The following is a 57671-nucleotide window of genomic DNA, read 5'->3' as shown; positions in this document are numbered from 1 at the left end:
CTTTTCACGCTTAATACCGACCAAGTAGATCAAAAAAGCCGACCATAAGGTCGGCTTTTTATTTATATTGCAATTACTTACCGCAACACTGTTTGAACTTCTTACCACTTTCACAAGGACAAGGGTCGTTACGGCCAACGTCTTTAAACGGGTTCAAGCTCTTAGATTTTTTGCCTACCATCAACTCATCAGCACCAAGCGCGACTTCGTTAATCATGAGATCAAGTTGATCAACAAAATCGGCTAACGCTGGCGGAGTCTCAATACCTGCATCACGCATTTGCTGTTGCGTTTGCTCTTCATCAATCGCCAACATCATGGTGGTCAATAATGCTTGCAACATACGCTCTAGACCGTCGTTGAGCACAACATCGTGCCATTGCTCTTCAATCATTGGCCACACAGACATAAAACCTTCAGCAAAGTCTGCGAGCTGCTCTGCATCACTATTGGTCAGCGTAAGAATCGAGTACTCATTACGCAGAATGTAGTTATGCTGTTTGTGAATCTGTTCTTCAACAGCTGGCTGAATGGCTTTAAAACCTTCACCAAGTAGTGGCTCTAGCCAGCTTTCTGGTGTTAGCGGTTTTGTCATCAGGTTTGCAGCAAGTACTGCACCTTCCAAAAACAGTGAAGATTCGTCTAGCTGAACTTCACCTTTCTCAATTAATGTGTATTGCATGACATCTGGTTTCCCATGAATTTGGCGGCATTATACCCCAGAGTTAATAAGATGCTAGTTGATGTCACTCGATGCTGATGAGTCTTTTAATGACAAACTTCATTCACATCGCTACAATCGCCCTCCTTTTTACCACCAAACTGTATTAGGCAAGCTATGCGAGTTGTATTAGGCCCGATGGAAGGTGTTTTGGACCATTTGATGCGCCAAATCCTGACCGAGATAAACGACTATGATCTGTGTGTGACAGAGTTTGTTCGAGTGATCGATCAGCTGTTACCTGATCACGTATTCCATCGTCTGTGCCCTGAGCTTCTTCAAGGCTCACAAACTGCATCTGGCGTACCTGTTCACGTACAATTACTTGGTCAAGAACCAAATTGGATGGCAGAAAACGCAATCAAAGCCGCTGAGCTTGGTGCGCGCGGTATCGACCTTAACTTCGGCTGCCCGGCTCGCTTGGTGAACAAGAGTAAAGGTGGCGCGGCACTTCTTCAACATCCAGAACTGATTCATAACGTGGTAAAAGCATGTCGTGACGCTGTTCCAAACGATATTCCTGTTAGCGCTAAAATTCGTCTCGGATGGGAAAACCCTGAAGACTGTTTTGAGATTGTTGATGCCATTCAATCTGCTGGGGCAAACGAACTGACGGTCCATGCCCGTACAAAACAAGGCGGCTACAAAGCCTCTGAAATCAAGTGGGAATACATCACCCAAATCCGTGAACGCTTTGACATTCCATTAATTGCGAATGGTGAAATTTGGAACTACGAAGATGGTCAACGTTGTATCGAAACCACAGGCGTTGATTCCCTGATGGTGTGTCGCGGTGCATTCAATATTCCAAATCTGGGTAATATGGTGAAATACAATCATAAGCCAATGGTTTGGGCAGAAGTCGTCGAACTACTGATTTACTACTCTCAGTTTGAAATGAAAGGTGACAAAGGTTTGTATTATCCGAACCGCGTAAAACAGTGGTTCTCTTACTTACGCCAAGCTTACCCAGAAGCAAATGATCTGTTCCGCGAGATCCGCACGTTCAACAAAGCGGCTCCAATCGTTGAGTACATTCAGCGTTATCGTGACGAGTTGCAGTCTCGCGTCGCGTAAAAGCAAGTTAAAGCAGTTTTAAAGATCAAAAAAGGGCGATGAATTCGCCCTTTTGTTTTATCTACTACTTAGTAGCAAATCTTGTTCTTACCGGTGCTCTTTGCTTCATAGAGCTTTTCATCGGCTACTTTGAACAGTTCGTCAAAGCTTTCTAATTGAGAAGAAGACTTGAACTCGACACCGCCTGATACTGTAAAACCACCAGCAACCGCCCTTTTCGAGTTTTTACTAATCGCACTTCTTACTCGCTCCAATATACGTAGCATGCTATCGAAATCTTCATCGTAGATGGCAAGAACAAACTCTTCACCACCAAAACGCGATGCCACATCCGAATGACGAATATTGTCACGAATACACTTAGCCACAAGACGAATCGCATCATCACCGACATCATGCCCATAGGTATCATTGATCGCTTTAAAATCATCGATGTCAAAAACGGCAAGCGCGACGTGCTTCTTGGTCATTTTGTTGCGCCATACCGCTTGCATACCACGTCGATTGAGTAAACCCGTCATCGGGTCTTTCGCCGCCAACTCTTTGAAATAACGACGCTCTGTTTGAGTATTCACCAAGAATAGAGCAACGGTACTCAACACATAGATAAAGAATGCAACCGCAACGCTGTATTTCTCGAACGCCAACAGATTCTTGAATTCGCTCCACAAGTTGTATTCATAAAAAATACGGTGATTAGCGCTCAAGCGTTCGTGCTCAATAGATTTGAGTCGCATGATGTTTCTAAGCAACTCCATCATGCCAGAAATGATATGTAGTTTACCCGCTAGGTTCTCATTTGTTTTTAATAAGTCATCAACGTCAAAATCAATGGAAAGGACACCTTGGGGCCCCCCCTTTTCATAGATTGGCACGGTTAAACTCACCACTTGTCCATCATGGCGATCAAGCATAGGAGCTGAGCCAGATATGGTTACTTTCACCGTCTCTTGTGCCGTTTTTTGCCAAAACGGCCTTGCTTTGAGGGTCTGCCACAGCTCTTTAGTGAAATATTGAGCGTAGGTGTCCGGTGAAGAAATTGCATAACCGCGCTGGTCGATGTAATGAATACCGATAATGGCGATTCAATATCGTGTAAAAACGACAATGACGGCGCAAAACCCGCTTTCTTTTCTGCCAAATTAAACAGAGCGGAGCCTTGCTCACATAATTCTTTTTGACCAACAATCATGTAATCCAGTTCGACCGCAGGTAAACCTCCCGAATGTTTGTTTTCTAAGAGCAATACGTCAATGGGCCATACGTAACACATGCCATTTCTTATCATATCGTTGTGTTCTTGAAACAAAGGATGGGCTGGATTTGAATAATTAACAAAGCTGTAGTCTAAAGCGGTAAGCACTTTAATCGCTCGGTTCAGCGCACGATCAATCTGTGCATACTCCAACGTGATGTAACGATTCATCGCATCGTAATAGTTCTTCGCAGTCACGATCATAACTGCGACAAACAAAAATAGCGGGAAGAAGATGACAAACTTGAGGCTAAATCGCCTTTTATTACCCATTGAACACCATTGGCTTTTAATAATTTCAACCCTTCGAAAGTACTGACTATCGAAGGGCTATTTATAGTTTTTCACTTATGTATTCATAAAATTTAATAAATAAGGCATCAAGTGTCACTTCACTTGCCATATTTGGCAGTTCAATGCTGGGATATTGACAGAAAAATGACGTTCAGCCACCTCGACTTCACTTTTGTCTAATATTCGATGCAAGTGTGTTGCATTTAAGCCAAGTTGCCATAATGGCAGGTTAACATTTTGTTCGTATTTACTTAGGTTAAATGCCACAACTATTGTTTCTTCTTTCCACTGTCGAGCGTATACCATGACCTGTTCATCACAGTGTAGCCATTGCAAACTACCGGACTGTAGTGCCTTGTATTGCTTGCGAATTCTAATCCATTCACGATACAAAGGTAGCCACTCAGACTCGGTAACCTGATCCCACGGGAAGCAACGGCGGTTGTCAGGATCAAGCCCACCTTCCAATCCCACTTCACTCCCGTAATACAGGCAAGGCGTACCGATGTAAGTCATGAGTAAAGCCAGTGCGATTCGCATTTTTTCGTTATCGCCGTCTAAAAGCGTCAGAAAACGGGCGGTATCATGACTATCTAACTGATTAAGCTGAGACAATTGGTTTGCAAATGGGACTTTGGCTCGCGCCTCATCCATCCACTCTTTAAAATCTAAAGCATCGATGTCAATCGGGTCATACATGATGTCTTGCTTAGCAATCAGAGCACGAACTGGATGAGCAAAGCCGTAGTAGTTCATTGCGCCATCTTCTTGCCCACCTTGTAACCATTGTGTCGCCTCAAAGAAATGTTCACCTAACACATAAGCATTAGGGTTGATCGCTTTGGTTGCTTTGCGGAACGCTTCCACATAATGCGCATTGTTCTTTGCACCATCGCCTTCACCCAACATGTGAATAACGTCAAAGCGCCAACCATCGACAGAATATGGTGGTTTGAGCCAGTGTTTAATCACCGCCTCTTCACCTTGGTAGATGTGATCGCGAACTTGCTCGTTCTCAAAGTTCAGCACCAGCAAATTGCCAATGCCTTTCCAGCCAATGTAATTGTTGGTTTGTCCCTCGAAGAAGTAATAGTCGCGAAAGTCCGAGTCCGAATTGCCATAAGCCCCCTGACCTTCTTGTTTAATATCGAACCATGGATGATGAACGGACGTGTGGTTAAATACAGCATCCAAGACAATCTTCATCTGCTTCCCACGAATTTGCTCACACAGCTGCGCAAACTGTTCGTTAGTGCCAAACATAGGATCAATATTAAGGTAGTCTTTCGTATCGTACTTATGATTGCTTGGCGCCGTGAAAATAGGATTGAAATACAACGCCGTCACGCCTAAGTCATCTAAGTAATCGAGTTTCTCTTCAACGCCTTTCAAATCACCGCCGAAGAACTCGCGCGCACCTGTATTTTGATGAGAACCTACCGCCTCTCCCCAAGATTTCACCATGGTATCTGGGTCGTATTGCGCGTAAGCATTTCGAATCGCTTGCTCATCTTGGCTAGCAGCAAAACGATCTGGGAAGATCTGATAGAAGACCTGCTCTTGAACCCAGCTTGGCGGCTGAGACTGCGTGTTCAGCTTAAAGTGGAATTCTTTCGGTGGCATCCGTTTATGCACACCTCTGCCATCTAACCAAAGTTGCTGATTGCCTTTGATGAGTTTGAATACGTAATGAGTGACATCACGATCTCGGTTCGCCGCGAACTGTGCTTGCCATAGTTGAAGTTCACCAGCCTTGCCGCAAGGTAGCATTTCAATCAGATATTCTTCGTTGTCAGGTTCACAGCGTACGTGCACGCTATCAAACTTAACGTTTTCAGTTTTCAGTTTTCAGAGTGACGGTCAGCAGTTCACCATCAAATACAAGGCCATCTTCAGTCTGGCTATGGAAGATAAATGGAAGGGTCATGGTAAGTGCTCTTAGTATTGGAATATTCCACTATTTTAATAAAGAGTATTTACCGAAAAATCCTCCTTTCGACATTGCCTTAAATGCAATTTTCTCAAGGAGGATCACGTTTGGTAGGCGTAGTTTCGCTCTTTCTTTAAGTTAACTCAGCAACAAGCTGTCATCTGCCAGCTCTTCACCACGCACTTTAGAGAACATTTCTAGTAAGTCTGGGACTTGCATATTGGCACGTTGCTCACCTGCGACATCAAGAACAATCTCACCTTGGTGCAGCATGACCGTTCTGTCACCGCAAGCCAGCGCGTCTTTCATTGAGTGCGTCACCATCATAACTGTGAGGTTGAACTCGCTGACGATACGCTTGGTTAGATCGATAACAAAAGCCGCCATGCGCGGATCTAACGCAGCAGTATGCTCGTCTAACAACAACAGCTTACTGTCTGATAGTGTTGCCATGACCAAACTGACCGCTTGTCGTTGTCCGCCGGAGAGCAATCCAATACTGTCCCCCAAGCGATCCTCAAGCCCTAAGCCAAGAATGCTAATGCGCTCTTGGAAAAGCTTGCGACGTTGAGAAGAGAGCGCCATTCCCCAACCACGACGCTTACCCCGCATGTAAGCTAACGCCATGTTTTCTTCAATGGACAAATCCCCACAAGTACCCGCTAATGGGTCTTGAAATACACGAGCACATTGAGTCGCTCGTTGCGCCACGGTTTTCCGGGTTACGTCTTGCCCATCAATGATCACCTGACCGCCAATCATCGGGGTTTCCCCTGTCACCGCCCCGAGCAAGGTCGATTTCCCTGCGCCGTTGGAGCCAATGACGGTGAGAAACTGATGTTCGGGTACTTCTAACGAGACACCTTTCAAGGCTCTGTTTTCCAAAATGGTTCCAGGATTAAAGGTCACTTGGATGTTGTTTAATTCAATCATAGCGCCTCCTCCGAACCATTTTTTGATGCGGCTTGTTTCGCACTGGTCGCGCGTTGTTTTGCTTTCATTCTCTGTTTCAGTTTTGGCGCAATCAACGCCACTGCAACGAGCACAGCCGTCACTAAGTTTAAGTCCGATGCTTGTAGACCAAACATGCCGGAGCTCAACGCAAAGGCAACAGCCAGACGGTAAAGCACTGAGCCGATTATTACCGCACAAACTGCAACCCAGATTTTGCGCCCTGGTATCAGAGTTTGGCCGAGGATCACTGCAGCTAAACCAACTACGATTGTACCCACACCAGAAGTGACATCAGCAAAGCTGTTGGTTTGAGCAAATAGAGCACCAGCAAAACCAACAAAACCATTAGAAAGCGCGAGGCCAAAGTAAGTGTAAAAAGCGGTACTTGCTCCTTGTGCGGCCACCATTCGAGCGTTCACACCCGTCGCTCTTAGCCCTAAACCAAAGTCACTGTTAAGGAGACGTACGACAAACAAAGCAGAGAGCAAGACTAGTACACCGACAACTAACGGCCGGATGTACATAGAATCTCCCATGGCTTCAAACGGAGTAAGAATGGTGTCTTCCCCTAGCAGGGCCATATTGGGCTTACCCATGATGCGAATATTGATAGAGAACGCCGCAATCATGGTAAGAATAGAAGCCAATAGGTGGAGAATGCCGCATCGAACTGCAAGAAAAGCGGTCACCCACCCAGTCATCCCACCAGCAATCACAGCCATTCCGGTTGCGATCCAAGGGTTGATGCCGGCGACGATTGCAGTCGCAGCAACGGCGGCTCCCATAGGGAAACTGCCGTCGACACTTAAATCAGGAAAATCAAGAACACGAAACGTAAGGTAAACGCCCAAAGCCACTAAGCCGTAAATGAGGCCAATTTCGAGCGCACCAAAAAAAGCAAATGCAGACATAACTGCTCCTTTCTGCACAAATCAGGTCGGCATTACACCGACCTGAACGTCACTCTTACTGCATGCTGGTCGCACGTTTTACAACTGAACTTGGTAACTGGATACCAAGCTTGGTGGCCGCTCCTTCATTGACAACAAGGTCTGAGCCCGTTGCGACTTTTACGTCTAGCTTACCCGGCTCTTGTCCCTCCAAAATTGCCGCGACATACTCAGCAGTTTGAACCCCCACTTGGTAGTAATCAAAGCCTAAGCTTGCGATCGCACCTTTTTCTACATAAGACGTCGCGCCACCAAATACTGGTTTCTTAGCTTGGTTTGCAGCCACGATCATGCCCTCTATCGCACTGGCTACCGTGTTGTCTGTCGGTGCGTAAATCACATCTGATTTAGCAGCAATGGCTTGGGTCGCGGATTGAACATCAGCGCTTTTCAGAGCCGTCGCTTCAACCACTTTAAGTCCATTTGCTTCAGCACTCTCTTTTAAAAGTTGTGCCAAAGTTACTGCATTGGCTTCACCAGGGTTGTAAACCACGCCAATGGATTTCGCTTGTGGCAAGATCTCTTGAATCAAAGCAACATGTTGAGCAACCGGAGACAAATCAGACAGACCCGTTACGTTTTTGCCCGGCTGATGCATGGATTTCACAAGCTTTGCGCCCACCGGATCCGTTACCGCAGTAAACACTACAGGAATAGAACGCGTTGCGGACACCAAAGTTTGAGCCGATGGTGTGGCAATACCCACTAGCACATCAGGACTCTCCCCCACATACTGACGCGCAATCTGTACGGCAATTGCTGGGTTACCTTGTGCGGTTTTGTAGTCAAATTCTAGGTTCTTCCCTTGCTCATATCCTTTCGCTTTCAAGCCATCTAGTAAGCCTTGGCGAGTCGCGTCGAGCGCTGGGTGCTCCACGATTTGTGAAACAGCAACCGTCGCAGTGTTAGCAAGCACATTAGCTGAGGAAAAAACCGTGGTCGCGGCAAGAATAGCAGTGGCGAGTAAACGTTTCGTTTTCATCATGACTCCTTGATGTATCTTCGTCCTTGAACTGAAAGCCTCATCGAAAATGAATGCTCAACAGAAATAATGCGGAAGATGGGATGTTGTGTTTATTGCTGCGCACTTTTTGTGCATCTAACTGTCATTATTAACGCTAAGTGTTGGGAAAGAAAAGCAAGATTTAACAACGAAGTAACATTTGTGATCTCGCAATCGGTACGAGAGGCGGTTATTGCAAACTAAGATAAGGGCGAAAAGTCATGTTGTAGGCATAAAAAATGGAGTGGCTAGAAAGCACACTCCATTTCAATGAGTTAATTGTAGATTTGAGGAGTTAGAACCAACGCTCTAATGCAGTCTTATCCAACTGGCGGAATGCTCGGTTTAGGATCACCGCAAGTTCTTTGTATCTTGGACGAGCTTTTGCTGGCTCTAGTGCGAATCCTGACTCTGTGATTTTTTGGTGCAGCTCGCGATACCAAGAGGCCAACGCTGGTGGCAATTTGGTGTTGGAACGACTGCCCAACCACCACATACCTTGCAGCGGCATGCTGATTGCGAACAGTGCAACTACGATCGCTTGAGGAAGTGCGTCATAGTTATTAAATGCCATTTGAGTGAGCACACCGATCGCGGCGACCGCTGGCATCACTTTAATGCCAAAGCGCGTTGCTTTAATAATGCGTTGTTCGGGAAAAATGGCGTTCAGCTCTTTACGAACCGGCCAGATCTCCATGTAACTTTGGCCGTCTTTCAGGCTATGGATCAATCCGACTTGTTTGCTCATACCGCTCTCTCACTAAAAAATAGTTGAACATTTCAACTGAAGGCGCAAAAAATTGATGAAAGTTAATATTCTTTCAAAATTTTTTTGTTATCATTGCCTATTATCGCTATCCTTTGCAGACCCTCAATCTCATTGTTGCTGTTATTTACAATTTAAGCAACTCCGAGATTTTATTCTGCACGGATCGCTTCATAGTGGTGGATGGGTTCATCACTATTCATTTATACGGAATTAGAACAATTTTTGACCAAGATTAGTGCGCACCCTTGGCGGTATCGTCTATTCTTGTGATTAATTTTTCATCCTTTAACTGATTTTGATCAGACGAATAACAGGTAGTCACACATGTCTAAGCTAGTTTTAGTTTTAAACTGCGGTAGTTCTTCTCTTAAATTTGCTGTTGTTGATGCAGAAACAGGTGCAGAGCACCTATCAGGTCTTGCTGAATGTCTTCACCTTCCTGAAGCACGTATCAAGTGGAAACTTGACGGTAAACACGAAGCTCAACTAGGTAACGGTGCAGCACACGAAGAAGCACTAGCGTTCATGGTTGAAACTATTCTTGCTTCTAAGCCAGAGCTTAAAGCTAACCTAGGCGCTATCGGTCACCGTATCGTACACGGTGGTGAGCAGTTCACTCAATCTGCACTAATCACTGATGACGTACTAAAAGGTATTCAAGACGCTGCGACTTTCGCACCGCTTCACAACCCAGCGCACATCATCGGTATCGAAGCTGCTAAGCACAACTTCCCAGAGCTTCAAAACGTTGCTGTATTCGACACTGCGTTCCACCAAACTATGCCTGAAGAGTCTTTCCTATACGCTCTTCCATACAAACTATACAAAGAGCACGGTATCCGTCGTTACGGCATGCACGGTACTTCACACCTATTCATCACTCGTGAAGTTGCAGGCCTACTAAACAAGCCAGTTGAAGAAGTAAACATCATCAACTGTCACCTAGGTAACGGCGCTTCTGTTTGTGCAATCAAGAACGGTAAATCTGTAGACACTTCTATGGGTCTTACTCCTCTTGAAGGTCTAGTAATGGGTACTCGTTGTGGTGATATCGACCCAGCTATCGTATTCCACCTACACGACGCTCTAGGTTACTCTGTTGAAGAAATCAACAACATGCTAACTAAAGAGTCTGGTCTTGCTGGTCTAACTGAAGTGACTTCTGACTGTCGTTTCGTTGAAGACAACTACGGTGAGAAAGAAGAAGCAACTCGTGCAATGGACGTGTTCTGTCACCGTCTAGCTAAGTACGTAGCTGGTTACACTGCTTCTATGGAAGGTCGTCTAGACGCAATCACTTTCACTGGCGGTATCGGCGAAAACTCTGGTCCTATCCGTGAAATGGTTCTAAACCGTCTAGGTATCTTCGGTATCGAAGTTGATGGTGAAGCTAACCTTAAAGCACGTTTCGGCGGCGAAGGTACTATCACTACAGCTAACAGCCGTATCCCTGCAATGGTTATCTCTACTAACGAAGAGCTAGTAATTGCTGAAGACACTGCACGCCTAGCAGGTCTTTAATAGATTTAACTGGCTAGCCACTCGGCTAGCCAGTTTTTCTTCCAAAAGAATTTCTTAGGGGCTTAACTCCTATTCTCTGAATTATTCATGGAATAAGAGTTGAGCTTTTATCCCCCAATAGCTAAAGGTACTCTACGAATGTCTCGTACTATTATGCTTATCCCTGCAAGTGCTGGTGTTGGTCTAACTAGCGTAAGCATGGGTGTTCTTCGCGCAATGGAGCGCAAAGGCGTTAAGGTTTCTTTCTACAAACCAATTTCACAGCCACGTTCTGGCGGTGATCAACCTGATCTAACTTCAACTATCGTTGGTTACAACAGCGATATGAAGATCGGTCAACCACTAGCGATGTCTGTTGCTGAAAGCCTAATCGGTAACGACAACATGGACGAGCTGCTAGAAACTGTTGTTGAGCGTTACAACCAAATCAACAAAGATGCAGACGTAACGCTTATCGAAGGTCTAGTACCAACTCGTAAGCACCCATTCGCTAACCAAGTGAACGCGGAAATCGCAGCAACTCTAGGTGCGGAAATCGTTCTTGTTGCTACTCCTGGTACCGATAACCCAGCTCAACTTAAAGAGCGCATCGAAGTAGCATGTTCTAACTTCGGTGGTACTAAGAACAAGAACATCTCTGGCGTAATCATCAACAAGCTAAACGCACCTGTTGACGAAGCTGGCCGTACTCGCCCTGACCTATCTGAAATCTTTGACGATGCAGACAGCGCGAAGCAAAACGAAATGAAAGTGATGGAAATCTTCAACACTTCTCCAATTCGTGTACTAGGTTGCGTGCCATGGAGCATCGACCTGATCGCTACTCGTGCAATCGATATGGCTCAGCACCTAAACGCTGACATCATCAACGAAGGTGACATTGCGACTCGTCGTATCAAGAGCATCACTTTCTGTGCACGTTCTCTGCCAAACATGATTGAGCACTTCAAACCAGGTTCTCTACTTGTTACTTCAGCAGACCGTCCAGACGTAATCGTTGCAGCAGCACTTGCAGCAATGAACGGTGTTGATATCGGTGCGGTTCTATTGACTGGCGGTTACGACATCCCTGAAGAGATCACTGGTCTTTGTAAGCCAGCGTTCGAAACTGGTCTACCGATCTTCAAAGCACAAGGTAACACTTGGCAGACTTCTCTAAACCTACAGAGCTTCTCTATCGAAGTTCCTGCAGACGATAAAGAGCGTATCGAGTTCATCAACGAGCACGTTGCTGGTCACATCGACGGTAACTGGATCGAGTCTATGACTGAAGGCACTCAGAAGTCTCGTCGTCTAAGCCCACCAGCATTCCGTTACCAGCTAACTGAGTTCGCTCGTAAAGCCGGCAAGCGTATCGTTCTTCCTGAAGGTGATGAGCCACGTACAGTTAAAGCTGCGGCTATCTGTGCTGAGCGCGGCATCGCAGAGTGTGTGCTTCTAGGTAACCCAGACGAAATCCGTCGCGTTGCAGCACAACAAGGTGTTGAGCTAGGTGCTGGCGTAACTATCATCAACTCTGATGAAGTTCGTGAAAACTACGTTGCTCGTCTAGTTGAGCTACGTGGTGCTAAAGGTATGACTGAAGTTGTTGCTCGTGAGAAGCTACAAGATTCAGTATTCCTAGGCACAATGATGCTTGAGAACGACGAAGTAGACGGTCTAGTTTCTGGTGCGGTTCACACCACAGCAAACACTATCGTTCCTCCGTTCCAAATCATCAAGACTGCACCTGATGCGTCTATCGTATCTTCTGTATTCTTCATGCTGCTACCTGACCAAGTATTGGTTTACGGTGACTGTGCGATCAACCCAGATCCAACAGCTGAACAGCTTGCTGAAATCGCTATCCAATCTGCTGATTCTGCAGCGGCATTCGGTATCGACCCTCGCGTTGCTATGATCTCTTACTCTACTGGTGAATCTGGTAAGGGTGCAGACGTAGATAAAGTACGTGAAGCAACTAAGATTGCTCAAGAGAAACGCCCAGATCTAGTGATCGACGGTCCTCTACAGTACGACGCAGCAATCATGGAAAACGTGGCAGCTTCTAAAGCGCCTAACTCTCCAGTAGCAGGTAAAGCAACAGTATTCGTATTCCCAGACCTAAACACTGGTAACACGACTTACAAAGCGGTACAACGTTCAGCTGACCTAGTATCTATCGGTCCAATGCTGCAAGGTATGCGCAAGCCTGTAAACGATCTTTCTCGCGGTGCACTAGTAGACGATATCGTGTACACAGTTGCTCTAACTGCGATTCAGGCAGATCAAGCTGACCAAGCAAAAGAAAAAGCAGTTAACTAATTAACCGCACCTTTTCTGAATGAAAAAACCTCGCCACGGCGAGGTTTTTTATTTCTTGTTGCTAGACAAGAATCGGGTCCATTGGACGGTTTAATTGATACTGCACGTTCAAATTCGTATTACTCGAGCCAATATCCCTATACTTCCAACGAACACCTTCATTGAGCTGGCGAGCAACGACGGACTCTACGGTAAGCAAGTTATCATTTTCTATGATGAGCCTATCGCTATCACTACCACTTGAGGCTGCGCGATAGTGCGTCATGAACCAATCTCGTTTCAACATGTATTGACGCGCGTGACCAAACTCATGAATAAGTCCAACTGCTGGTGACTGCGTCCCTCTAGATACATTTTTGTTTGGCACACGACTGCGCCCGACGGGTTTGTTGCGCTTAATGTCGTTTACATTCAAGCTATCAAAAGGATTCCAAGTCACTAAACTGCCGCGAACATTGCAGCCTGCTTGTTTTACGATTTCTGCAGGAAAAAAGCTGCTGGTTGTGTCAGTTGTACAAAGCAACGTGACCTCTTCGCCTCCCGAAAGAAAATCTAATAGTGCTGCCGCCGCACTAGATTGGCGTAAATAGGCCACAGCGTCGTTATATTTAGTAATAGGTTGTTCCACGGTTTTCCATTTAAAGCCCGTACCTTCGACCACTCCTGGAAATACAGTAATCATATCGTTTCTTCCTTGTTCAGATTCCTAGCGCTTAGCACGAAAGCTCAGCACTTGGTGAATCAGTATAGAAAAAGGAATGAGTTTTACTTGATTGATAATTACAGATTGGAACCTAGCTCGCGACCTAATAAATTGTTTTTGCATCAGACGGTTATTTGTTCTAAAGCGCCAAATAGACAAGCCCACCCAAACAAACCGCACTCAACATGGGTGGAACAACCTTAGCCCACAGTTGACGAGCGCCTATCATAAGTACCATCCCCATCTTAACAATGGTATTCACTGAAGCCGCGATAAATATCCCGAGCACAGCAACATCTATCGCCAAAGACTGAGTACTTTGACGCCCTAAAGTCAGTGAAATGGCGTCAACATCCGTAATCCCTGACACCGCAGATAGAACTAAGATACCTGCACTACCAAACCAATCTGAAAGTGCATGAGATAACAACATAATGATCGCCAACACAACACCAAAGAACAGTGCTGATTGAAGCGCCAACGGGTTAGTCTGTTTGTTTGATTGCTCTATCTTCTCGACTTCACTTCGACGCCATATCCACCAAGCCGGCAAATAAAGTGCAATCATCATGACTAAGACAATCGGCCATAACAAACTCACTAATTGAGGATTGAGAACAGATAGGACAATCAACAAGCGAGGAAACATAGTGCCGCAACTCAATAAGATTCCGCTTGCCAGCAGAGGACTGATGCCTTCCTGCTCACGTGAAAGATGAGAGAACTGCAACGTCAGTGCGGTAGAAGAACTTAATCCAGCAAAGACAGACGTAAACAATATGCCCCGCTTCGCTCCGCCGATCTTAATCGCGAAATAACCGACAAATGAAATACTCGCGATCAGTACCACCATCCACCAAATCTCATATGGATTCAGCGCCTTCCAAGGACCGTAAGCTTGGTTGGGTAAAAGGGGCAATAAAACGATGGAAATAAGCAGAAGACGTAAAGCCGCATCAAGCTCGTACTCTTGAAGGCGCTGCAAAGCCTGATGAAGCTCTTTCTTGTTATCCAGCACGACAGCTGTGATGACTGCCGCAGCAGCAGCAAGCACCGCCTCACCAGAAACAGCCAGACTGCCAAGTACAAAGGTGATCACCAAACTGACCACACCGGTGATGCTGATGTCCTCACTCTTTTTTTGCTGAATAACAAACGCAATACAAGCGAGAATCACCAAAGCAATAAGAGCAAAGCCGAGTAGCAAAGGCGTATACAGATTGGCAAGAATCCCAACCAAGCCACCAAGCAAACCGACTAAAGAAAAGGTGCGGATACCTGCAATGCGACTGCCTTCGACGCTGTTACGCATCACCCAGCCACGTTGGGTTCCCACAATCGCTCCCAAAAGCAGAGCAACAAACAGATTCCAAATTAGATGCTCGCCACTGACAAACTCATTGATATCCATACCCCACCTCAGTCAAAGATCGGTTGTTATATCATCAGTTTATGTGATCGGTAGGAAGAAGCTGTGATGGTGAGAAGATATTGAGAAAAAAGAAAAGCGCCACATCAAATGGCGCTTTTCTTAGAAGTTTTAAACTTAGATAGATTCTCGACCATGAGGCGAATCCAAATCTAATTCAGGGCCTTTGGGTACCACTTGTGTTGGGTTGATACCGGTATGACTGAAATAGTAGTGACGCTTAATGTGGTAGAAGTCTGTGGTTTCTGCCACGCCTTCTACTTGGTATAGCTCTTTCAAATAGCCTTGAATGTTTGCGTAATCGGCAATGCGTTGTTTATTACATTTGAAATGACCTACGTATACCGCATCAAAGCGAACAAGGGTCGTAAACAAGCGCCAATCTGCTTCGGTGATTTTATTGCCCGCTAGATAACGATGCGTTGCAAGATAAGCATCGATTTTATCCAGTGCGGCAAACAGTGAATCAAACGCTTCTTCATAAGCTTCTTGTGTTGTCGCAAAACCACAACGGTATACGCCATTGTTCACGTTCGGATAAATGTAGTCATTCCACTCATCAATCACGCTTTGAAGTTGTTCTGGGTAATAATCATCATGATTGCCCGTTAATTCATTGAACTCGGAGTTGAACATACGGATGATTTCAGACGACTCATTCGACACGATGGTGTTGGTCTTTTTGTCCCACAAAACCGGAACAGTAACACGACCAGTGTAATCGGACTTAGCTTGAGTGTAGATTTGGTGCATACGAGTATGGCCAAATAGTGGCTCAGGTAAGCCCATCTGCCAACCTTCGCTGAGCATGTCTGGGCAAACGACCGTGACATCGATGTGCTTTTCCAAACCTTTTAGTCTGCGGAAGAGCAGCGTGCGGTGCGCCCACGGACAAGCAAGAGAAACGTAAAGGTGGTAACGGCCCGTTTCAGGTTGGAATGTCGCATCGGGTTTGTTCTTTATCCAATTACGAAAGCCCGCATCTTCACGAACGAACTTACCGCCATTAGATTTAGTCTCGTACCATACATCGTGCCAAACGCCCTCAACTAACTTACCCATGACTGCTCTCCTCTTAATTTGTTTTCCACTATATTAGCGAATCACGCAAAGCTTATAATCCGGCCACTTAGTCCATCTTGTTCAAGAATTTCGAATGAACTAATTCCGGCCAATATCGTAGGCATAAAAAAGCGCGCCCCTATAAAAGGAGCCGCGCTTAAGCCCGTCACAGGCTGAATTTAGTTACACTGCTACGTGTAGACAAGATACCGCGTGAACGTCTGAGCCTTCGATGTGTGGTCTGGTCTTCGCACACTCATCCGTCGCTTGAGGACAACGAGTACGGAACACACAACCAGAAGGAGGATTAATTGGTGATGGTAGATCACCTTCTAACATCTGAATCTTCTTGCTGCGTTCAATTTCTGGGTCCGGAATTGGAACCGCTGACATCAACGCACGTGTGTATGGGTGTTTTGGATCGGCAAACAATGCTTCCGCTTCACCCAGCTCAACAGCGTTACCTAGGTACATAACCAATACGCGGTCAGAGATGTGTTTCACCACTGACAAATCGTGCGCGATGAATACCAATGAAAGGCCAAGCTCTTTTTGAAGCTCTTTCAATAGGTTAACTACCTGAGCTTGAATCGATACGTCCAGCGCTGATACCGGTTCGTCACAGATGATCATCTTCGGCTTTAGAATAAGCGCACGAGCGATACCAATACGTTGACACTGACCACCTGAGAACTCGTGTGGGTAACGGTTAATAACGTTTGGCAGTAGACCTACCTTCGCCATCATCTCTTTAACGCGGTCTTTCACTTCTTGCTTAGTCAGTTCTGGGTAGAACGTCTCTAGCGGCTCAGCGATGATGTCACCCACTGTCATACGTGGGTTCAAAGAAGCCAAAGGATCTTGGAAAATCATTTGGATCTCTTTACGCGTTTCACGGCGTTGGACATCTTTCATCTTCGTTAGGTCTTGGCCCAACCAAACTACTTCGCCATCTGTTGCTTCAACCAAACCAATGATCGCGCGAGCAAACGTCGATTTACCACAGCCAGACTCACCTACTACCCCAAGAGTCTCACCTTCGTATAGACGAACGTTTACGCCGTCTACCGCTTTTAGGCTTGAAGGTTTTGCCCAAGGCCATGCTGATTTTGATGCAATGCTGAAGTGAACTTTCAGATCAGATACATCCAGAATTAGCTTTTTATCTGTACTCATTTGCTCCAAGCCTCCCATTCAGAAAAACATGCACGCTGACGGCCATCACCAAACGGCGTCAGAATTGGTGCTTCACGCTTACAACGATCCATCACACGGTGGCAGCGATCTTGGTAAGGACAGCCAGGTGGTAGACGAAGCAAGTTAGGCGGGTTGCCAGAAATCGTCGGCAGGATCTCGCCTTCTGTATCCAAACGAGGAATCGCCTTCAATAGACCTTCCGCGTAAGGGTGGCTTGGGTTGTAGAAGATTTCGTTCACAGTGCCGTACTCCATAGTACGACCTGCGTACATCACCAGTACTTTGTCACATGAACCCGCTACGACACCAAGATCGTGCGTGATCATGATAATTGCAGTGTTGAACTCAGATTTCAGTTCGTTCAGCAGATCCATGATCTGCGCTTGAACCGTAACGTCCAATGCCGTCGTTGGCTCATCCGCAATAAGCAGTTTTGGACGACACAATAGTGCCATTGCGATCATTACACGCTGACGCATACCGCCTGAGAACTCGTGTGGGTACATGGTGATACGCTTACGAGCTTCTGGGATTTTTACTGCTTCAAGCATGCGAACCGACTCTTCGAACGCTTCTGCTTTGCCCATACCTTTGTGCAGCATCAGTACTTCCATCAGCTGATCACTAACTTTCATGTATGGGTTAAGAGACGTCATCGGGTCTTGGAAGATCATCGCGATCTGTTCCGCACGAACCTTGTTCAGCTCTTTTTCTCGAAGGTTAAGGATTTCTCGGCCTTCAAATTTCGCGCTACCAGAGATAATACCGTTCTTAGCCAGTAGACCCATGATTGCGAATACAGTTTGTGACTTACCTGAACCAGACTCACCTACGATACCTAGGGTTTCACCTTGATTCAGAGAGAAGTTCAAATCGTTTACTGCGGTTACGATACCATCTTGCGTGGTAAATTCGACGCGCAGATCTTTGACATCTAATAAACTCATCATTGCTTCCTTTATTCTTTCTATTTTTAATTATCTGTCTTTTGGATCCAGCGCATCGCGCAGACCGTCACCAACGTAGTTGAAGCAGAATAGAGTCACAACCATGAATGCTGCTGGGAACGCCAGCTGCCAGATTGCCACTTCCATTGTTTGCGAACCTTCTTGTAGAAGTGCGCCCCAACTTGTCATTGGTTCCTGTACACCAAGACCAAGGAATGAAAGGAATGATTCAGTCAGAATCATGCTTGGGATAAGTAGAGTTGAGTAAACCGCTACGATACCCAGTACGTTTGGTACGATATGGCGAGTGATGATCTTCCACTTGCTCACACCACAAACGTGTGCCGCTTCAATAAACTCTTTACTACGTAGACTTAGCGTTTGACCACGTACGATACGAGCCATATCTAGCCACGCAATAGCACCGATAGCGACGAAGATAAGAACGATGTTACGGCCGAAGAATGTTACTAGTACGATAACTAGGAACATGAACGGAACCGCGTATAGGATTTCAAGAATACGCATCATGATACGGTCAACTTTACCGCCGATGAAGCCAGAAGCCGCACCGTAAAGCGTACCAATCACAACCGCAACCAATGCACCTAGAACACCAACCATAAGAGAGATACGACCGCCAATCAGCGTACGTACGTAAAGGTCTCGACCTAAGCTGTCAGTACCGAACCAGTGCTCTGCACTTGGACCAACGTGCATTGCGTACCAGTCTGTATCGTCAAATGTGTAAGGTGCCAGCATTGGCAGGAAGATTACCGCAAGGGTCATCAATGCAAGAATGAACAAGCTCACCATCGCCGCTTTGTTACGCATAAAGCGGATGCGGGCGTCTTGCCACAAACTACGGCCTTCAACTTCCAGGTTCTCTGCAAATTTCTCGACCGCTTCAAGATTCTCTTTTTTCGTTAACATAACCATACTTCCCTGTTAGTAGCGAATTTTCGGGTCAATCATTGCTAGCAGAATATCAACGATAGCGTTGAACAAGATGAATAGGAAACCAATCAGAATGGTTACACCCATTACTAGCGAGTAGTCACGGTTGAAGGCTGCGTTTACAAACAGCTTACCAATACCTGGCAGACCAAAGATAGTCTCAACAACTACCGAGCCGGTGATAATGCCGACAAACGCAGGTCCCATGTAAGACACTACAGGAAGTAGGGCTGGTTTTAATGCGTGTTTCAGGATGATGTAACGGTAGCTTAGACCTTTCGCACGGGCAGTACGGATAAAGTTACTGTTCAATGTCTCGATCATTGAACCACGAGTGATACGAGCAAACGTGGCGACATAAAGCAGTGACATTGCAATCACTGGCAGCACCAAATATTGCCATGAACCATCATGCCAACCGCCTGCAGGGAATAAATTCCAGTGGAGCGAGAACAAGTAAATCAAAGCTGGCGCCAACACGAAGGATGGCATTACTACCCCAAGCATCGCCGTAGACATAATGGTGTAGTCAAGCCACGAGTTTTGTTTGAGCGCGGCTATGGTCCCGATCGTCACCCCCAGGATGACCGTGAAGATAAAGGCAATGAAACCCACCTTCGCCGATACTGGTAGTGCTACCGAGATTAGCTCGTTTACTGTGTAATCTAAGTATTTGAATGAAGGACCAAAGTCGCCTTGGACAACGTTAGTCAAGTACGTGGTGTACTGCTCAAATACTGGCTTATCTAGGCCGTATTTGGCTTCAATGTTCGCCATAACTTCTGGCGGTAATGGACGCTCGCTCGAGAATGGGTTACCCGGTGCGAAACGCATAAGAAAGAAAGATACGGTGATCAAAACCAACATTGTTGGGATCGCCTCAAATATCCTTTTTGCGATGAATTTAAGCATAAACTCACTCTTTCAGTCTGTGACAGTTAAAAAAATTGATGATAGGCACCGCACGTCCCGTTGTTGGGACGTGTGGGCCTTATTCTTATAGTCTTGAAGCGACTTTAATTAGTCTGCTTTGATGTAAAGATCTTTGGTGTAGATCTTTTCTTCCGCGTTGTTAGCAGGGAAACCACCAACGTGCGGGTTTAGTAGACGAGAACGAACGTACTGGTAGATAGGCGCGATAGGCATATCTTGAGCCATCAGTTGCTCAGCTTCTAGGTAGATCTTGGTACGCTCTTCTTCTGAAGTCGACTTAATCGCTTTGTCGATCAGAGCATCGTACTCTTTGTTACCCCAGTGCTGACCACCAGTTGTGTTCGAGCTAACCATAAGGGTTAGGAATGAAGATGCTTCGTTGTAGTCGCCACACCAACCAGCGCGTGCTACTTCGAAATCACCTTGATCTTTCGTAGATAGGTAAGTTTTCCACTCTTGGTTTTCTAGCGTTACGTCTAGACCTAGAGTTTTTTTCCACATAGAACCAAGCGCTACTGCCAGTTTCTTGTGGTTCTCATCTGTGTTGTATAGAAGAGAGAACTTAAGAGGGTTGTCTTTGCCGTAACCCGCTTCTGCCAATAGGCGTGCCGCTTCTTCGTTACGCTCTTTTTGCGTCATCTTGCCGTAAGCTGGAAGCTCAGGGTTGAAGTGCGCAGTGATTTCAGGCGTTAGGAAGTAAGCAGGCTTCTGGCCTTGGCCAAGAATCGCGTTTGCTACGATGTTACGGTCGATAGCGTAAGAAATTGCTTTACGAACGCGAACGTCGTTGAAAGGCTCTTTCTTAGTGTTGAATGAGTAGTAGTAAGTACACAGGCTGCCTTCAACCGATACTGACTCTGGGTGCTCTTTCTTCAGACGCTTAAAGTGCTCAGTCGGCAGTTTAGACGTGAAGTCGATTTCACCAGATAGGAAACGGTTCATTTCAGCAACGCCGTTTTCGATTGGAAGGTACGTTACTTTGTTGATAACGGTTTTGTCGTTATCCCAGTACTGTTCGTTACGAACAAGCTCTAGACGCTCGTTCACAACCCAGTTGTTTACTACATAAGCGCCGTTACCTACGAAGTTTTCTGGTTTCGTCCATTGATCACCAAACTTCTCAACTGTCGCTTTATGTACTGGTTTCATTGTTGTGTGACCAGCCATCATTACAAAGTAAGGAACCGCTGTGTCTAGCTCAACCACAAGTGTGTGGTCGTCTGTCGCTTTAACACCTAGCTCGCTCTTGTCTTTTTTGCCCGCAACGATGTCTTTCGCGTTTTTCATCTTGGTGTATTCCATGTACCAAGAGTATGGCGAAGCGGTTGCAGGATCGACTGCACGCTGCCAGCTGTATACGAAATCTTGTGCTGTTACAGGATCGCCGTTAGACCATTTAGCGTCTTTACGTAGGTGGAAAGTGAAAGTTTTGTTGTCTGAGGTTTCCCAGCTCTCGGCTACACCAGGGATAGTATCGCCGTCTGCATTTTGGTTCACTAAGCCTTCAAGGAGATCACGAATCACATGCGACTCTGGAACACCTTGAGATTTGTGCGGGTCAATTGTTGCAACTTCGGTACCGTTACCGCGAACGATTTCTTGTTTCTCAGCAAGTTTAGTGCCTGCTGGAACGTCAGCAGCGAAAGCGGTAGTAGAAGAGGCAGCCACTGCCAGACCTGCACCTAGAAGAAGGGCTTGGGGGATTTTGTTCTTATACATGCGTAAAACTCCAAGTTTTTCATTAGCATCCATGACTTCTCTGCAAGGGACTGGAACGGTCAGAATTTTAGAATTTTTTAGCGCACTTTTTGAGCACAAAACACTAAAACCTTACAAAGACTGCGGCACACATTAGCAACCATTGAAGTAATTTGCCATAAAAATGTAGCAAAAAAACTAATAATTCTGTAAATAGTGCCCATATTTAGCAATAAATACCGCACAAAAAGTATTGAGTAGAGAAATACAGATTCGCATGGTCATTTGACAGGCAAAACTTTCGATAAATCTAAATTCAAACTCTTTGATAGCATCTTATGCTAGATATATGTACAAAAATTAACATTTATGACACATTGAGCCTAATTAATAATTGCATATATCTCGTTCGATATTTTTTATTGTGAACAAGGTCACCGAGAGGAGAAAGAGAGGAAAAATGGTGGTTTTGACGGCAAGTGGGAGTAGAAAGTGAGCTCGCTTTTTACGCTAAAAAAACAAAAAGCCAGACGCTATTAACATCTGGCTTTGAACGATTTGCTAGCAGAATAAAAAACTGCCCTACTTTTCCCAGCGCTGTGCAGCTCGATGATCGGTATCGCGAGACTCAATCCAGCGGTTTTCACTGGTGGTGCGCTCTTTTTTCCAGAATGGTGCTTTAGTCTTTAGAAAGTCCATAATGAACTCGCAAGCATCAAATGCCGCACCACGGTGTGCACTAGACACACCAACAAAAACGATTTGGTCACCAGTATCGAGATCACCAATACGATGGATAACACGAACGCCTAACAAAGGCCAACGAGATTCCGCCTCATCACAGATGTCGATCAGGCTTTTCTCCGTCATACCCGGATAATGCTCTAGGTGAAGACCAATCACATTGTCGCCAAGGTTCATATCTCGAACTTTACCGATGAAGGTCACTACCGCACCAGAAGACGTGCCTTCTGACAGGCGTTGGTACTCTTGATCGACCGAAAAGTCTTCAGCTTGTACAGAAACGCGAGGATCCATATTAGCCCCCTGTTACCGGTGGGAAGAAGGCAACTTCATCACCCGCTTTCACTGCTGTATCTAAAGGTACGATAGACTGGTTTACCGCTGACAGTAACTTACCTGGTTCTAGCGCTAAATCCCACTTGCCTTCTTTGTCAGCACCTGACTCAACAAGATGAGCTCGAATGGCTTCTACATTATCAAACTGGCCTTCAAGTTCTAGACCATCCATACCAACTAGCTCTCGCGTTTGAGCAAAGAAAAGTACTTTAATCATTATTCCGCCTTGAAGTGTCCAGATTTACCGCCCGTCTTCTCTAGGAGACGAACTTGTTCAATAACCATGTCTTTCTGCACCGCTTTACACATATCGTAAATCGTTAACGCCGCCACTGAAGCCGCCGTCAGCGCTTCCATTTCTACGCCTGTTTTACCCGCTAGCTTACATACAGATTCGATACGTACTTTGTTTTCTGCTTCGATAGCTTCCAGTTGAACTTCAACCTTAGAAAGTAACAGAGGGTGACAAAGAGGAATCAAATCCCATGTTTTCTTAGCTGCTTGAATACCAGCAATACGAGCCGTCGCAAACACATCACCTTTGTGGTGTTGGCCTGAAACAATAAGTTGCAATGTTTCTGGAGCCATGTGCACGAACGCTTCAGCACGTGCTTCACGAACGGTTTCCGCTTTTGCTGATACGTCCACCATGTTAGCTTCGCCAGACGCGTTGATATGTGTAAATTGGGTCATTGTTTTTCCTTCGCTTTTAGGAAAGGTTATACAGATAGGTGTGGCATGAAGTTACAAGGACGATGGCTTGCATCTAGCTGTTGCTTGATGATCTTCGTCCAACCAGTACGGCACGCACCAGTAGAACCTGGCATTGCAAAGATAACAGTGTGGTTAGCGAAACCAGCGATCGCACGAGACTGAATGGTTGAAGTACCAATCTCTTCGTAAGAAACCAAACGGAATAGTTCACCAAAACCTTCTACTTCTTTATCAAATAGTGGCTTAAGTGCTTCTGGCGTGCTGTCACGTGAGGTGAATCCCGTACCGCCAGTGATCATGATTGCCTGTACATTTTCGTCTGCAATCCATTGAGAAACGATCGCGCGGATCTTGTACATGTCATCGATAACGATCTGCTTATCCACTACGTTGTGACCCGCTTCTTTTGCGTGTTCAACTAGGTAACCACCAGAGGTGTCGTTTTCTTCAGTACGAGTGTCAGATACCGTCAGAACGGCAATGTTTGCAGGTTGAAATTTGCTTTCAGCGTGACCCATTTGTTCACCTATTCTCTATTTTTGCTTTGATACGCAGAGTATCGATTCTGGAAAAATCATCGAAAGCCACGTCAGCTCCTGATGTGAAATCTGATTGGAATTAACCGCCGATAGACGCGAGATGTGGCGTCATACCTGTGTTGCCATCGTGCAAGAAATGACTCACGGATTTCGTTTGCAGTTGCGCTTGAATACGTTCAATCAATTCATTTTCTTGCTCGTCACGCTCTAGTAGGTCACGCAGTTCCACGCCATGGTCACCGAACAGACACAGATGCAGTTTACCCAAAGCGGAGACACGAAGTCGGTTACAGCTCTCACAGAAGTCTTTTTCATATGGCATGATCAGGCCAATTTCACCCTTGTAATCTGGATGAACCAATACCTGTGCAGGGCCATCATTGTGAGAACGTACTTTGAGTAACCAACCATTGGCAATTAATTGATTGCGGATAGCGACACCAGAAACATGGTGCTTAGCAAACAGATCATCCATTTCTCCCGTCTGCATTAGCTCGATAAAACGCAGTTGGATAGGACGGTCTTTAATCCAGTTGAGGAAAGCAGGTAGTTCGTTGTGGTTGAGGTCTTTCATTAGTACCACATTAACTTTGACTTGCTCATAACCCACTTCAAATGCACGTTCGATACCATTCATCACTTCAGTGAACTTATTTTCACCTGTGATTTGATGGAACATACGTGGGTCAAGGCTATCCACACTCACGTTGATGTTGGTCAAGCCAGCTTCACGCCAGTCAGCAACTTGTTTTGTCATACGGTAGCCATTGGTCGTTGTCGCGACCTTTTTGATACCCGGCGTGGTTGCTACTGAGTGGATAATGTCAGTAAAGTCTTTGCGTAAACTCGGCTCACCACCTGTGATACGTACCTTTGAGGTACCACAATCTGCAAACGCTTTTACAACACGTTTGATCTCTGGGAGAGAAAGAAATGACGAGTTCTTATTGCCCGATGGCTTGTAGCCGTCAGGAAGGCAATAGGTACATTTAAAATTACAAACGTCAGTCACTGACAGACGCAAGTAATAGAACTTACGATGAAATTTGTCTTCGAATTGTTGCGCCACGGAACACCTTTCCAAACACGGGAGGCATAATCATTTCCAAGTATGCCCTTGTGACAGTATGTCACTGGCTCAAGACGCTTATCCTAAGACTTAGCATAGTGAGCTCGGAGTTATGGCAACCAGAGGAGGTAAACCCCTGATAGCTTTGCCGTGTAAAATACTTAATATTTGTAATGGAATCCAGACTTGAGTGATAAAAAACTCTCTAGAAACACAATTTACCGCTTAGTGAGTACCCCTTTGGCACTCATTAAGTTAAATTGTAGTCGTTTTTTACAAGATTATTAGAAGAACGTAATGAATATCTACACCGATAAGAAAGTGGTCGCAGTTGGCGGTGGTCACGGTTTGGGCCGTATGTTGGCGGCATTAAAAGATTTTGGCAGCAATGCAACGGGCATTGTGGCGACAACCGATAACGGTGGTTCAACTGGTCGTATCCGTCATTGTCAGGGTGGCATTGCTTGGGGTGACACGCGCAACTGTATCAACCAGTTGATCACCGAGCCATCGATCAGTTCGATGATGTTCGAATACCGCTTTAAAGGCACTGGTGAACTCGACGGACACAACCTCGGTAACCTAATGCTGACCGCACTGGATAACCTATCGGTACGCCCTCTCGATGCGATCAACCTTATCCGCAACATGCTGAAAGTGGACGTTCACATTCTTCCTATGTCTGAGCACCCTTCCGATCTCACCGCGTTGTCAGTGGATGGGCAGTGGGTGACGGGTGAAACCAACGTTGATGAGATGGACACCGATTTACGTCGCCTCGATCTATCACCAGAAGTTCCTGCAACGAAAGAAGCCGTGACTGCACTGGCAGAAGCAGACGTCATTATTCTTGGCCCTGGCAGCTTCTTAACAAGCATCATGCCGCCACTACTATTGCCAGAACTTGGTAAAGCGATTGCCGCTAACCAAAAAGCGAAAGTGATTTTTGTGGCGAACTTAAGCCCGGAATATGGCCCTGCCGGTCGAATGACGATGAAGCAAAAGCTTGAATGGTGTGAGCGCGCTTGCCAAGGCAGAAGAATAGATGTCGTATTGGCCGAAGAGACCGAACAAGAAGTTCTAGATAACTGGAACGTTGTCACTGAATCATTGGCGTCTACTAACCGCGATTGGCGTCACGACCGCGAAAAGCTGAAGCTTGCCATTGAGAGCCAGTTACTCACTGATTAATCATCAGTAAGCAAAGTTCATAAAAAAGCCCTTCTACATCGGAAGGGCTTCGTGTTTATAAACAGCTGTTATTGCTTTATTTGGTTATCTGAGTTGGTTACTTTGTCCAAGAGCGGTAAGTATCGCGAGTCACATGCAGTAAATCGAGCATTTCACCAACTTCATTCCCCTGCTCTGCCAACTGATTTGCTTTGGCTTGCTTATCAATGGCAATAGCCAGTTCACACAGTCGATCTGCACCAAAACTCGCTGCGCTGCTCTTCAACGCGTGGCTTATCTCTTTTAAGTAAACCAACTGCTCAGTACCTACAAGAGTGGATAGGTTGCTGATGTAGGTATCCATTTCCCCAAGAAAAATATCAAGCAAAACAGGAACATTGTCACGGCCAATTTCGGCAGAGAGTTCTTCAATTTTTTGCTGATTTAATACGTCCGTACTCATACGTTCTGTTTTTCGTCCTTGCTATTCCAAGCTTGCAACTTGCGATAAATCGTCGAAGGGCTGACATCTAGGTAGCCCGCAGCGCGTGGAATGTTGCCGTCACACGCCTGAATCGCCTGCTCGATGGCCATTTTTTCAGTCATCCAAAGCGGCATAATGTCTGACACCGTCATGATTTCAGGTTCAATAAATTTTGAAATCGATTGACGAACCACTGGTTGATTCAGTGGTGGGGGCAGCATGTCCAGAGTAATTTCTTTGCCGTTGTTCAGTACCACAATGTTGCGCAGTACGTTTTGCAACTGACGAACGTTACCCGGCCATTCGTAACTGTTGAAACGTTCAATCACATCTTGTGCAAAACGGATAAAACTCTTGCCTTCCTCGTGAGACATATAGCCCAGTAGCGAATACGCAATTTCAATCACGTCTTCGCCGCGCTCACGCAACGGTGGAAGGTGCAAAGGAATCACGTACAAACGGTAGTACAAGTCTTCACGGAAACGGCCTTCTTGCACTTCTTTCCAAGGGTCGCGGTTGGTCGCACATACGAATCGCACGTCAACACTCTTCATCTTTGAAGAGCCCACTTTTTGGAAAGTACCCGTCTGGATAAAGCGCAATAACTTAGTTTGAAGATCTAAGTCCATTTCACACAATTCATCAAGGAACAACGTGCCACCATCGGCAAGCTCAGCCGCACCTTGGCGATCATTCGCAGCACCGGTAAACGCGCCTTTTACGTGACCAAACAATTCACTTTCAATTAGATCTTTTGGGATCGCAGCACAGTTAATAGCGATAAACGGCTTATCACCACGTTTGCTTGCTGCGTGAATGGCTTCGGCACACACTTCTTTACCGGTACCACTTTCACCCGTGATGAAAATACTCGCTTTACTGCTCGCAGCGGAGTCAATGGTACGGTAAACCTGCTGCATGGTTTGGCTACTGCCGATAAAGCCTTGGTAATTTTGGTTACCCGGGTTATCCGCTTCATTCTTAAGCTTGGTTGCTTTGCGAATTGCGTTGTTCACCGTGACACGGAGACGGTCCGCTTCACATGGTTTGATTAAGAAGTCTTGAGAACCATGACGCATCGCTTCTACCGCAGTATCGATAGAGCCATGAGCTGTCATAAAGATGATTGGCACGTCTGGGTGGCTTTTCTTCACCGCGTGCAATACGTCCATCCCCGTCATATCAGGTAAGCGGAGATCGAGCAGAATCAGATCGGGAATTCGATGGTTCAGGCTTTCGATGGCGTCTCTGCCTGTTCCAACAATATTAATATCGATGCCGAGAGGCGTCAGGTAAGAACGGTACAATGCCGCAACGGATGCGGTGTCTTCTACCATTAGTAGATAACGAGACTTTTGACCTTCTGTTATTTGTTGCATAGCCTAGCCGATTTTTTGTTATGTTTTAAATAATAATCGCATTACGCTTTGCATTTTGCAAATAATCATTTGTTGGATTGTGGGTATTCTAACCAAATTAAACCGAATATCAACAGGTTAAATAATGGCACAAACCATGCTGTATAAATAGTGACCCCTCGGGTCACCTAGCCAACTGACGTTGTTAGTGAACGACATGTTCACAAAACGAGCCAATAGACCCGACTGCCTATTGGCTTCTTTTTTGTCTGTTGAACAGGGAATAATAAAATGCCCAAGCACCGTCTTCTGTAGACACAAGCACTAGGGCATTAAGGGGTACGTTGAATTAGCTATTGGCAATAAACTGAGCGCGCAACTTCTCTATCTCATCACGTTTTTGGGCTGCCAACTCAAACTCAAGCTCTTGAGCGTGTTGGTACATCGCTGCTTCCAAACGACTGATCTCTTTCTCCAACTGCTGTGGAGACATAATCTCGTAGGTTTGCGAAGGTTCTGCCACTTTCGATAGCGGCACTTGCTTAGTATTGCGCTGACGCTTCGACTTAGTGATATCACCCAATTCCATGATGTCTTTAATATTGCGCTTCAAAGCCTGAGGCTCAATACCCATCTCTGCGTTATACGCTTTTTGCTTCTCACGGCGACGGTCAGTTTCGTCCATCGCTTTCTTCATCGACTTAGTGATCGAATCCGCGTACAGAATCGCTTTACCTTCGATGTTACGAGCCGCACGGCCAATGGTCTGGATCAGTGAACGCTCAGAGCGCAAGAAACCTTCTTTATCCGCATCTAGGATTGCCACTAGTGAAACTTCTGGCATGTCCAACCCTTCTCGTAACAAGTTGATCCCTACCAGCACATCGAACTCGCCTAAACGAAGGTCGCGAATAATTTCAACACGTTCTACCGTATCAATATCAGAGTGAAGATAACGAACTCTCACATCGTGCTCATGTAGGTATTCGGTCAAGTCTTCTGCCATGCGCTTGGTTAACGTCGTCACTAGAACGCGCTCATCTTTCGCCGCTCGAATTCGAATTTCAGATAGCAAATCATCAACCTGAGTCGCTACCGGACGTACTTCCAACTCTGGGTCAAGTAGACCTGTCGGACGTACCACCTGATCAGCAATTTCATCGGCTGATTTTTCAAGCTCGTAGTTACCCGGTGTCGCCGAGACAAATATCGTCTGCGGAGAAATTGCTTCAAACTCTTCGAACTTCATCGGACGGTTATCCAATGCAGAAGGCAGGCGGAAACCAAACTCGACCAGCGTCTCTTTACGTGAACGGTCACCTTTATACATGGCACCAATTTGCGGAACTGTCACGTGGGACTCATCGATGATCAGCAAACCATCGTGAGGCAAATAGTCAAATAGTGTCGGTGGTGGCTCACCCTCAGCTCGTCCACTCAAGTAACGAGAGTAGTTTTCGATACCTGAACAGAAGCCCAGCTCATTCATCATCTCGATATCGAATTGGGTGCGTTGGCTGATGCGTTGTTCTTCTAGAAGCTTGTTGTTATCCAGTAGCAGCTTCTTACGTACCTCAAGCTCGTCTTTAATGCTTTCGATGGCATCAAGAATACGTTCTCGTGGCGTAACATAGTGCGTCTTTGGATAAATAGTATAACGCGGGAGGTCGCGCTGCTTGACCACACCAGTCAATGGGTCGAATACGCTGATGCAATCGACTTCATCGTCAAACATCTCTACGCGTACAGCATCTTGGTCTGATTCGGCTGGGAAGATGTCAATCACTTCACCACGAACGCGGAACTGGCCACGTTCAAATGCGACGTCATTGCGCGAGTATTGCAACTCTGCAAGGCGACGTAGCATATCGCGCTGATCAATCACATCACCGCGACGTAGGTGCAACATCATTTGCAGATACGATTCAGGATCACCCAAACCATAGATAGCCGATACCGACGCGACGATAATGGTATCTTTACGTTCTAGTAGTGCTTTTGTAGCGGACAAACGCATTTGTTCAATATGCGCGTTAACTGAAGCGTCTTTCTCTATAAAGGTATCCGTGGTCGGAACGTACGCTTCTGGTTGGTAGTAGTCGTAGTACGACACAAAGTATTCCACCGCGTTATTGGGGAAGAAAGACTTCATTTCGCCGTACAATTGAGCAGCTAAGGTTTTGTTAGGGGCAAGAAGAATCGCTGGTCGCTGTGCTTCTGCGATAACATTTGCCAGTGTGAATGTTTTACCAGAGCCAGTTACGCCCAATAATGTCTGATGAGCAAGACCTGCATCTAACCCTTCTAACAACTGCTTAATCGCGGTTGGCTGATCACCGGATGGTTGATACTCAGAGACCAGTTCATAAACTTTACTCATACCCTTCCTCAAATTTACTGCACTTTGGCTGTATATATACACCTTATTAGATGAAATCTACGTCTATTTTAGATTTATAGCTCATTGTTACTAATTTTTGTGCTTTCTCTATTTTGATCTAGCCTTAGTCTGGTGACTCTGTTATAGTCTTTCGCCCTACTTGGTGATACTCCCCAAATCATCACAATTTAATTTCCACAACTTTTCCCCAGAAAGACCTAATATTATCCTTTATCCCCAAAAGGCTGAATTTTATCCACTTTAACTAATTCTGCGTCAATCTAAATAAATCACTGTTTTATTTGCTTATTCAGTGCCTATTTCTGCTTAAAAATTCAAAACAAAACAACACTATTGCATATAAAAGATCTTTACTCAGATCTCATCAACATAGTTATCCACAAATTTGGTGGATAAGTAACTCCAGCCCTTTACTGGCAAGGATTACAAGAAAGTAAAGATAAAATTCCATTATTTTTTACTAGAAATGTGTTTTTTAGGTGTTGACAGAAATATAGGTGCTCGGTAAGATTCGACCCGCTTTCAAGCAAAGCAATTCCTCCTTAGCTCAGTCGGTAGAGCGACGGACTGTTAATCCGCAGGTCGCTGGTTCGAATCCAGCAGGAGGAGCCAAATTCCAAACAAAGCCGTGTCGAAAGACGCGGCTTTTTCGTATCTGCTCCTCTAGAATCTCAGCACAAATAAGCTTAGTAAATACAGTTACACAATCTCTTCATGCACACCGCTTCTTCCTAATTCGAATGACGGCAAATCTGCTCATTACTCTGTTTTACTTTTAATTCGCCGATAAATTCACGATACCAAACATTAAATGTGTGGTTCCAAAAGCAAAAGCCAACCATAAACCTATGATTTAAATATTAATGCATTTTAGTCATTTGAAAAATAAAAAGCATTCATCTTACTCATAGATGGTAAGTCCATACGATTGAAAGGGTTAAGAATGGTTCCGTCCTACTCGTCGCCTCCATTCTATTTATCAATAACTTAGGGATTTACTAATGACTATTCCGACGACTGATATGCTTGACGCATGGACTGGATTCGCTGCTGGTGAATGGCAAAATGCTGTCAACACTCGTGACTTCATCCAAAAAAACTACACCCCTTATGAAGGAGACGAGTCCTTCTTAGCTGAGGTAAGTGAATCTACGTCAGCATTGTGGAACCAAGTGCTTGAAGGCATTAAACAAGAAAGCCGCACACACGCGCCTGTTGATTTCGATACCGATCTGCCATCAACGATTACTTCTCACGATGCGGGTTACATCAACAAAGATTTAGAAAAGATCGTTGGCTTACAAACCGAACAGCCACTCAAACGTGCCATTATCGCCAATGGCGGCATTCGTATGGTGAAAAACTCGTGCGAAGTGTACGGTCGAGAGCTAGACCCAACCGTAGAAAAGATCTTCACTGAATACCGTAAAACTCACAACAAAGCGTGTTTCGATCTTTACACCAAAGAAATCCTTGCGTGTCGTAAATCAGGTATCATCACTGGTCTTCCTGATGCCTATGGCCGTGGTCGTATCATTGGTGACTACCGTCGTATCGCCCTTTACGGTATCGACTTCTTAAAAGCGGACAAAAAAGAGCAATACAACTCGACACAAACTTTCCTAGAGCGCGGTGGCGATCTTGAGAAAACGCTTCGTCTACGCGAAGAAATTGCAGACCAAGTTCAAGCGCTTGAAGACATTCGTCAAATGGGTTTGAAATACGGCATTGATATGTCGCTACCTGCAAAAACAGCGCAAGAAGCGATTCAATTTACCTACTTTGGTTACTTGGCCGCAGTTAAATCACAAAATGGCGCAGCAATGTCATTAGGTCGTACATCGACTTTCCTAGACGTATACCTAGAGCGTGATATCGCAAATGGCTTGATTGATGAATCACAAGCGCAAGAGATGATCGACCACTTCATCATGAAACTGCGCATGGTTCGCTTCCTTCGTACACCAGAATACGATTCATTGTTCTCTGGCGACCCAATCTGGGCAACAGAAGCAATGGCAGGTATGGGGGTTGATGGCCGTACACTAGTATCTAAAACGACATTCCGATACTTACATACGCTACATACTATGGGTCCTGCTCCTGAACCAAACATGACGATTCTTTGGTCAGAGCAATTACCTGAAGCGTTCAAGCAATACGCTGCAAAAGTGTCGATTGATACCTCTTCTGTTCAATACGAAAACGACGATCTAATGCGTCCTGATTTCGACAATGACGACTACGCGATCGCATGTTGTGTGAGCCCGCAGATTGTTGGTCAGCACATGCAATTCTTTGGTGCACGTGCCAACCTTGCAAAAGCACTGCTTTACACCATCAATGGTGGTATCGATGAAAAATCGAAAGCGCAAGTGGGTCCAGTCGTGGACAAAGTTCAAGATGAAATTCTCGACTTTGACGCTTTGATGCCACGCTTCGACAACATGTTGGAATGGCTTGCAACGCAATATGTCACAGCGTTGAACATCATCCATTACTCGCATGACCGTTACAGCTACGAAGCATCACTGATGGCATTAATGGATCGCGACGTGCACCGCACTATGGCGTGTGGTATTGCAGGTCTGTCTGTTGTCGCTGACTCTTTGGCGGCAATTAAATACGCGACCGTGAAGCCTGTTCGTGATGAAGATGGCATCGCCGTTGATTTTGAAATCGAAGGTGATTATCCAAAATTTGGTAACAACGATGCCCGTGTTGATGACATCGCTTGTGATCTGGTTGAGCGCTTCATGAAGAAAATTCAGAAGATGCACACCTACCGCGAAGCAGTGCCAACTCAATCGATCCTAACGATCACATCTAACGTGGTTTACGGCAAAAAAACGGGTAACACACCAGATGGCCGTCGCGCAGGTATGCCTTTTGGCCCAGGTGCAAACCCAATGCACGGCCGTGATGAAAAAGGTGCGGTTGCGTCTTTGGCATCGGTATCTAAACTGCCGTTTGCTTACGCGAAAGATGGTATTTCTTACACCTTCTCAATTGTGCCTAACGCACTGGGTAAAGATGAATTAAGTCAGAAGAAAAACCTAGCGGCGCTAATGGATGGCTACTTCCATCACGAAGCAAGCAACGAAGGCATTGCGATTGAAGGTGGCCAACACCTTAACGTCAACGTTCTTAACCGAGAGATGTTATTGGATGCGGTTGAACATCCAGAGAAATACCCTCAGTTGACGATTCGAGTGTCCGGCTACGCAGTACGTTTTAACTCGCTAACTCGAGAGCAACAACAAGACGTGATCAGCCGAACTTTCACAGAAAAACTGTAATCGCAAGATTATAAAATAATCAAAGCTCATACCTCTAACTCATTAGGGGTATGAGCTTTTGTCGTTTCTGGCGAACCATACGAAGTGATACCAAAACCATCAACAACGCGTGCGTTAAATCAGTGGCGGTAATTGCGTTTTTCTTTGTTAACAACCATTCACCAAACTTTTCAATTTCTTATTAATTCATCCACTCACATCACATACACGTATAATTTTCCATCGGGTGCATAAAACCACACCGTTCTCTGGTTGTTATTGGTGTCACAAAACACGATAATATTGGGATCGGATTTTAAGAACGTAATAACTATGACCGAATATATTTTGTTGTTGGTCGGCACTGTGCTGGTGAACAACTTTGTACTGGTGAAGTTTTTAGGCTTGTGTCCTTTTATGGGCGTGTCTAAAAAACTGGAAACAGCAATTGGCATGGGCTTAGCTACAACTTTTGTACTAACGCTCGCGTCTGTGTGTGCATACTTGGTGGAAAGCTATGTTTTGCGTCCACTGGGCATCGAATATCTACGAACCATGAGCTTTATTTTGGTGATCGCTGTTGTTGTACAGTTCACTGAAATGGTCGTGCACAAAACCAGCCCGACGCTGTATCGTCTGTTAGGTATCTTCCTACCTCTGATCACAACGAACTGTGCGGTTCTGGGTGTTGCTCTACTTAACATCAATGAAAACCACAACTTTATCGAATCGATCATTTACGGTTTTGGCGCTGCGGTTGGCTTCTCTTTGGTACTTATCCTATTTGCGTCAATGCGTGAACGTATTGCTGCAGCTGATGTACCTGTGCCATTTAAAGGCGCATCGATTGCGATGATCACCGCAGGCCTTATGTCTCTTGCCTTTATGGGCTTTACAGGTTTGGTGAAGTAAACGATGAGTACGATTTTAATTGCGATCATCGCTCTTGCTGCCCTCGCCGCTGTATTCGGGGCGATACTCGGTTTTGCTTCGATTCGCTTCAAAGTCGAAGCGGATCCGATTGTCGATCAAATCGACTCTATTCTCCCGCAAACTCAGTGTGGTCAGTGCGGCTACCCAGGTTGTCGTCCATACGCTGAAGCGATCGCGAACGGCGACAAAATCAATAAATGTCCTCCAGGTGGTCAAGCAACCATCGAAAAACTAGCAGATCTGATGGGCGTCGAAGCGGAAGAGTCGGCACACGATCTCGACAGCAAAGTCAAAACCGTTGCTTTCATCCATGAAGACATGTGTATCGGTTGTACCAAGTGTATTCAAGCGTGTCCTGTGGATGCGATTGTTGGTGGTACTAAAGCCCTTCATACCGTGATCAAAGACGAATGTACGGGTTGTGACTTGTGCGTTGCGCCTTGTCCAACTGACTGTATTGAAATGATTCCTGTGGAAACCACCACAGAGAGCTGGAAATGGAAACTTAACGCAATTCCAGTGGTTAACATTACGGATGCTGCCAACGCAGCGAACGTGACTGATTCAATTAAATAAGGTTTCGTATGTTGTCTTTGATTGAACAAATTCGTACTGGTTCGCTATGGGATTTCCCAGGCGGCGTGCATCCGGCAGAAAACAAAAAGCAATCCAACAAAACTGAATTGGTTCATGCCGCCATTCCGTCGGAAATCGTCCTACCTTTAAAACAACACATCGGTAAAGCAGGTAATCTATTGATTGCTGTTGGTGACACAGTGTTGAAAGGTCAACAGCTAACGGCGTCAGACAGTGGTTTCACCGTTCCTGTTCATGCTCCAACATCTGGGCAGGTTACAGCTATTGAGCCACGCACTGTTGCGCACCCATCGGGTTTAAGCGAACTGTGCGCAGTGATTACACCTGATGGTAACGATACTTGGTGTGAGAAAACGCCAGTTGCCGATTACACCCAAGAATCTGCAGATGCGTTGATCGATGTGATTCGCCTTGCTGGTATCTCTGGCATGGGTGGCGCAGGCTTCCCAACGGCTAAGAAGATCCAATCGGGTATTGCACGTACCGAAATTCTTATCGTTAACGCGGCAGAATGTGAGCCTTACATCACCGCCGATGACAAACTCATGCAGGAACATGCAGACGAACTGATCCAAGGTATCGAGATCGTCGAGCATATCCTCAAGCCAAAACTGACCATCATTGGTATTGAAGATAACAAGCCAGCAGCAATCAAAGCGCTGGAACAAGCGGCGATGAACAAAGACATCGTGATCCGCGTTATCCCAACCAAATACCCTTCTGGTGGTGAGAAGCAGCTCATCAAGATTTTGACCAACAAAGAAGTTCCTAGCGGCGCTATCCCTGCCGATATTGGCATCCTGGTTCAAAACGTTGGTTCTCTCTACTCAATTAAACGTGCAGTGATCGATGGCGAACCTGTAGTAAATCGCATCGTGACTCTGACGGGTAAGACCTTCAAGCAACCACGTAACGTTTGGACGCTACTTGGTACGCCAGTACAAGCACTGTTAGACGAGTTTGGCTACAAAGCAGATAAGAAACTGCAGCGCCTGATCATGGGTGGTCCAATGATGGGCTTTACCCTACCCCACGCTCAGGTCCCTATCACTAAAACAGCAAACTGTATTCTGGCACCGAAGCGTCGTGAGATCGCTTCTGACCAATACGAAATGGAATGTATCCGTTGTAGCCAATGTGCGGAAGCGTGCCCTGCATCGCTATTGCCACAGCAGCTTCAATGGTATGCAAAAAGCCAAGAATACGAAAAGCTCGAAGAGCTGAACTTAAAAGACTGTATTGAATGTGGCGCGTGCGCGTTTGTGTGCCCAAGTGAAATTCCACTGGTTCAATACTATCGTCAAGCGAAAGCTGAAATCCGTACACGCGCTCAAGAAGCGGCAGCAGCTGAACGAGCTAAGCTGCGCTTTGAAGAGAAAAAAGCGCGTATGGAACGCGAGAAAGCAGAACGTGAAAATCGCTTTAAGAAAGCCGCGGATGATCGTCGTAAAGACATGAAAGCCTCTGGCGGTGACGATGCGATTGCGGCAGCCATCGCTCGCGTGAAAGCACAAAAAGAGAATACTGAAGCGAAAGCCGAGCCAGCAGTGAAACCAGCGGTTGCAGCCGCGATTGCCAAAGCAAAAGCCAAACAAGCGGCCGCGGCTCAGTCTGGCGCAGCAGAGCCTGATAATTCAGAAATGGCTAAGCTACGCGAAGAACGCAAACGTCTTGCTCGCGAACGCAAAGCGCAAAAAGAACAAGGCGACGCAGCTACAGATAATGCTGACGATAAGAAGTCAGCGGTTGCAGCAGCGATTGCCCGTGCTAAGGCGAAGAAAGCTCAACAAGAGGACGCATCAACACCTGCTGAAGCTGGTGACAAAAAAGCGGCCGTCGCGGCAGCTATCGCCAGAGCTAAAGCGAAAAAGGCACAACAAGAGGATTCAACCGAATCTGTAGAAACGGAAACTCCTGCTGAACAAGCTGAAGATCCGAAGAAAGCCGCAGTTGCTGCAGCGATTGCTCGTGCAAAAGCGCGCAAAGCTCAGCAAGAAGACTCTACGGAATCTGCAGAAGCGGAAACACCAGCAGAACAACCTGAAGATCCAAAGAAAGCTGCAGTTGCCGCTGCTATTGCTCGCGCTAAGGCACGTAAAGCTCAGCAAGAAGGTTCTACTGAGTCTGCAGAAACGGATGCGCCTGCTGAACCAGCAGAAGATCCAAAGAAAGCTGCTGTTGCTGCTGCCATTGCTCGTGCTAAAGCGCGTAAAGCTCAACAAGAAGGTTCTACAGAATCTGTAGAAACGGAAGCGCCTGCAGAACAAGCTGAAGATCCGAAGAAAGCTGCTGTTGCTGCTGCCATTGCTCGTGCTAAAGCGCGTAAAGCTCAGCAAGAAGGTTCTACTGAATCTGTAGAAGCGGAAGCACCTGCTGATCAAGCTGAAGATCCAAAGAAAGCCGCGGTTGCTGCTGCCATTGCTCGTGCTAAAGCGCGTAAAGCTCAACAAGAAGGCCCTACTGAATCTGCAGAAGTGGAAACACCTGCTGAACAAGCAGAAGATCCGAAGAAAGCCGCTGTTGCCGCAGCCATTGCTCGTGCTAAAGCGCGTAAAGCCCAACAAGAAGCACAAACGGAATCGGTTGAAGCGGAAGCCCCTTCTGAAGAACCAGAAGTGGATCCGAAGAAAGCCGCGGTTGCCGCTGCTATTGCTCGTGCCAAAGCACGTAAAGCACAGCAAGAAGCACAAACAGAATCTGTTGAAGCGGAAGCTCCTTATGAAGATCCAGAAGTGGATCCAAAGAAAGCTGCTGTTGCCGCTGCCATTGCTCGCGCTAAAGCACGTAAAGCTCAGCAAGAAGCGAATAAGAACAATACTGAGGAGAACGAGTAATGTCGTTTTTTATTGCCAGTTCACCACACGCTCACAGCCGTCGCAGCACGCCTGATTTAATGAAATGGGTAGCACTGTGCGCTATTCCTGGCTTAGTGGCTCAAACCTATTTCTTTGGTTGGGGCACCATCATTCAACTCGTGTTCGCTATTGCGGTCGCAGTGTCACTTGAAGCATTAGTCATGCTTGTGCGTAAGCGTTCTCCAATACGAGCACTACGTGATAACAGTGCCATCGTGACAGCATGGCTATTAGCCGTAGCAATCCCACCATGGTCCCCTTGGTGGATCATGGTTATCGGTTTGATTTTTGCCATCGTTATTGCAAAGCACTTATACGGTGGTATTGGTCAAAACCTATTTAACCCAGCAATGGTCGCTTACGTTGTATTGCTTATCTCCTTCCCTGTCCAAATGACAAGCTGGAGCGCACCTGTTTCATTGATGTCTGAGCACGTGACTTTTGCAGACGCGTTGTCTCTTATCTTCACTGGCTATGACTTTGATGGTTTGTCACTGCAACAAGTTCGTGCCGGCGTGGATGGCGTAACAATGGCAACCCCATTAGATGCATTCAAAACTGGTATTCATACTGGTGCTACGCCGAGTGAGGTGCTATCACAACCAATGTTTGGCGGACTTGCGGGTATCGGTTGGCAATGGGTAAACCTAGCTTACTTGGTTGGTGGCCTAGTGATGATCAAAAAGCGCATCATCCAATGGTACATTCCTGTTGGTTTCCTAGGTAGCTTGGCACTGTTCAGTACCGTGTTTAGCTTGATCATGCCGGGAGAAACCGCGTCACCAATCTTCCACCTACTATCAGGTGCAACGATGTTAGGCGCGTTCTTTATCGCTACCGATCCTGTTTCAGCATCAACGACCGTGAAAGGTCGCTTGATTTTCGGTGCTCTGATCGGCGCGTTGGTATTCATTATTCGTAGTTGGGGTGGCTTCCCAGATGGCGTTGCGTTCGCCGTTCTGCTTGCCAATATGTGTGTACCGTTGATCGACTACTACACCAAACCAAGAACTTACGGTCACTGAGGTAAACATGTTAACCGCTATTAGAAAAAATGGTCTGACATTGGCGATCTTCGCCTGTGCAACAACCGGTCTTGTGGCACTGACTCAGTACCTAACAAAAGATCAAATTAAGCTTCAGGAACAAAAGCAATTGCTGTCGGTTCTTAACCAAGTGATTCCGGAAGAAATGCATGACAACAACCTTGTTGCGGCATGTACTATGGTATCTGCGCCCGATCTAGGTACGGTTCGCTCGATGCCAACTTACATTGCCACCAAAGATGGTCAACCAACGGCAATGGCAATTGAGTCCATCGCACCAGATGGCTACAACGGTGAAATCAAAATCATCACCGGCATCGATAACCAAGGCAAGATCCTTGGTACTCGTATCCTAAGCCATCAAGAAACGCCGGGATTGGGTGATAAAATTGATTTACGCGTTACGGATTGGATCTTGAGCTTCACTGGTAAGCAAGTGACAGAAAGTAACTGGAATTCTTGGCGAGTTCGTAAAGATGGTGGCGATTTCGATCAGTTTACTGGCGCAACTATTACCCCTCGTGCGGTAGTGAAAGCGGTGAGAAACACAGTAAACTACGTAAATAAGTCTCGTGATGAGATTCTGAATCAGCCCCTAGACTGCGCAGGAGGCAACCATGAGTGAAAATAAACTGCTAATGAAAAACGGCATGTGGAGCAACAACCCTGCCCTAGTACAACTTCTGGGTTTGTGTCCTCTACTTGCGGTTTCTTCTACCATTACCAACGCCCTTGGTTTGGGTATTGCGACGTTGTTGGTGCTTGTCGGTTCTAACCTGACAGTTTCACTGATTCGTAACTACGTGCCAAAAGAAATCCGTATTCCGGTCTTCGTTATGATCATCGCAGCCTTGGTAACTTGTGTTCAACTCTTGATGAACGCTTATGCCTACGGATTGTATCTATCTCTGGGCATCTTCATCCCACTGATCGTAACCAACTGTATTATCATCGGCCGTGCGGAAGCTTACGCCTCGAAGAATGATCCATTGCCAGCAGCATTGGATGGTTTCTGGATGGGTCTCGGTATGACAACGGTATTGGTTGTACTTGGTGCTATGCGTGAACTTATCGGTAACGGCACCTTGTTCGATGGTGCAGACCTATTATTGGGTGACTGGGCTGCGGCACTGCGTATTCAAGTTTTCCACTTCGATAGCAGCTTCTTACTGGCATTGTTGCCGCCAGGTGCGTTTATCGGCGTAGGGCTTTTGATTGCGTTGAAAAACGTTATCGACAGCTCAATTCAGGAACGTCAACCGAAAGAAGAAAAACCAGCCATTGAGCGCGCCCGCGTAACTAACGCATAATATAAGAATTCTAAAATCAAGGCTCTACCACTCGTAGGGCCTTTTTCATAAACCGCAAAGACGGGTTTGGAAGTCAGCAATGAACAAAGTCAAAAGAATTGAAATTCTCGAACGACTCCGAGAAAACAATCCCAATCCTCAGACGGAGCTCAATTGGAGCACACCGTTTGAGTTGCTTATCGCCGTACTGCTTTCTGCGCAGGCGACAGACGTAAGTGTAAACAAAGCAACAGACAAGCTTTACCCTGTAGCGAACACACCACAAGGCATTCTTGATTTGGGTGTCGATGGTTTAAAGGAATACATCAAAACCATCGGTCTGTTTAATTCAAAAGCCGAAAACACCATCAAGACTTGTAAGATCTTGCTAGAGAAGCACAACGGCGAAGTGCCAGAAGATCGTGCAGCACTTGAAGCTTTGCCGGGTGTCGGTCGTAAAACAGCTAACGTGGTACTGAATACCGCCTTCGGTTGGCCAACTATCGCGGTGGACACGCACATCTATCGTGTTTCTAACCGTACAAAGTTTGCGATGGGTAAAACCGTCGACGACGTAGAAGAAAAACTTCTTAAAGTGGTGCCAAAAGAGTTTAAGCTTGATGTACACCACTGGCTGATCCTTCATGGTCGCTATACCTGTGTGGCGAGAAAGCCGCGCTGTGGTAGCTGCATCATTGAAGATCTCTGTGAATATAAAGAAAAAGTGTACCCAGACGAATAAACCCGTCTGAAACAATCGCTAGGAGCAAATAATGTCAAACGGTCGAATTCTTCACACCATGCTACGCGTGGGTGATCTAGACAAATCTATCAAGTTCTACACTGAAGTAATGGGCATGCAGCTACTTCGTACCAATGAAAACAAAGAGTACGAGTACACGCTGGCATTCCTAGGCTACGGTGATGAGTCTCAAGGTGCCGTCATTGAGCTAACTTACAACTGGGGTACAACCGAGTACGACTTAGGCTCTGCATTTGGCCATATCGCAATTGGCGTAGACGATATCTACTCAACTTGCGACGCAATCAAAGCAGCAGGTGGCAATGTCACTCGTGAAGCCGGCCCAGTAAAAGGCGGTACAACACATATCGCTTTCGTTAAAGACCCTGATGGCTACATGATTGAGTTGATTCAAAACAAACAAGCGTCAGCAGGACTAGAAGGCTAACAAGCTCTTTTATTGAAACACGCTATATTGAAACACGCGATGTTTTTGCAGGCAGGTCTGAGACCTGCCTTTCTTTTATCAACAAATTACTTTACTTGATAATAATTATCGTTTAGATTTATCCGCAACATCGATATGTGGGACACGATAATGATCAGTGAATGGGAAAAACACACACTTCTAGCCGATACTGCACTTCAACTAGATGACCCTGTTCGCAGCATTCTTCATTACCAGCAAGCCCTTAGCCTGAGTGAAGATATTAGCGAATGCGTGGAAATAGAAGCCGACGAGAGATTATTGATTTCGGTGATTTCATGCCATAACCTCGCCCAATTCTGGCGTTGGGCTGGTGATACCGAATATGAACTCAAATACCTTCAACTGGCTTCAGAAAAAGTGCTCACTCTTATCCCTCAATGCCCAAACAAAGATTGTGCAAGCTTTATTGATTCCATTGGCTGTTGCACAAAAGCACTGATTGATTTCATGAAGCGCCACCCCAACCCTGCAATCGCAAAACAAGTCGAGAAAATCGATACTGCGACCAATTGTGAAATCATCGCTAAGTTCCGCCTAAACTAAAACACATGACACAATGCTAAGCGGCAACGAATAAAATAAACAACGTCAAACGGATACAAAAACGCCAGAGTCAAACTCTGGCGTTTTTATTGGTTAACTTCAGTTAGACCTGAGTACGTCCCAGCGAAATTACTACACGACGGTTTTTATCTTTACCAATTGGTGAGCCATTGTCTGCAATTGGACGACGCTTGCCGTAACCTTGCACTTGAATGCGATCTCCAGATAGCCCTAGCGACTCAAAGTAAGTACGTAATGACTCAGCACGTCGCTCCGATAAGCTTTGACTTGCGCTCTTACCATCCGTTGAATCGGTGTAAGTCGCCACCAGCACCAAATCGATATCTTGATTATGACGAACATAATCAGCAATTTGCGACAAACGCTTCTTCGAGGCTTTAGTTAGCTGATCGCCTTGGCGTTCATAGTGAAGAATCGTGAAGGCGATATCTTCGAAACTGTACTTCAACAAGTTAGCAATACAGTTACTAAAAGCGTTGTATTTGCTTTGGAACAATACCGAGGACAACGCGACTTCAATGCGTTGATCACGGCTCTGCCAATCTTGGTAGCTAAACGTTGGGTAGCGCCCTTTTTCTAGCTCAGACAGAATTCCCCAAGCAGTTTGCCCGCCAACATAGCCATCAAACTGCTTAAAGAACTTCAGGTTGGTAATACGGTCGGCATTCTCACCCGGACGCCAAGGTGGTGGCATAGAAATCAAACTAACATTACGCGTTTCCCCCATAGGGCGACGCATCTTTAGCTCAAAATCTAAGTTAATCTTTTTACTCGCACGAGACGAAAATACCGCGTCACCAAATCCAGGGATAGGATGCACAAGTTGGCATTCCAATGGCGTGTTCATCACCATTTCCCATTGTGATTGCTGCGGTGTAGCAACATAACGCTTCCCCATCGACGCAAAACTGTTCGCGCTAAGCAAAGACATCACGACACCACTGGTTACTAGCCATTTATTCATCTAAGTACTTCTCTCAAACGGCAGTCTATTGCCGCTTACATGAATCAATTGAAAACATGCAGAACAATGCAAAAATCCCGCCAACATGGAATTTTTAAGGGGTTATAAGGAGTTAACACTCACTTTGGCAAGAGCATAAAATGGTAAATAACATCGCGAGAATAACAGGTGACCGACTACCTTGTTTTTGGTTATAACCCTTACTGGTTAACGGAGGAATAGAATTCTACATTTCTCCGAAATTGCGGTTTTTCTCATCGGTAGAATCTGCAATAATGCAGCCTTCGTCACACAAATATAAGCCAACATGACAATAGAAAATGAAGCTCTGACCCTGAAAAAACGTTTTCGTGGTTATTTTCCAGTGGTAGTTGATGTTGAGACCGCAGGTTTCAATGCTCAAACTGATGCACTTTTAGAAATCTGCGCCGTTACCCTTAGCATGGATGAAAATGGCGATTTGCATCCTGCCTCGACCATTCATTTTCATATCGAACCTTTCGAAGGCGCGAACTTAGAAAAAGAAGCCCTTGAATTCAATGGTATTCGTGACCCATTCAGCCCTTTACGTGGAGCAGTTTCAGAACAAGAAGCACTCAAAGAAATCTACAAGCTGATCCGTAAAGAGCAAAAAGCGGCCGATTGTTCGCGCGCCATCATGGTGGCACACAACGCTGCTTTCGACTTAAGTTTTGTTAATGCAGCTAACGAGCGCTGCAAACTAAAAAGAGTCCCTTTCCATCCATTTGCCACTTTTGATACCGCAACATTAAGTGGGCTTGCTTATGGTCAAACTGTTCTCGCTAAAGCATGTAAAGCTGCAGGGATGGAATTCGACAATCGTGAGGCACATTCTGCCCTTTACGATACACAACAAACTGCAGAGTTATTCTGTGGCATCGTCAACAAATGGAAGGCCCTAGGCGGTTGGCCGCTTGTCGACGAAGAATAATAAATAAACACAACATATTAGGAAAAGTATGAATCCTGTCGTTATATCTGTGTGCGTCATGCTCGTGTTAGCATTGATGCGCGTAAACGTGGTGGTCGCCCTCACGTTTAGTGCCATCGTTGGTGGCCTTGTTGCAGGCATGAGCCTTGGGGATACGGTTGCTGCATTTGAAAGCGGTCTAGGTGGCGGTGCGACTATCGCACTAAGCTACGCAATGCTAGGTACTTTCGCTGTTGCGATTTCTCGTTCTGGCATCACTGACCTTCTGGCAAAAAGCGTTATCAAGCGCCTAAATGGTAAAGAGAGCTCTGCGTCGACTACGGGTCTAAAATACGCAGTATTGGTTGCTCTTGTACTTGTTACCATGTCATCTCAAAACGTGATTCCGGTACATATCGCCTTCATTCCAATTTTGATTCCACCTCTTTTGGGCGTATTCGCTAAGCTGAAGCTGGACCGTCGTTTGGTTGCTTGTGTGCTTACCTTTGGTTTGATCACGCCATACATGGTTCTACCAATCGGTTTTGGTGGCATCTTCCTAAACAACATCCTATTGAAGAACTTGCATGACAATGGTCTAACAGACGTTGTGGCAAGCCAAGTACCGACAGCAATGCTGTTGCCGGGCGCAGGTATGTTGTTTGGTCTTCTAACTGCGATCTTCTTTAGCTACCGTAAACCTCGTGAATACAAAGAGACTGAACTGACCGTTGTTCAAGAATCTGAAGAGAAGCTAAACAAAAAGCATATCGTGGTTGCAGGCTTAGGTATTCTTGCTGCGCTAAGCGTACAGCTATACACGGGCTCAATGATCATCGGTGCACTAGCAGGCTTCATGGTGTTCACTTTCGGTGGTGTTATCGCATGGAAAGAGACGCACGACGTGTTCACTAAAGGTGTACACATGATGGCAATGATTGGCTTCATTATGATTGCAGCGGCAGGTTTCGCTGCAGTAATGAAACAAACTGGCGGCGTTGAAACACTGGTACAATCGCTATCAACCAGCATCGGTGACAACAAGCCTCTTGCAGCACTACTTATGCTGATCGTTGGTCTGTTGGTAACAATGGGCATTGGTTCATCGTTCTCTACGATTCCAATCCTTGCAACTATCTATGTGCCGCTTTCACTAGCATTTGGTTTCTCACCAATGGCGACAATCGCACTAGTAGGTACAGCAGCAGCTCTAGGTGACGCGGGTTCTCCTGCTTCTGACTCAACGTTAGGTCCAACATCGGGTCTAAACGCCGATGGTCAGCACGAGCACATTTGGGAAACCGTAGTACCGACATTTATCCACTACAACATCCCTCTGATCATCTTCGGTTGGATTGCTGCAATGGTGCTGTAATCGCGTCATTAAATGGATACAATTCGTTACGAAAAAGCCGCTCATTGAGCGGCTTTTTGTTGTTTGGGCTTTGAAAACCGTTTCGGATTATTGCGCTGGCATGTTGTCGATGATGCGCTCGCGAATCAGCTTCAACGTGTTTTCTGTAGACACATAGTCCACTTCAATCGGGAAGTAAGCATCGTTAATTTGCAGTACCAAACTCGGGTAAGAATTTACACCAAGACTCTTGGCAAGGCTTAACTGGTCTTGGAAAACACCTTCCAGCAAAGTGCCATCCATATCATTCTTAAACTGCTGAACGTTTAAGCCAATCTCTCTTGCAAGTTGCAGATGGGTTGCTTCTTCATGAGGCGGCATCGCACGTAAGTAGTAAGCGTGTTGAATCGCCTCTAGCATCTGCTCATAAGAATCTTGGAAGCCTGCAGCGATAACGGCACGGCAAGATTGGTAAGTGCTACGTACTGGTGTGCACAACGTCCAGAAATCGTAGTTAAACTTGGTACCAAGCTGACCTTCGATTTGCTTCCAAATTTGCTCAATTTTCTGCTGCATTTCCGGTGGCATAGGCAGATTAGTATCTGGCGCGAGCCCACCCACAACATACTCAAACTGAATCACACCCGGCAGTTGCTGCTTCAATTTTTCGATGGTTGGTTTGTAGCCCCAACACCAGCTGCACATAGGATCATGTACGTAGTAAAGCTTCAAGTTCATTCCACTAACCTAAAAAAGAAAAAGGAGCCAATGCGGCTCCTTTGTATTCTATCGCCAAATGTGAGTATTTACGAATTACTCAGCGTCACCTTCAACGCGTGCTGCCGCTTCTTTGATAAGAGGCTGAAGCTCACCTTTCTGGAACATTTCCAAAATGATGTCACAACCACCGATCAGTTCGCCTTCAACCCATAGTTGTGGGAATGTAGGCCATTGAGCGTATTTAGGTAGTTCAGCACGAATGTCTGGGTTTTGTAGGATGTCTACGTAAGCGAACTTCTCACCACATGCCATTAGCGCTTGTGCTGCTTGAGAAGAGAAACCACAGCTAGGCAGTTTCGGTGATCCTTTCATGTACAGCAAGATTGTGTTTTCAGAGATCTGCTGTTTGATTTTATCGATAGTTTCCATCGCTTCCTCATTCATGGATGTGAACTTTAATTATTGCCACATTTTACTCAATAAACACAGAATAAAAACCATATAATTAGTAAGTCTTTATTGGTTTTATCTTAAAATATTTTCATATCGGGGTTTTAATAAAGTAAAAACTTGCTAAAATACTTTTCAAGTCAGTCGTAAAGACTACATATAAATAAAAACACTGGAAGCAATCGAAAGGTAACCCTTTCATATCTATGGAGAATTGAGCAATGGCATTTGAACTACCAGCTCTACCTTACGCGAAAGACGCACTAGAACCACACATCTCTGCAGAGACTCTAGATTTCCACCACGGTAAGCACCACAACACTTACGTTGTTAAGCTAAACGGTCTTATCCCTGGTACTGAGTTCGAAGGTAAAACACTAGAAGAGATCATCAAGACTTCAACTGGTGGCGTATTCAACAACGCAGCACAGATCTGGAACCACACGTTCTACTGGCACTGTCTAGCACCAAACGCAGGCGGCGAACCAACAGGTGCAGTTGCTGACGCGATCAACGCAGCGTTCGGTTCTTTCGAAGAATTCAAAGCAAAATTCACTGATTCAGCAATCAACAACTTCGGTTCTTCATGGACTTGGCTAGTTAAGAAAGCTGACGGTTCTCTAGAGATCGTTAACACGTCTAACGCAGCGACTCCTCTAACAGAAGAAGGTACTACTCCACTTCTAACTGTTGACCTATGGGAACACGCTTACTACATCGATTACCGCAACGTACGTCCTGATTACATGAACGGCTTCTGGGCTCTTGTAAACTGGGACTTCGTAGCAGAGAACCTAGCGAAGTAATTTACTTCCCCCTAAGTTCAATTTAGTCATATTTAAAAGCTCGCACTATTGCGGGCTTTTTTATTGCTCCTAAAACCAGTTTATTCAATTAATCCCCTCTTTTTCCTAAAGTTCTTTCCGTTGTTGCCGTTAAAAGTGCATCAAGCGAGGAACATCATGCAAATCCATACTTTAGACAAAGCAGCAATCATCAACGAACTTCAGTTCGGTAATGGTATTAACCATGCCGTACACGAAGGTCGTCGCGCTGATTTCTCACTGATTCTGTCTATGTTCTCGAATGATGTTCGTGATGTGGTTCCGGTTGAAGAAGTCCAAGAAGTACTCACGAGTGATGACATTCTTCGCCAACAGTTCGGGTTATCTCAACCTCAAGCACTTCGTTCTGATAGCAGCAGCTACGAACTTGCAGCTGAGCAAGCAAAACAGTTCCATGATGCAGGACTGCCCTCCGCAAAACTGAGCCACTACTTAAAACCAGATGCGCTGACTTACCTTCCTGAAGATACTTTCAATCTACCAGAAGAGGTTTACCACAACCTATCTGGTCATGAACGCCGTAGCTTGGGCGAGCGCAACAAGCAATTGATTCCTGAAGCTGGGTTGTACAATCAACTCGTGACGGCTCAACGTCAGTACCAAATTCAAACGCAAGCTTAGAGATCAGCTTTTTCTCCAACGGCTTACATTCTCGACACGTCAGAAATGTGACGCCTTACAAATTCCAAAACAATTGTTGTTGCTCGAAAGCGTTAGTTTGAAGCTTTTCACACTGAGCTCAAATAAATTCGTCCATGCTATTAGCACAAACCACTGATGTATTCTTTAACACAAGAAATTACAGTGAAGGTGCTATGGATATCAAAGAATCAATCATTCTCGTCACGTCTGCAGGCTCTGTCTTAGGCAGGACTTGCTCTAACCACTTCGCCCACCTTGGCGCGACGCTGGTGCTCTGTGACCAGAACCCTAGTGCCTTAAAGGCAAGCTACGAACAAATCAGTGCCTTCTCCGACAAGGTCTATGCGATGAATGTGTGCAGTGACAACACCACATCCATTAATCTGTTGTTTGACCAAATCGAATCACAGCTAGGGGCTACTCCGGACGTTATCGTAAATTGCTGGACGAGCTCACCAATGCCAAGCTTAATGGCGCCAGAGCCAATGAGCACCTATATCGACCACCTTTCCTCGGCGGCACGATTCCTCTATACCTACGGACAAGTGAGTGCAGAGCGCTTCCGCTCAAGAGAAAAGAAAGGCGTTATCGTTAACGTTATCTCACACGATAATCATGAGGATCTGACAGGCGTAGAAAGTATGGCGGCTTTGGTATCCGGTTTTACTCATAGCTGGGCAAAAGAACTGACACCATTCAATATTCGCGTTGGCGGTGTGATTCCATCAGTTAATCACACTAGTGAAGATCTAGACGAAAGGCACTGGGCACAGATCCAAGACGAGTTAGTTAGAAACACAGCCTACATTGTTGCTAATGAGTACTTCAGCGGCCGCGTCGTCACTACTGAAGTCTAATCCTCCCTCGACCTAGAATCACGTTCTTACCTTAAAGCGAATAAATTAAGAAACAAAAAAAGCCCCAGTATCTCGACTGGGGCTTTGCTTTTTCCCGATTGTAGGTTTCGTGCTAGCGAAAACCTATCTCATAACTAACGTGTTACTTATGCGTTAGCTTTTTCTTTCTTTGCTTTCGCTGCTGGCTTAGCTACTTGGTCTGCTTTCTTCTTGATTACAGTAGTACCTTCGAAAGTTTCACCTTCAACGAATGCTTTACCGTAGTAAGAAGCCATTAGCACTTCTTTCAGCTCAGTGATTAGAGGGTAACGTGGGTTAGCACCTGTACACTGGTCATCGAACGCTTCAACAGCTAGCTCGTCTAGTTTCGCTACGAAGTCAGCTTCAGAAACACCTGCAGCTTGGATAGACATTGGGATGTCTAGGTCGCCTTTCAGCTCGTCCAACCATGCTAGTAGACGTTCAATCTTCTGAGCAGTACGGTCACCTTCTTGGCTTAGGCCTAGGTGGTCAGCAACTTCAGCGTAACGACGACGTGCTTGTGGACGGTCGTATTGAGAGAACGCAGTTTGTTTAGTTGGGTTGTCGTTCGCGTTGTAACGTACAACGTTCGAGATTAGTAGTGCGTTCGCTAGACCGTGAGGTAGGTGGAACTCAGCACCAATCTTGTGCGCCATAGAGTGACAAACACCTAGGAATGCGTTAGCAAACGCGATACCAGCGATAGTTGCCGCGTTGTGTACTTTCTCACGAGCGATTGGGTCGTTTGCACCGTTCGCGTAGCTTGAAGGTAGGTACTCTTTAAGCATCTTAAGTGCTTGTAGAGCTTGACCGTCTGAGTACTCGTTCGCAAGAACAGATACGTAAGCTTCTAGAGCGTGAGTTACTGCATCGTAACCACCGAATGCTGTTAGAGACTTAGGCATGTTCATTACTAGGTTAGCATCGACGATAGCCATGTTTGGCGTGATTTCGTAGTCAGCTAGTGGGTACTTAGCACCAGTCTTGTCGTCTGTAACAACCGCGAATGGAGTAACTTCTGAACCAGTACCTGAAGTTGTAGTGATACATACAAGCTCAGCTTTCTTACCCATTTTAGGGAACTTGTAGATACGTTTACGGATGTCCATAAAGCGCATTGCTAGTTCAGCGAAGTGAGTTTCTGGGTGCTCGTACATTACCCACATGATCTTCGCAGCATCCATTGGTGAACCACCACCTAGAGCTAGGATTACGTCAGGTTGGAAGCTCTTCATTGCTTCTGCACCTTTCTCAACAACAGATAGTGTTGGATCCGCTTCTACGTCGAAGAATGTTTGAACTTCGATGCCTTGCTCTTTAAGCAGTTTAACTACTTCGTCAGCGTAACCGTTGTTGAATAGGAAACGGTCAGTTACTAGGAATGCGCGTTTCTTACCTTCTAGGTCGCTCATTGCGATTGGAAGGCTACCACGACGGAAGTAGATAGACTTAGGTAGTTTGTGCCACAACATGTTTTCAGCTCGCTTAGCTACAGTTTTCTTGTTGATAAGGTGCTTAGGACCTACGTTCTCAGAGATAGAGTTACCACCCCAAGAACCACAACCTAGAGTTAGAGAAGGTGCTACGTTGAAGTTGTAAAGGTCACCGATACCACCGTGAGTAGTCGGGATGTTTACAAGGATACGAGCAGTCTTCATCTTGTCACCGAAGTAACGGATGCGGTCTGCGTTAACGTCTTGGTTAGTGTAAAGACCAGATGTGTGACCGATACCACCGATTTCAACCATTGTTACCGCTTGAGCAACTGCGTCTTCGAAGTCGTCAGCACGGAATAGACCTAGAGTTGGAGATAGTTTCTCGTGAGCGAACTCATCATCGTAAGAAACTTTACCTAGACCTTCACCTACAAGTACTTTTGTATCAGCAGGAACTTTAACACCAGCCATTTCAGCGATTGCTGGAGCAGGTTGACCTACGATTTTCGCGTTTAGTGCGCCGTCGATAAGAAGTACTTTACGTACTTTATCAGCGTCAGCTTTAGATAGAACGTGAGCTTTGTGAGAAGCGAAACGCTCTTTCACTTCGTCGTATACTTCGCCAACTACGATTGCAGCTTGCTCAGAAGCACATACTACGCCGTTATCGAAAGTCTTAGACATAAGGATAGAAGCAACAGCACGTTTGATGTCAGCTGTTTCATCGATAACTACAGGAACGTTACCTGCACCTACACCAATTGCTGGCTTACCAGAAGAGTAAGCTGCTTTAACCATGCCTGGACCACCAGTTGCAAGGATAAGAGCGATGCCGTCGTGCTTCATAAGAGCGTTAGAAAGCTCTACAGATGGTTGGTCGATCCAACCGATGATGTCTTTTGGAGCACCCGCTGCTACTGCTGCGTCTAGAACTAGTTTAGCTGCATCGTTAGTAGAGTTCTTCGCACGTGGGTGTGGCGAGAAGATGATGCCGTTACGAGTTTTTAGAGAAATTAGAGATTTGAAGATTGCAGTAGAAGTTGGGTTAGTCGTTGGAACGATACCACAGATGATACCTACAGGCTCAGCGATAGTCATCGTGCCTAGGTTGTCATCTTCTTCCAAGATGCCACATGTTTTTTCGTCTTTGTATTTGTTGTAGATGAATTCTGAAGCGAAGTGGTTTTTGATTACCTTATCTTCAACAATACCCATTCCAGATTCAGCAACTGCTTGTTGTGCTAGTGGAATACGAGCATGGTTAGCTGCAAGAGAAGCTGCGCGGAAGATTGCATCTACTTTCTCTTGAGAAAATGTAGCGAACTCTTCTTGTGCTGCTTTAACGCGTGCTACTAGAGCATCTAGTTCAGCTAAGTTAGTTACAGGCATGGTGGATCTCCTAAAATAATAAATATTAAAAACTTTTTAGTAAGGCTATTGTCTTTCGTTTCTACTGTTTATCAGCGACTTAACTAACAACCATCTTAGTAAATTGCTTTCAGGGCTGAGTATAATATTTCAGAGTGTGAAAAAAATTGACTTGGATCAGTTCTCACAACTGAAATACCCCCAAAGTAGTGGTTTACCACAACAAAACGACTTAAATCATTGATAAACAAATAAATTAAACTTCATTTTTAATTGAGCAAAAAAGAAGCAAACGAACTAAAAACTAAAAGAAACAACAATAATCTGTAAAAAAGTTTCATTTTTAGCCAACAAAATTACATGTGGACCCTAATTTTTGTGCTACTGAGAGTATATCGAATGCGTCATATCTCTCTACAAACCACCTTTCTTTTTGTGAAAAATGTGCGAATGTTAACGTTTGTGTAAATCAGTTCAGGTTACCACCAATCTTCTACGTAACAATTCGTTTCCAGATTGCATACATTTTCTTCAATAATTAGTTTTTCTCACAAATACTAGGCCAAATACGTTAGTTTTTTTCATTTCTTCCGACCGCACTTTTGCCTTACATTACCGCCTAAAATTACCCCCTCTCTTTTTCACTATTGTGAACGTTTACGAGTAAGCAACATGCAGACTTTAGAGTTAGCTATTTTCCTACAGTTTTTCTTAGGTTTGGTCGCAGCAGTGAACCCTGTTGGTATCATGCCTGTGTTCGTATCACTGACCGGTCATATGACACCAGAAGAGAAAAGCAAAACCGCCACGACAGCCAATGTTGCGGTTGCGGTCATTTTGATCATTTCTCTTTTTGCTGGTCAGTTGTTGCTAGATATGTTCAGCATTTCTCTGGATTCTTTCCGTGTTGCTGGCGGCTTGCTACTTCTTAGTATCGCGTTCTCGATGATGAGCGGTAAGTTGGGTGAAGATAAGCAGAACAAACAAGAGAAATCAGAATACGTCAGCCGCGAACAAATCGGCGTAGTACCACTGGCGATGCCATTAATGGCAGGCCCTGGTGCCATCAGTTCAACCATCGTTTATGGTGCACGTTACCCAAGTGCACTTGATACCGTTGGTATTAGTGTCACCATCATGCTGTTCTGTTTCTGCTCTTGGTTGCTATTCCGTTCTGCGCCTTTGATCGTACGCTTTCTTGGTCAGACAGGTATCAACGTGATCACGCGTATTATGGGCCTGATCCTTGGCGCATTGGGTATTGAGTTCATTGCTAACGGCCTAAGAAACCTATTCCCCGGTTTAGCCTAACTTTCCCAACTTCTGGTATGATGTTGCAATCCGTTTCATTTTAACGCTGACAGTGCAACATCATGCCTCGCAAGTCTCTTAAGCATCATTTATACGTCATCATCTTCGGCACGCACACTCGTGCTGGGCGCATTTTCGATATCGCGCTGATTATTGCGATCATCACTTCTCTTGTGGTTCTCATCTTAGAGTCCTTACCATCTGTGATGACAGAATGGTCACGAGAACTGCGTTATATTGAATACACTTTTACTGCCCTATTCACAGTTGAGTACTTATTAAGGCTTTACTGTTCTCCCAAGCCTAAGTCTTACGCAACCAGCTTTTATGGTGTAGTCGATTTGTTGGCTATTTTGCCAACGTATCTGGCGATCTTCTTCCCTGGCGCATCGTTTATGGGTGTCGTGCGATTGCTGCGTGTCATGCGCATCTTCCGAATCCTAAAACTTGTACGCTACCTGCAAGATTCCAACATCTTGTTGCGCTCTCTGTTAATGGCGCGTCGTAAGATTCTTATCTTCTTTAGTACTGTAGGTATTCTGGTCACCATTTTTGGTGCGCTAATCTTCGTTATTGAAGGCCCACACAATGGTTTTACGAGTATTCCGAAAAGCATCTACTGGGCGATTGTGACGATCACTACCGTGGGCTACGGTGACATGGTGCCGCAAACACATCTCGGGAAAGCCATCGCGTCATTAACCATGTTGCTTGGTTATTCGATACTGGCGGTTCCCACTGGCATTATTACCGCAGAATTGAGTAACGAGATGAATGCTCATAAAGAACTGGTGAAATGCCCGAACTGTAACCGCTCCGGCCATGATTCTGATGCGATGCACTGTAAGCATTGTGGTAGTGAGTTAGCGGATCCTGACAATCGCGTCGTGAGTGCAGACGAGGAAGAATAGAACAGGAATCGGCTTTCGATGCCTAAAGTGGAGCGCTCCCGAGTCTCAGGGCGTGATGCGTGATGCCTCCAACAAGAGATTCCCGACTGCGCTCCTTCGTCGCTTTCGGGAATGACGCGGCGTTAGTTTGGAGAACAATATCTCTCACTCTAAAGAACGAGGGCGCCAGCCCCCTCTATTTGTCTCTCTTAATAAAGAACTTTCGCAAAGTACAGCCCGTTCCGTACTCCAGACTTACGATCAAAAAAGCCGATGAATTCACATCGGCTTTTATATAGCGTTTGGCTCTCAAGAAACGTAGTGTTCGTTCTTTTAAGCTTTCTCAGCAAGAATGATGCGTAGAGTACGGCGTAATGGCTCTGCTGCACCCCATAATAGCTGGTCACCAACAGTGAAAGCGTTTAGGAAGTCATCGCCCATTGCCATCTTACGTAGACGGCCTACCGGAATAGAAAGCGTACCCGTTACTTTCGCTGGAGTGAGTTCTTGAGCCGTGATGTCACGATCGTTTGGAATCACTTTAACCCAATCGTTATGCGTTGCGATGATTTCTTCAATCTCATCCATTGGTACATTTTGCTTCAGCTTGATAGTCAATGCTTGAGAGTGACAACGCATCGCACCGATACGTACGCATGTACCATCGATTGGCACTGGCGCATCTTGGAAGCCAAGGATCTTGTTCGCTTCTACACCCGCTTTCCACTCTTCCTTACTCTGACCATTGTCGCGTTTAACGTCGATCCAAGGAATCAAAGAGCCAGCTAGCGGCACACCAAACTTATCCGTTGGGAATGAAGAGCTGCGCATTGTGTCGGCAACTTTCTTATCGATGTCTAGAATAGAGCTTGCTGGATTAGCCAGTTCAGAGCTCACAGAATCGTTGATCACGCCCATCTGAGAAATCAGCTCACGCATGTTTTGTGCACCTGCGCCAGACGCCGCTTGGTACGTCATTGCACTTGCCCACTCAACCAAACCTTTCTCGAACAGGCCGCCAAGGCCCATGAGCATCAAGCTAACAGTACAGTTACCACCAACAAAGGTGTTAGTGCCGCCGTGAATGCCTTGTTGAATTTGCGCTAGGTTCACAGGATCTAGAGTAATGATGGAGTCTTCTGCCATACGAAGTGTCGAAGCCGCATCGATCCAGTAACCTTTCCAACCAGCTTGACGAAGTGCTGGGTAAACTTTCTCTGTGTAACCGCCACCTTGACACGTAATCACTGCATCAAGTTGTTTTAAACTGTCAATATCGAACGCATCTTGAAGTAGACCAGCTTCTTTACCTAGGTTTGGAGCTGGGATACCTATTTGAGACGTGCTGTAGAAAACTGGCTCGATCAGATCGAAGTCTTTCTCTTCGACCATGCGCTGCATCAGAACTGAACCGACCATGCCGCGCCAACCAACTAAACCTACTCTCATCGCATTAACTCTCCATGTATATTTTTGAAACTTTCTCCATAGTTCAATTTTCGCCACAAAATCTCAAGCCCTAATTTGCAAATAAACACAACTTTTTTAACGTTTGCCGCGAATTTTTATAATCCCAGTTATTTTCTTCTCTTTTCTTATTGATTAACCATCTAATTCCGCCCAGAAAACTGTGAACGTCACGCGATAAGGTCTTACCACTCAGTAAGAAAACAACAATTGCAGCACATATTTTTTACATCACAAAACATTTCAAACTATTAAACTTAAAGTTTTTTAGTTATTAATTTCACAAGCAAACGTTTATGCGGACGAAAGTCAAGATAAAGCACCAAATGTTCGAAATATAATTTTTGTTAATGTATGTTAGGCGCGATTAAAACAGGGAGCGGCCTTCCTCTATTGCTCCATGAACGACAGAGGCACATATGAAGCAAGTTACAACACGTCTTCCTAGTCTGATACAGGTATTTATCTCACTAGGTTTGTTTCTTCTTTTGGCATTTTCATTTACTGCCAAACTAGACCTTCCAATTCAGCTTGCGCTGTACATTGGCTGGTTCATTATCATGCTATTGGGCTTAAGACTCGGCCATCAATACAAAGACCTAGAAAAAGCAGCACTAAACGGTATTTCTAATGGTTTGGGAGCAGTGCTTATTCTTCTTGCTGTAGGTGCCTTAGTGGGGACTTGGATCTCTGGTGGTATCGTACCAACCATCATCTACTACGGTCTGAAAGCGATTCACCCTTCTATCTTCTTGCTGGCGACCATGATCATTTGTTCTCTGACTGCCTTGGCAACAGGTACATCTTGGGGTGCGGCGGGTACAGCAGGTATTGCGATGATGGGTATCGGTCAAGGTCTTGGTGTTCCAGCACCAATCACTGCGGGTGCGGTTCTATCGGGTTGTTACTTTGGTGACAAGATGTCTCCACTTTCAGATTCCGTGATCCTTGCTTCTTCTATGTCGAATGTAGAAGTGGTTGAGCACATCAAGGGCATGCTGCCTATCGCACTGATCAGCTACATCATCACAGGTATCATGTTTACCGCATTTGGCTTCCACTTCGCAGGTAAAGTGGATATGAGCCAAGTGGATTCTGTTATTCAGGCAATGGAACAACAATTTTTCATCACGCCTTATTCCTTTGTCCCAGTGATCATCGTATTGGCTCTATTGGCGATGCGCATGCCTTCTTTCCCTGTGATCAGCTTCGGTTCACTACTAGGTATTACCTGGGCAGTGATGATTCAGGATGTAGACTTCCTAACGGCATTTAATACCGCTTGGGCACCATTTGCGATTTCTTCAGGCGTGGATTTCATTGACTCGATTCTAAACCGTGGTGGCATGTCTTCTATGCTGGGCTCTGTTGCGGTGATCGTGTTTGGTCTAGGTTTTGGCGGCCTGCTCGACAAAGTCGGCGTACTAGAGACAATTGCGAAACTATTCGAGCGACGTGTTCAGAGCGCAGGCTCACTGGCAACCAGCACGATTGGTACCGCCTTCATGGGTAACGTATTTGGCTCTGCGATGTACGTATCACTGATTCTTACTCCTAAGATCTGTGCGAAGAACTACGACCGCCTTGGCTACAAGCGCAAGAACCTTTCTCGTAACGCAGAGTTTGGTGGCACGCTGACATCCGGTATGGTGCCGTGGAGCGATAATGGTATCTACATGGCAAGCATCTTGGGTGTGGCAACATTGTCGTACGCGCCGTTCATGTGGCTGAGCTTCGTGTGTATCATCGTGACCATCTTTACTTCTTACATGGGCTGGTTTGTTGATAAATGCGAACCAACGGCTCCAGCAACAGAAGAACAAACAGAAGCTGAACTAAAGCAACAAACAGCTTAAGGCTTCAGCTTTCTATAGCTAGAAACCTTCCATGAATAAAAAAGGACCGATGATTCGGTCCTTTTTTGTGTCTGCAATTTCGTGTTGTGACTTCTAAATAATTACGCCGATTTAGTGCTGGCTCTTACCGCAGAGCGCTTACCCAAGGCATAACCAAGTACGAGAGGAGCAAAGAAGATCACTAGGATAAACAGAATAAAGTAGATGATGGTGCTCTTCACAAGCTCAATCAATTTGTCCATCGCC

The 57671-nt window shown here is 45.7% G+C and carries 49 protein-coding genes, 1 tRNA gene, 2 pseudogenes and 1 riboswitch (1 of these 53 only partly in view); of the genes and pseudogenes, 23 read left to right on the top strand and 29 right to left on the bottom strand.

Annotated elements, in window-relative coordinates; all coding sequences use genetic code 11:
- Nucleotides 1-73: 73 nt before the first annotated feature.
- Complete coding sequence (locus H735_RS01985) at nt 74-682, bottom strand: SEC-C metal-binding domain-containing protein (protein ID WP_020196383.1); 609 nt, start codon at nt 680-682, stop codon at nt 74-76.
- 156 nt (nt 683-838) lie between these two features.
- On the opposite strand from H735_RS01985, the gene dusC reads away from it, so the two are divergent.
- On the top strand, nt 839-1798 hold the full coding sequence (gene dusC, locus H735_RS01980; protein WP_020196382.1) for a tRNA dihydrouridine(16) synthase DusC: 960 nt from the start codon (nt 839-841) through the stop codon (nt 1796-1798).
- A gap of 68 nt (nt 1799-1866) precedes the next feature.
- Here the strand turns inward: dusC and H735_RS01975 are convergent.
- From H735_RS01975 to yfbV, 6 genes and pseudogenes are all read right to left on the bottom strand, one after another.
- Nucleotides 1867-3326: pseudogene (locus tag H735_RS01975) on the bottom strand (diguanylate cyclase).
- A gap of 114 nt (nt 3327-3440) precedes the next feature.
- Nucleotides 3441-5274 (bottom strand): annotated as a pseudogene (gene malZ / locus H735_RS01970) (maltodextrin glucosidase).
- A gap of 141 nt (nt 5275-5415) precedes the next feature.
- Nucleotides 5416-6210, bottom strand: coding sequence for an ABC transporter ATP-binding protein (locus tag H735_RS01965; protein WP_009707269.1), 795 nt, complete (start codon nt 6208-6210; stop codon nt 5416-5418).
- Nucleotides 6207-7142 carry an ABC transporter permease gene (locus tag H735_RS01960; RefSeq protein WP_020196380.1) on the bottom strand — a complete coding sequence of 312 codons (936 nt, stop codon included), beginning with the start codon at nt 7140-7142 and terminating at the stop codon, nt 6207-6209. The genes H735_RS01965 and H735_RS01960 overlap by 4 nt, the downstream gene beginning before the upstream one ends.
- Before the next feature lie 55 nt (nt 7143-7197).
- Complete coding sequence (locus H735_RS01955) at nt 7198-8163, bottom strand: ABC transporter substrate-binding protein (RefSeq protein WP_020196379.1); 966 nt, start codon at nt 8161-8163, stop codon at nt 7198-7200.
- Between the two features lie 316 nt (nt 8164-8479).
- Nucleotides 8480-8932, bottom strand: coding sequence for a terminus macrodomain insulation protein YfbV (gene yfbV / locus H735_RS01950; protein ID WP_005439638.1), 453 nt, complete (start codon nt 8930-8932; stop codon nt 8480-8482).
- A gap of 345 nt (nt 8933-9277) precedes the next feature.
- Here yfbV and H735_RS01945 point away from each other — a divergent pair, with 345 nt between their 5' ends.
- Both H735_RS01945 and pta read left to right on the top strand, forming a co-directional pair.
- The gene (locus H735_RS01945; RefSeq protein WP_005439639.1) at nt 9278-10474 is read left to right on the top strand and encodes an acetate kinase; all 1197 of its coding nucleotides are present in this window, start codon (nt 9278-9280) and stop codon (nt 10472-10474) included.
- Between the two features lie 138 nt (nt 10475-10612).
- Nucleotides 10613-12778 carry a phosphate acetyltransferase gene (gene pta / locus H735_RS01940; RefSeq protein WP_005439640.1) on the top strand — a complete coding sequence of 722 codons (2166 nt, stop codon included), beginning with the start codon at nt 10613-10615 and terminating at the stop codon, nt 12776-12778.
- A gap of 61 nt (nt 12779-12839) precedes the next feature.
- Here the strand turns inward: pta and H735_RS01935 are convergent, their stop codons facing one another.
- From H735_RS01935 to moaA, 13 genes are all read right to left on the bottom strand, one after another.
- Nucleotides 12840-13460, bottom strand: a complete 621-nt coding sequence (locus tag H735_RS01935; RefSeq protein WP_020196378.1) for a hypothetical protein — start codon at nt 13458-13460, stop codon at nt 12840-12842.
- 160 nt (nt 13461-13620) lie between these two features.
- Nucleotides 13621-14892, bottom strand: a complete 1272-nt coding sequence (locus H735_RS01930; protein WP_020196377.1) for an MgtC/SapB family protein — start codon at nt 14890-14892, stop codon at nt 13621-13623.
- Between the two features lie 135 nt (nt 14893-15027).
- The gene (locus H735_RS01925) at nt 15028-15972 is read right to left on the bottom strand and encodes a glutathione S-transferase family protein (RefSeq protein ID WP_020196376.1); all 945 of its coding nucleotides are present in this window, start codon (nt 15970-15972) and stop codon (nt 15028-15030) included.
- Nucleotides 15973-16155: 183 nt separating this feature from the next.
- Nucleotides 16156-17148, bottom strand: a complete 993-nt coding sequence (oppF, locus tag H735_RS01920; RefSeq protein ID WP_005439644.1) for a murein tripeptide/oligopeptide ABC transporter ATP binding protein OppF — start codon at nt 17146-17148, stop codon at nt 16156-16158.
- Nucleotides 17145-18116 (bottom strand): ABC transporter ATP-binding protein, encoded by a 972-nt coding sequence (oppD, locus tag H735_RS01915; RefSeq protein WP_020196375.1) that lies wholly within the window; start codon nt 18114-18116, stop codon nt 17145-17147. Before oppD ends, oppF begins: the two co-directional genes overlap by 4 nt.
- 30 nt (nt 18117-18146) lie before the next feature.
- Nucleotides 18147-19049: an oligopeptide ABC transporter permease OppC gene (gene oppC / locus H735_RS01910; protein WP_020196374.1), complete on the bottom strand. Its 903-nt coding sequence runs from the start codon at nt 19047-19049 to the stop codon at nt 18147-18149.
- Between the two features lie 15 nt (nt 19050-19064).
- Complete coding sequence (gene oppB, locus H735_RS01905; RefSeq protein WP_005433208.1) at nt 19065-19985, bottom strand: oligopeptide ABC transporter permease OppB; 921 nt, start codon at nt 19983-19985, stop codon at nt 19065-19067.
- A gap of 108 nt (nt 19986-20093) precedes the next feature.
- Nucleotides 20094-21725 (bottom strand): ABC transporter substrate-binding protein, encoded by a 1632-nt coding sequence (locus H735_RS01900; RefSeq protein ID WP_020196373.1) that lies wholly within the window; start codon nt 21723-21725, stop codon nt 20094-20096.
- A gap of 561 nt (nt 21726-22286) precedes the next feature.
- Nucleotides 22287-22742, bottom strand: coding sequence for a molybdopterin synthase catalytic subunit MoaE (moaE, locus tag H735_RS01895; RefSeq protein ID WP_020196372.1), 456 nt, complete (start codon nt 22740-22742; stop codon nt 22287-22289).
- Nucleotide 22743: 1 nt separating this feature from the next.
- Nucleotides 22744-23001 carry a molybdopterin synthase sulfur carrier subunit gene (gene moaD, locus H735_RS01890; RefSeq protein WP_020196371.1) on the bottom strand — a complete coding sequence of 86 codons (258 nt, stop codon included), beginning with the start codon at nt 22999-23001 and terminating at the stop codon, nt 22744-22746.
- Nucleotides 23001-23477 (bottom strand): cyclic pyranopterin monophosphate synthase MoaC, encoded by a 477-nt coding sequence (moaC, locus tag H735_RS01885; protein WP_005439664.1) that lies wholly within the window; start codon nt 23475-23477, stop codon nt 23001-23003. Before moaC ends, moaD begins: the two co-directional genes overlap by 1 nt.
- A gap of 26 nt (nt 23478-23503) precedes the next feature.
- Nucleotides 23504-24016: a molybdenum cofactor biosynthesis protein B gene (gene moaB / locus H735_RS01880; RefSeq protein ID WP_005433210.1), complete on the bottom strand. Its 513-nt coding sequence runs from the start codon at nt 24014-24016 to the stop codon at nt 23504-23506.
- A gap of 100 nt (nt 24017-24116) precedes the next feature.
- On the bottom strand, nt 24117-25106 hold the full coding sequence (moaA, locus tag H735_RS01875; protein WP_020196370.1) for a GTP 3',8-cyclase MoaA: 990 nt from the start codon (nt 25104-25106) through the stop codon (nt 24117-24119).
- A riboswitch (molybdenum cofactor riboswitch) is annotated at nt 25095-25228 on the bottom strand. Its footprint overlaps the gene before it by 12 nt.
- A 175-nt stretch (nt 25229-25403) precedes the next feature.
- Here moaA and H735_RS01870 point away from each other — a divergent pair.
- A complete protein-coding gene (locus H735_RS01870) occupies nt 25404-26297 on the top strand; it encodes a YvcK family protein (RefSeq protein WP_020196369.1) in 894 nt (297 codons plus the stop codon).
- A gap of 97 nt (nt 26298-26394) precedes the next feature.
- Here H735_RS01870 and luxU read toward each other — a convergent pair whose 3' ends face one another.
- The 3 genes from luxU to uvrB all read right to left on the bottom strand — a co-directional run bounded on the left by luxU (nt 26395) and on the right by uvrB (nt 30498).
- The gene (gene luxU, locus H735_RS01865) at nt 26395-26739 is read right to left on the bottom strand and encodes a quorum-sensing phosphorelay protein LuxU (protein ID WP_020196368.1); all 345 of its coding nucleotides are present in this window, start codon (nt 26737-26739) and stop codon (nt 26395-26397) included.
- Complete coding sequence (gene luxO / locus H735_RS01860) at nt 26736-28139, bottom strand: quorum-sensing sigma-54 dependent transcriptional regulator LuxO (RefSeq protein WP_005439670.1); 1404 nt, start codon at nt 28137-28139, stop codon at nt 26736-26738. Before luxO ends, luxU begins: the two co-directional genes overlap by 4 nt.
- Nucleotides 28140-28467: 328 nt before the next feature.
- Complete coding sequence (gene uvrB, locus H735_RS01855; protein WP_020196367.1) at nt 28468-30498, bottom strand: excinuclease ABC subunit UvrB; 2031 nt, start codon at nt 30496-30498, stop codon at nt 28468-28470.
- 557 nt (nt 30499-31055) lie between these two features.
- Between uvrB and H735_RS01850 the strand changes: the two genes are divergently transcribed.
- From H735_RS01850 to H735_RS01800, 11 genes are all read left to right on the top strand, one after another.
- Nucleotides 31056-31131: transfer RNA gene (locus H735_RS01850), tRNA-Asn, on the top strand.
- Nucleotides 31132-31520: 389 nt separating this feature from the next.
- Entirely contained in the window at nt 31521-33818 is a 2298-nt protein-coding gene (pflB, locus tag H735_RS01845; RefSeq protein WP_020196366.1) for a formate C-acetyltransferase, read from the top strand.
- Between the two features lie 312 nt (nt 33819-34130).
- Nucleotides 34131-34709, top strand: coding sequence for an electron transport complex subunit RsxA (gene rsxA / locus H735_RS01840; protein WP_005425202.1), 579 nt, complete (start codon nt 34131-34133; stop codon nt 34707-34709).
- A gap of 3 nt (nt 34710-34712) precedes the next feature.
- Entirely contained in the window at nt 34713-35306 is a 594-nt protein-coding gene (gene rsxB / locus H735_RS01835) for an electron transport complex subunit RsxB (protein WP_005439677.1), read from the top strand.
- An 8-nt stretch (nt 35307-35314) separates the two neighbouring features.
- Nucleotides 35315-38161: an electron transport complex subunit RsxC gene (gene rsxC, locus H735_RS01830; protein ID WP_020196365.1), complete on the top strand. Its 2847-nt coding sequence runs from the start codon at nt 35315-35317 to the stop codon at nt 38159-38161.
- Nucleotides 38161-39207 carry an electron transport complex subunit RsxD gene (gene rsxD / locus H735_RS01825; RefSeq protein ID WP_010449405.1) on the top strand — a complete coding sequence of 349 codons (1047 nt, stop codon included), beginning with the start codon at nt 38161-38163 and terminating at the stop codon, nt 39205-39207. Before rsxC ends, rsxD begins: the two co-directional genes overlap by 1 nt.
- A 7-nt stretch (nt 39208-39214) precedes the next feature.
- Nucleotides 39215-39853, top strand: coding sequence for an electron transport complex subunit RsxG (gene rsxG, locus H735_RS01820; protein WP_005536427.1), 639 nt, complete (start codon nt 39215-39217; stop codon nt 39851-39853).
- Nucleotides 39846-40538 carry an electron transport complex subunit E gene (locus H735_RS01815; RefSeq protein ID WP_005439683.1) on the top strand — a complete coding sequence of 231 codons (693 nt, stop codon included), beginning with the start codon at nt 39846-39848 and terminating at the stop codon, nt 40536-40538. Before rsxG ends, H735_RS01815 begins: the two co-directional genes overlap by 8 nt.
- 79 nt (nt 40539-40617) lie before the next feature.
- Complete coding sequence (gene nth, locus H735_RS01810; RefSeq protein WP_005439684.1) at nt 40618-41259, top strand: endonuclease III; 642 nt, start codon at nt 40618-40620, stop codon at nt 41257-41259.
- Nucleotides 41260-41290: 31 nt separating this feature from the next.
- Nucleotides 41291-41707, top strand: a complete 417-nt coding sequence (gene gloA / locus H735_RS01805) for a lactoylglutathione lyase (RefSeq protein WP_020196364.1) — start codon at nt 41291-41293, stop codon at nt 41705-41707.
- A 150-nt stretch (nt 41708-41857) separates the two neighbouring features.
- Nucleotides 41858-42292 carry a DUF2753 domain-containing protein gene (locus H735_RS01800; RefSeq protein ID WP_005439686.1) on the top strand — a complete coding sequence of 145 codons (435 nt, stop codon included), beginning with the start codon at nt 41858-41860 and terminating at the stop codon, nt 42290-42292.
- A gap of 103 nt (nt 42293-42395) precedes the next feature.
- On the opposite strand, the gene motY is transcribed toward H735_RS01800, so the two are convergent.
- A complete protein-coding gene (motY, locus tag H735_RS01795) occupies nt 42396-43277 on the bottom strand; it encodes a flagellar protein MotY (protein WP_020196363.1) in 882 nt (293 codons plus the stop codon).
- A 307-nt stretch (nt 43278-43584) separates the two neighbouring features.
- Here motY and rnt point away from each other — a divergent pair, with 307 nt between their 5' ends.
- Complete coding sequence (gene rnt, locus H735_RS01790; protein WP_005439693.1) at nt 43585-44229, top strand: ribonuclease T; 645 nt, start codon at nt 43585-43587, stop codon at nt 44227-44229.
- A gap of 28 nt (nt 44230-44257) precedes the next feature.
- Nucleotides 44258-45583, top strand: a complete 1326-nt coding sequence (locus H735_RS01785) for a Na+/H+ antiporter family protein (RefSeq protein WP_005444668.1) — start codon at nt 44258-44260, stop codon at nt 45581-45583.
- A gap of 87 nt (nt 45584-45670) precedes the next feature.
- Here H735_RS01785 and H735_RS01780 read toward each other — a convergent pair whose 3' ends face one another.
- Together H735_RS01780 and H735_RS01775 are read right to left on the bottom strand one after the other, a co-directional pair.
- Nucleotides 45671-46300 carry a DsbA family protein gene (locus H735_RS01780; RefSeq protein WP_005439695.1) on the bottom strand — a complete coding sequence of 210 codons (630 nt, stop codon included), beginning with the start codon at nt 46298-46300 and terminating at the stop codon, nt 45671-45673.
- Between the two features lie 75 nt (nt 46301-46375).
- Nucleotides 46376-46711, bottom strand: coding sequence for a Grx4 family monothiol glutaredoxin (locus H735_RS01775; RefSeq protein ID WP_009707292.1), 336 nt, complete (start codon nt 46709-46711; stop codon nt 46376-46378).
- Between the two features lie 242 nt (nt 46712-46953).
- Between H735_RS01775 and sodB the strand changes: the two genes are divergently transcribed.
- The 3 genes from sodB to H735_RS01760 all read left to right on the top strand — a co-directional run bounded on the left by sodB (nt 46954) and on the right by H735_RS01760 (nt 49076).
- Complete coding sequence (gene sodB / locus H735_RS01770) at nt 46954-47538, top strand: superoxide dismutase [Fe] (RefSeq protein ID WP_005439697.1); 585 nt, start codon at nt 46954-46956, stop codon at nt 47536-47538.
- Between the two features lie 156 nt (nt 47539-47694).
- Nucleotides 47695-48198 (top strand): VC2046/SO_2500 family protein, encoded by a 504-nt coding sequence (locus H735_RS01765; RefSeq protein ID WP_005439698.1) that lies wholly within the window; start codon nt 47695-47697, stop codon nt 48196-48198.
- A gap of 134 nt (nt 48199-48332) precedes the next feature.
- Nucleotides 48333-49076, top strand: a complete 744-nt coding sequence (locus H735_RS01760) for an SDR family oxidoreductase (RefSeq protein ID WP_020196362.1) — start codon at nt 48333-48335, stop codon at nt 49074-49076.
- A gap of 146 nt (nt 49077-49222) precedes the next feature.
- Here H735_RS01760 and adhE read toward each other — a convergent pair whose 3' ends face one another.
- Nucleotides 49223-51922: a bifunctional acetaldehyde-CoA/alcohol dehydrogenase gene (gene adhE, locus H735_RS01755; protein ID WP_020196361.1), complete on the bottom strand. Its 2700-nt coding sequence runs from the start codon at nt 51920-51922 to the stop codon at nt 49223-49225.
- A 651-nt stretch (nt 51923-52573) separates the two neighbouring features.
- Between adhE and H735_RS01750 the strand changes: the two genes are divergently transcribed.
- Together H735_RS01750 and H735_RS01745 are read left to right on the top strand one after the other, a co-directional pair.
- A complete protein-coding gene (locus H735_RS01750) occupies nt 52574-53212 on the top strand; it encodes a YchE family NAAT transporter (RefSeq protein ID WP_005439704.1) in 639 nt (212 codons plus the stop codon).
- A gap of 62 nt (nt 53213-53274) precedes the next feature.
- Nucleotides 53275-54123 carry an ion transporter gene (locus tag H735_RS01745; RefSeq protein WP_020196360.1) on the top strand — a complete coding sequence of 283 codons (849 nt, stop codon included), beginning with the start codon at nt 53275-53277 and terminating at the stop codon, nt 54121-54123.
- A gap of 312 nt (nt 54124-54435) precedes the next feature.
- Here the strand turns inward: H735_RS01745 and asd are convergent, their stop codons facing one another.
- Nucleotides 54436-55551 carry an aspartate-semialdehyde dehydrogenase gene (gene asd / locus H735_RS01740; RefSeq protein WP_020196359.1) on the bottom strand — a complete coding sequence of 372 codons (1116 nt, stop codon included), beginning with the start codon at nt 55549-55551 and terminating at the stop codon, nt 54436-54438.
- A 437-nt stretch (nt 55552-55988) separates the two neighbouring features.
- Here asd and nhaC point away from each other — a divergent pair, with 437 nt between their 5' ends.
- The gene (nhaC, locus tag H735_RS01735) at nt 55989-57425 is read left to right on the top strand and encodes a Na+/H+ antiporter NhaC (protein WP_020196358.1); all 1437 of its coding nucleotides are present in this window, start codon (nt 55989-55991) and stop codon (nt 57423-57425) included.
- A gap of 101 nt (nt 57426-57526) precedes the next feature.
- Here the strand turns inward: nhaC and H735_RS01730 are convergent, their stop codons facing one another.
- Nucleotides 57527-57671 carry the end of a hypothetical protein gene (locus tag H735_RS01730; RefSeq protein ID WP_005439710.1) on the bottom strand. It continues 1019 nt past the right edge of the window, so 145 of the gene's 1164 nt are visible here — the last part of the coding sequence; the start codon falls outside the window, past its right edge; it ends in the stop codon at nt 57527-57529.

The organism is Vibrio owensii CAIM 1854 = LMG 25443 (genome assembly GCF_000817815.1).
Lineage (GTDB): Bacteria > Pseudomonadota > Gammaproteobacteria > Enterobacterales > Vibrionaceae > Vibrio > Vibrio owensii.
Note: the sequence above shows the minus strand (reverse complement) of the source record. Positions and strands in the feature narration are given on the sequence as shown.

Bases quoted from the DNA above. Each gene is read 5' to 3' on its own strand.
- H735_RS01965 (WP_009707269.1), bottom strand. From the start codon at position 6,210: ATGATTGAATTAAACAACATCCAAGTGACCTTTAATCCTGGAACCATT.
- dusC (WP_020196382.1), top strand. From the start codon at position 839: ATGCGAGTTGTATTAGGCCCGATGGAAGGTGTTTTGGACCATTTGATG.
- moaD (WP_020196371.1), bottom strand. From the start codon at position 23,001: ATGATTAAAGTACTTTTCTTTGCTCAAACGCGAGAGCTAGTTGGTATG.
- H735_RS01985 (WP_020196383.1), bottom strand. From the start codon at position 682: ATGCAATACACATTAATTGAGAAAGGTGAAGTTCAGCTAGACGAATCT.
- gloA (WP_020196364.1), top strand. From the start codon at position 41,291: ATGTCAAACGGTCGAATTCTTCACACCATGCTACGCGTGGGTGATCTA.
- rsxD (WP_010449405.1), top strand. From the start codon at position 38,161: ATGTCGTTTTTTATTGCCAGTTCACCACACGCTCACAGCCGTCGCAGC.
- asd (WP_020196359.1), bottom strand. From the start codon at position 55,551: ATGAGAGTAGGTTTAGTTGGTTGGCGCGGCATGGTCGGTTCAGTTCTG.
- rsxC (WP_020196365.1), top strand. From the start codon at position 35,315: ATGTTGTCTTTGATTGAACAAATTCGTACTGGTTCGCTATGGGATTTC.
- H735_RS01870 (WP_020196369.1), top strand. From the start codon at position 25,404: ATGAATATCTACACCGATAAGAAAGTGGTCGCAGTTGGCGGTGGTCAC.
- yfbV (WP_005439638.1), bottom strand. From the start codon at position 8,932: ATGAGCAAACAAGTCGGATTGATCCATAGCCTGAAAGACGGCCAAAGT.
- H735_RS01935 (WP_020196378.1), bottom strand. From the start codon at position 13,460: ATGATTACTGTATTTCCAGGAGTGGTCGAAGGTACGGGCTTTAAATGG.
- motY (WP_020196363.1), bottom strand. From the start codon at position 43,277: ATGAATAAATGGCTAGTAACCAGTGGTGTCGTGATGTCTTTGCTTAGC.
- H735_RS01945 (WP_005439639.1), top strand. From the start codon at position 9,278: ATGTCTAAGCTAGTTTTAGTTTTAAACTGCGGTAGTTCTTCTCTTAAA.
- uvrB (WP_020196367.1), bottom strand. From the start codon at position 30,498: ATGAGTAAAGTTTATGAACTGGTCTCTGAGTATCAACCATCCGGTGAT.
- rsxA (WP_005425202.1), top strand. From the start codon at position 34,131: ATGACCGAATATATTTTGTTGTTGGTCGGCACTGTGCTGGTGAACAAC.
- moaC (WP_005439664.1), bottom strand. From the start codon at position 23,477: ATGACCCAATTTACACATATCAACGCGTCTGGCGAAGCTAACATGGTG.
- luxO (WP_005439670.1), bottom strand. From the start codon at position 28,139: ATGCAACAAATAACAGAAGGTCAAAAGTCTCGTTATCTACTAATGGTA.
- H735_RS01955 (WP_020196379.1), bottom strand. From the start codon at position 8,163: ATGAAAACGAAACGTTTACTCGCCACTGCTATTCTTGCCGCGACCACG.
- nth (WP_005439684.1), top strand. From the start codon at position 40,618: ATGAACAAAGTCAAAAGAATTGAAATTCTCGAACGACTCCGAGAAAAC.
- H735_RS01750 (WP_005439704.1), top strand. From the start codon at position 52,574: ATGCAGACTTTAGAGTTAGCTATTTTCCTACAGTTTTTCTTAGGTTTG.
- luxU (WP_020196368.1), bottom strand. From the start codon at position 26,739: ATGAGTACGGACGTATTAAATCAGCAAAAAATTGAAGAACTCTCTGCC.
- H735_RS01780 (WP_005439695.1), bottom strand. From the start codon at position 46,300: ATGAACTTGAAGCTTTACTACGTACATGATCCTATGTGCAGCTGGTGT.
- H735_RS01785 (WP_005444668.1), top strand. From the start codon at position 44,258: ATGAATCCTGTCGTTATATCTGTGTGCGTCATGCTCGTGTTAGCATTG.
- H735_RS01745 (WP_020196360.1), top strand. From the start codon at position 53,275: ATGCCTCGCAAGTCTCTTAAGCATCATTTATACGTCATCATCTTCGGC.
- H735_RS01760 (WP_020196362.1), top strand. From the start codon at position 48,333: ATGCTATTAGCACAAACCACTGATGTATTCTTTAACACAAGAAATTAC.
- oppF (WP_005439644.1), bottom strand. From the start codon at position 17,148: ATGAGTACAGATAAAAAGCTAATTCTGGATGTATCTGATCTGAAAGTT.
- moaE (WP_020196372.1), bottom strand. From the start codon at position 22,742: ATGGATCCTCGCGTTTCTGTACAAGCTGAAGACTTTTCGGTCGATCAA.
- H735_RS01800 (WP_005439686.1), top strand. From the start codon at position 41,858: ATGATCAGTGAATGGGAAAAACACACACTTCTAGCCGATACTGCACTT.
- rsxG (WP_005536427.1), top strand. From the start codon at position 39,215: ATGTTAACCGCTATTAGAAAAAATGGTCTGACATTGGCGATCTTCGCC.
- moaB (WP_005433210.1), bottom strand. From the start codon at position 24,016: ATGGGTCACGCTGAAAGCAAATTTCAACCTGCAAACATTGCCGTTCTG.
- nhaC (WP_020196358.1), top strand. From the start codon at position 55,989: ATGAAGCAAGTTACAACACGTCTTCCTAGTCTGATACAGGTATTTATC.
- H735_RS01960 (WP_020196380.1), bottom strand. From the start codon at position 7,142: ATGTCTGCATTTGCTTTTTTTGGTGCGCTCGAAATTGGCCTCATTTAC.
- H735_RS01775 (WP_009707292.1), bottom strand. From the start codon at position 46,711: ATGGAAACTATCGATAAAATCAAACAGCAGATCTCTGAAAACACAATC.
- sodB (WP_005439697.1), top strand. From the start codon at position 46,954: ATGGCATTTGAACTACCAGCTCTACCTTACGCGAAAGACGCACTAGAA.
- H735_RS01815 (WP_005439683.1), top strand. From the start codon at position 39,846: ATGAGTGAAAATAAACTGCTAATGAAAAACGGCATGTGGAGCAACAAC.
- H735_RS01900 (WP_020196373.1), bottom strand. From the start codon at position 21,725: ATGTATAAGAACAAAATCCCCCAAGCCCTTCTTCTAGGTGCAGGTCTG.
- pta (WP_005439640.1), top strand. From the start codon at position 10,613: ATGTCTCGTACTATTATGCTTATCCCTGCAAGTGCTGGTGTTGGTCTA.
- H735_RS01765 (WP_005439698.1), top strand. From the start codon at position 47,695: ATGCAAATCCATACTTTAGACAAAGCAGCAATCATCAACGAACTTCAG.
- H735_RS01925 (WP_020196376.1), bottom strand. From the start codon at position 15,972: ATGGGTAAGTTAGTTGAGGGCGTTTGGCACGATGTATGGTACGAGACT.
- oppD (WP_020196375.1), bottom strand. From the start codon at position 18,116: ATGAGTTTATTAGATGTCAAAGATCTGCGCGTCGAATTTACCACGCAA.
- oppC (WP_020196374.1), bottom strand. From the start codon at position 19,049: ATGTTAACGAAAAAAGAGAATCTTGAAGCGGTCGAGAAATTTGCAGAG.
- rsxB (WP_005439677.1), top strand. From the start codon at position 34,713: ATGAGTACGATTTTAATTGCGATCATCGCTCTTGCTGCCCTCGCCGCT.
- rnt (WP_005439693.1), top strand. From the start codon at position 43,585: ATGACAATAGAAAATGAAGCTCTGACCCTGAAAAAACGTTTTCGTGGT.
- oppB (WP_005433208.1), bottom strand. From the start codon at position 19,985: ATGCTTAAATTCATCGCAAAAAGGATATTTGAGGCGATCCCAACAATG.
- adhE (WP_020196361.1), bottom strand. From the start codon at position 51,922: ATGCCTGTAACTAACTTAGCTGAACTAGATGCTCTAGTAGCACGCGTT.
- pflB (WP_020196366.1), top strand. From the start codon at position 31,521: ATGACTATTCCGACGACTGATATGCTTGACGCATGGACTGGATTCGCT.
- H735_RS01930 (WP_020196377.1), bottom strand. From the start codon at position 14,892: ATGGATATCAATGAGTTTGTCAGTGGCGAGCATCTAATTTGGAATCTG.